We start from the raw sequence: 57,310 nt of genomic DNA, 5'->3' as shown, positions 1-57,310 counted from the left end.
GCGGCCAGGGGCAGCGCGGCGGCGGTGGCGAAGTCGATGCCGGCGGGCTTGACCACGACCGAGGCGGCCGGCAGCAGCGCGTACTCGGCGAGGGTGCCGGCCTGGATCGGCGGGGCCAGGGGGACGTTGCCGAAGACCTCCTGGCCCGGCTCGACGTGGTCGACGCCCTCTCCGACCGCCTCCACCACGCCGGCGGCGTCACGGCCGAGGACGAGGGGGTACACGTGAGGGAGCCGCTCGGCGAACGCTCCCGCCGCGAGGACGTTGTCGAGCGGGTTGAGGCCGGCCGCCCTGACCTTGATGAGGACGTGTCCGGGTGTCACCTCCGGGGTGGGCAGTTCGCCGAGTACGGGCTGTCCGCCGGCTTCGGGTACGTGCAGTGCGCGCATGACGTTTCTCCTTGAGGGTGCGGGTTTCAGATGCCGACGACGGCGGCCGCGGTGACCCGCAGGTCCTGGGCGGCCCGCCCGAGGTCGGCATGGACCAGTCGGCCGCCGGTCTTCACGACCTGTCCGGCCACCAGGACGGTGTCCACGTTGTGGGGGTGCGCGGCCGTGACGACGGCGGCGATGGGGTCGCGCTCGGCGGTGAGGCAGTTGATGTCGTCCAGGCGGAGCAGGATGACGTCGGCCTGCTTGCCGGGGCGCAGGGAGCCGATGCGGTCGGCCAGGCCCAGGGCGGCGGCGCCGTCCAGGGTGGCCATCTTCAGGACGTCCCCGCAGGTCATCCGCGGGTCGTCGGCGATCTGGCTGGCCAGCAGCGCTGCCCTCATCAGGGAGAACATGTCACCCGGAGCGCAGGTGACGGCGTCGACGCCGAGGCCGGTGGTGACGCCCGCACGGCGCAGCCTGCCCGCCACGGGCGAACTGTCGCCCAGCATCGCCTCCGCGCCGGGCGTGGCCGAGGCGGTGCCGCCCGAGTCGGCGATCAGCTTCAGCTCGTCGTCGCCGAGAGTGTTGCCGTGGACGTAGAGGATCTTCTCCCGCAGCAGTCCGGCGTCGCGCAGGGCGAAGATCGGCTGGGCCGCGAGGGGGGTCGAGGAGACGTGGAACGTCAGCGGCAGGTCCAGTTCGTCCGCCACCCTCCACTCCTCGGCGATCACCTCGATCGGGGTGAAGGACGGGCCGAGCGGCGCGTACGCCATGGTGACGAGCGCTCCGTCGTCGGCCAGCCGCTCGGTACGGATGCGGCGCACGTCGTCGAGGCTGCCGCCGCCGTGGACCGGGGTGCCGTAGCCGTAGATCGCCCGCAGCCCCGCCGCGTTCAGGGCGTCGATGGCGGCGTCCGCATGCTCGGGCGAGTTGGAGATGTGCGAGTAGTCCAGCTGGGTCGTGATGCCGGAGTCGAGACACTCGAGCGCGCCGGCCAGCGTCGCGGTGTACACGTCCGACGGCCGGAAGTTCGGACCGTGCTTCGCGAGGATGCCGAGGTAGGTGTGGAGGTCGATGTCCACGGCCGCGCCACGGAGCGCCGACTGCCACACATGCCGGTGGGTGTCGACGAACCCGGGGAGCACGATCCGGTCGGTGGCGTCGATGACCGTGGCCCCGTCCGAGGGCAGGTCGCTGCCCACGGCGACGATCCGTCCGTCCTCGATGAGGAGGTCGGTGTTCGGACGGGCGAACGGCTGGGGCTCGGTGTCGATGACGTGGCCGTTGCGGATCAGGATGCGGGTGTCGGGCATGACGCTGCCCACCTCTCTAGTTCGAAAGCTTTTTTAAAAGCTATCTAGAAAGCTATACCGACAGTGACCTACGATGCAAGGCGTGACGACAACACCGGATCCCGTGGACGCATGGATGGACTCGTGGCGCACCGAGCTGCCCGAGGTCGAGTTCGCCTCCTCGGAACTCACCAAACGGATCATGTTCATGTCCAGCGCACTGGACGGCGTGATGCGGCGTGAACTGACGGAACTCGGGCTGACCCCGGCCGAGTTCGACGTCCTGCTGGCACTTCGCCGCGCGGGTGCGCCGTACAGGATGAAGCCGAACCAGCTCGCCCGCTCCCTGATGCTCTCCACCGGCGGCACCACCAATGTCACCCACCGCCTCGTGGCCCGCGGCCTCGTCGAGCGGGAGAACGACCCGGACGACGCCCGCAGCACCTGGCTGCGCCTCACACCGGACGGCGTGGCACTGGCCGAGCGTTCGGTCCTGGTGAGCTCGGCGGCCCACGACGCGCTCTTCGAGGGCGTTCCGACGGAGATCGTCCAGGCGGCGACCGCCGCGCTGCGGGAGCTGTTCGCCGCCACCCCCAGCCTGCTCGGCGGCACGGTGACGCGGTCCACCCGGTCTCAGGGCTGACGGCACAGACACGGAGAGCGGCCCCCGGCCGGGAGCCGCTCTCGCGTCGTACGGAGACATGACTACCCGTCAGCCTGCCTGCGCGGGCGCGATGTTCTTGTTGAACCGCAGCAGGTTCTGCGGATCCCAGTCGGCCTTCGCCCGCTCCAGCCGGGCGTACTTCTCGGGCCTGCCCCACACCCCACGGCGCCACTCGGGCCCGTTGTCGGTCGACAGGTTGACGTAACAGTTGGCCCGCACATGCGGCTTCAGCTCCGCGTGCACGCCGTCGACCCAGGCACGGAACCCCTCGTCGTGCTCGGGGAGGTCCCACACGGTGACGGCCTCCCAGAACCAGTTGGCGCCCTCCCGGGAGAAGGCCGCGCAGTCCTCGTCGAAGTCCTCGCTGATGGCGCCGCCCATCGCCCAGATGTTCTGCACGGTGCTCGCGATCGGGATCGGAGACGGCAGATGCGCCGCGCCGTGGCGCGTCACGATGTCGATGACGTCATCGGTGAACTCGGACAGGTACGCCCCCTTGGTGTAGGCGCGGTAGTCCGGCGGGGCGATCGCGTCGAGCATGCTGTTCGCCGCGGACCAGGGGACGGGCTGCACCGCCTTGACGATGGCCGGGCCCAGGGCCGCGAGCCCGTCCACCAGCGCTTCGGCCTTGTCCACCGCACCGGTGTACACCACGAGCAGCAGCAGGACGTCCGCCCCGTGGTATTCGGCCGGTACCACGGGCATCGGCGGGCACTGGGTCAGAGCGGCGATGACACACATCTCCCTCGGCACACTCGCCATGTGGTCACGCCAGGCGGCCAGCACCTCGGAGGCGTGCTCCGCCGGGAACGGGATGAACCCGGCGACGACTTCGCGCGACAGCGGCCGGGCCTGGAACTCGAAACCGGTCACCACACCGAAGTTGCCGCCACCGCCCCGCAGCGCCCAGAACAGGTCGGGGTTCTCCTCCGCACTCGCCCGGACCTGACGGCCGTCGACCGTCACCACGTCCATGGACAGCAGGTTGTCCACGGTGGCGCCGTAGCGGCGCATGTTGCACCCCACTCCCCCGCCCAGAGTGAGCCCCGCGACACCCGTGTTGCTCACCGTGCCGGCCGGCACGACCAGCTCGTGCTTCTCCAGCGCGGTGTCCATCTCGCCCAGCAGCACCCCGGCGCCCAGACGCACGACTCCGGTGTCCTTGTCGAGGTCGATGCTCTTCAGGGCGCTGACGTCGACCACCAGGGCGCCGTCCGGCATGGACGCTCCGTCGACACTGTGGCCTCCGGCCCGCACGGCCAGCGGAGTCCCGGTCTCACCGGCGAAGCGCGCGACGGTGAGCACGTCACGGGCGTCGGCGGCCCGCGCGATCAGGGCCGGTGTCGCATGGTCGGTGTGCGTGTAGAAGACTTCCGCGCGGCCGCGTAGCCCGGGTCCTGAGGGCGGAAGAGCTGTCCTCGGAAATCGGTGGGGAAGTTCTTGAGGACATCGTGGGCGGCTCTGACATGACTGTCTTGGTGGGCAGTTCGACCGTGGTGTACGGGCCGGTCACCGAGGCGGGGAACTTGGTGAAGACGAACGGCGCTTCGGGGAGGTCGAGCCCCGACTCGCGGGCGTGTGCACGGTAGTTGAGGCCGACCGCGAAGATCTGGCGCGGGCGGGGAACGGGTGCGCCGAGCTGTGCCTCGTCGACCGGTTCCGCGTCCGTGAAGTCCGCTTCCCGCGCCAGTTCGCGCAGTTCGTCCCAGCGGGCGTACACCGCCATCGGATCGGAGGTGAACCAGCCGTCGCTCGCGATCTCGACGTCGAGCCAGCGGCCCGCCTGTTCGAGACCGGCTCGGCCGCCGTGGTTGATGACGCGCATGCGTGCTCCTCGGCGCTCAGGCGCCGGTCAGGACGGGCAGGGGGTTGGGCAGGTCAGGACTGGTTTTCAGGGCCCAGGCGCGGGTGCTCAGCTCCTCGCGCTTCGCGCCGGCACGGAGCGCCCGGACCATCAGCTCGGGTTCGAACGGACACTCCGACCGGGTCCTCGGCGTACTCGGCTCCGTGCATGTAGGCCGTGGCCTCGTCCGGCGTGGCGAAGTTGTCGACCTGCAGCTCGGCGAAGTTGCCGTCGGGGTCCTGGTAGTACAGCGAGGTCGTGATGCCGTGCTGGATCGGGACCCTCGGCTCGACCCTTCTCCTTGAGGGCGGCGCAGCGCTCCAGCAGGTCGTCGAGGCTGTCGAAGGTGTACGCGGTGTGGTGCACGGCGGCCGTGGTCGGGGACTTCCGCTCCAGCGGCACGGGCGAGCCGAGCAGGGCGATGCGGTGGTGTTCGTCGTCGAACGTCATGAAGCACAGCCCGTGTCCTTCGAACACCACGTGGGCGTCGAGCACGGTGCAGTACCAGTCCCGCATCTCCGCCAGCTGACTGGTCTGGCCCATGGCCGCCGCCCGCACCGCCCGGCGAACATTGCGTCAATAGTTTGACACTGGCATCAACTCGGCCGTCGTGGGCGTGGCGACCCTCGACCGCTCATGCGGCCGAGGGGACCGGCGGCGACCATGCGGCGGAGCAGGGCGGGCGGAGTGCAGCAGGGCACCCAGCTATCCCGGCGGACCGCGTGAGACCGTCGACTCCCGCGACCATTCCTTCGGGCGGCACGCGAGGTGGGCGGACGTGACCGACCTGGAGAAGATCGTCACCTGGACGGGGCCGGACCCCGGTCGGAAGCTTCAGCGGGGTGTTCAAGTACGGTCTGGCACCAACCCGGCACATCGTGTACTGGTTCGCACACGACACGTCCTCCACGGCGAAAGTTCCGCGCGTTGATGTATGCGCGGCCGCCGGGGTCGCCTGCGCGAAGATCGCGCCAAGGGTCGCGGCGACCACATGAACCCCGCTCATCACCCACTCCTGGAGGAGTGCGACGACCCACCAGACGACAGCTCACCTCCTCGGCGCCGCGACCACTCGGCGCCCTTCGACCCCGAATTCGCGCCCGTCGCGGAAGCGCCGGCGGTCGCCATGCCACCCTGGTCCGCCGAGACCCTCGTGTCGAACCGGCAGGCCCTGACCCAGGGGATGCCCGACGAGGAGCCGGTGGCCTGACGGCGGGCGGGCTTTCCCCGAGCTGAGCCACCACCGCCTCGAGATGCACAGCAGCCGCATGACGGACCGAGGGGGCTGGGACCGCAAGGACAACACGTACGACTGGACCGCCCTGCTGGGCGAGCGCCGCGGCGGCCCCGACGTGTCGCCGTACGCCGCGCCGGCCCGGGCCGAGGACCTCAGCGGCCTACCCCGCACCTACACCCACCTCGGACGGCCGGCGTAGAGGAGGATCTCGTCGCGGTGTCGCGGTGTCGCGAGCCTCGGCCGCGACCCGCGCGGAGTCCATTCGGCGGGCTCTGGAGGACTGAGCGGCCGAGCCGACTCCTCGACGGCGTGCCCGCGGCGCCGCGCCGCAGCGGACGCCGTGCGCGAGCTTGAGTCCTGAGGCCCTTGCACCGCCGAGAAGACCACCCGAACCCTCACCGGCACCGACACGTCCGACTGCGCGAGCGACCCGCACGCCGGTGACACGATCGCGAAGACACGGGTGCACGTGCCGCGGTACGTCCCCTCCGCGAGGGTGGCGAACGCTTCGGCCGACCACCTGGCCGGCTCCGACCTCGACCTGTACGCCTTCGACGCGGACGGCAACCTGGTCGACTCCGACGTCACGGCCACTGCGGACGAGCACGTCGACCTGCCGCCCGGCGACTACGACGTGTACGTCGTCCCATACTCGCTCCCCGCCGGGCCGCCACAAGCGCGTCCGGGCTGTGGCACCGCGATGGCGGTCCGCGACCGGATGGGGCACCTGACCGCCGAGGACGAGCCCGCGTCACCCCCGACGGCGAGGTCTCCCTGAGGCTCCTCGCGCCGCCGGCGTAGGTGGCGAACGCACCGCACGGCCGGTATGTACTCGCCTGCCGGGTGGCGTTCGCGCGCAGGGATCCCGGCGTCCCGACGAGTGTTGCCGGAAGGGGATTCGTTCCGGGTGAGGGCCGCTCCGCCTGGACTGTGGGGACCTGATGCCGACAGGCTGACCACGAAATACGCTGAAATGGAACGAGTGGGACATATCAAAGCCATGGAGCCTCACACGTTGGGCGACACAAGCCCAAGTGTGAGGGGCGTGGTGAGCCGGAGAGCCCGGTGAGAGCGAGATGAGCGGCAATGGAGCGGCGTATCGTCGACGACCAGGGAGTGGGCCCCGACCCGGACACCGTCGAGGAGACCTTCACCGCACGTGCCACCGTCGACGAACACGGCACCGTGACCGGCTGGAGCCCTGGTGCCGAGCAGTTGCTCGGCTACGCTCCGGCGCAGATCCTGGGTCGGCCGGCCGCCTCGCTGCTCGCCGAGGAGCCGTCGGCGAGCGACCTCCCGCCCTTCCCGGACCTCACGAGGTGGCACGGCACGCTCGCACTCCGGCATCGGGACGGGCATCCTGTGGAGGCCAGGGTCCTGGCGCATCACAGGACGTCGTCCACCGGGCTCCGTGACTGGTTCCTGGTCTCCGCCATCACCGGGTCGCAGCCCCATCCCGACGACGACGCGCTCGCGCTGCGGAGTCTCCTCGACTGCCCGTACTACTCGACCTCGGTACACGACACGAACCTGCGCTTCCGCAGGGTCAGCCGGTTGGGCATCGGCGCCATGGGCCTGAGCGAGGACGACCTGCGCGGGCTGCGGCCGGCGGAAGCGGTGGACCATCCTGAGGCCCTGGAGATCGAGCGGCTCATGCTGCGAGCGCTGGAGACCGGCGAGACCCAGTACTTGGAGAGCCACAGCAAGAGCCCCAGCGAGACACGTGACCATCCTGTTGGGTCGCTGCATTTCTACCGCCTGGAGGACGAGGACGGAGGCGTCCTGGGCGTGGCCATCACCGGGCACGACATGACGGAGCAGTACTGGGCCCGCAAGCGCCTGCAGCTGATCGCCGAGGCCAGCACCCGTATCGGCACTACGCTCGACGTGACGCGGACGGCGCAGGAGCTGGCGGACGTGGCGGTCCCGGACCTCGCCGACTTCCTCAGCGTCGACCTGCTGACGTCCCTCGACGAGCTGCTCGAGCAGCCCCCGGGAGCACGGGGAGCGGGCGGCTCCCTCGCGTTGCGGCGCATCGCTCACCTGTCCGTGCACCCGGGAACCCCGGAGGCGGTCGTCGCGCTGGGCGGGGTGGACGAGTACCCGGAGGACTCCCCGCCGGCGGAGAGCCTGCGCTCGGGACGCGCCGTGCTGCACCAGGCGACGGAGCCGGTGATCGCCGACTGGATCGCCCGGGACCCGATCCGGACCGCCCGATTCCGGGACTTCGGTTTCCACTCGGCGATGACCGTGCCCCTGTCGGCGCGCGGCACCACACTGGGCGTCGTCGTGTTCGCCCGCCACCGGCACCCCGACCCCTTCCGGCAGGACGACCTGGTGCTCGCCGAGGAACTGGCGGCCCGCGCGGCCGTCTGCATCGACAACGCCCTGCGCTACACCCGCGAACGCGGCACCGCCGTCACCCTCCAGCGCAGCCTGCTGCCGCAGAGCATGCCCGAGCAGGCCGCGGTGGAGGTCGCCTCCCGCTACCTCCCGGCCGGCGCCCGCGCGGGTGTGGGCGGCGACTGGTTCGACGTGATCCCGCTGTCCGGAGCGAGGGTGGCGCTGGTCGTGGGGGACGTCGTGGGGCACGGCATCCACGCCTCCGCGACCATGGGACGGCTGCGCACCGCCGTACGCACCCTCGCCGACATCGACCTGCCCCCCGACGAACTGCTCACCCACCTCGACGACCTCGTGGCCCGGCTGGCCACCGAGGTGGAAGGGGCGGAACGGGCCGCGGGGAGCGAGCCCGCAGGAGACGTCGGGGCGACGTGTCTGTACGCGGTGTACGACCCCGTCTCCCGCCGGTGCACACTCGCCCGGGCCGGGCACCCGCTCCCGGCCGTGGTGAGCCCGGACGGCACCGTCGACCTGCTCGACCTTCCTGCGGGACCCCCGCTGGGCCTGGGCGGACTGCCCTTCGAGGCACTGGAGACCGAACTGCCGGAAGGGAGTCTGCTCGCCCTCTACACCGACGGCCTGGTCGAATCCCGGGATCACGACATCGAAGACGGCATCGCCCGGTTGTGCCGGGCCCTCGCCACCCCGGCCGCCTCCCTGGAAGCGCTGTGCGACAAGGTCCTGGAAACCGTGCTGCCCGAACGGCCCACCGACGACGTCGCCCTGCTCATCGCCCGCCCTCGCGCACTCGACGTCGGCAAGGTCGCCACCTGGGAGGTGGTCCCCGACCCGGCGGCCGTCGCCGAGGCCCGCCGGAACGCCCTCCGCCAACTGCAGAGCTGGGGTCTCGACGACGCGGCCTTCGTCACCGAACTGGTCGTCAGCGAACTGGTCACCAACGCCATCCGGCACGCCGAGCCCCCATCCAGCTGCGCCTCATCCACGACCGGACTCTCATCTGCGAGGTGTCGGACTCCAGCAGCACCACACCCCACATGCGCCGCGCCCGCACCTACGACGAAGGCGGCCGCGGACTCCTCCTGGTCGCCCAACTGACCCAACAATGGGGTACCCGCCCCACCCACGTGGGCAAGACGATCTGGGCGGAACAGAGCGTCGATGCCTACCGTCACCTCTGACCACCTGAACCCGGTGCGGCGTCCCGGCCCGGGAGGCCAGGCGCCTGGCGCCTGGGACCTCATCACGCTGATGGGGCCGCTACTGGTCCCGCGCTGCGGCTGGAGCCGGCCGACGACGTCGCCGAGGTCACCGCCGCCCGGCGACCATGACATCCTGATCGTCTGCGACGCCGGCTACGACGCTCCGCGCAGGGCCTATCTGTTGGAAGGACTGCCGGTGGAGGTCCTCGGTCGGATACGCACGGACCGCGTGATGCGCAAGCCCGTCCCGGTCCCCTGGACCTCGCCGCCGCACGGCGGGCGCCCGCCGAAGCACGGCAAGGAGTTCCGCTTCGCCGGGCCCGACACCTGGGGCGAACCTGATGCCGCAACTGCGGCTGTCACCGACCGCTACGGCACCGCTCGCGCGATGGCCTGGGACTGCATCCATCCTCGTCTGACCACCCTTTCCGCGGGGATCGATCACACCGGCGAACTCCTCGGCAACGAGGGTACGTTGATCCGCCTGGAGGTCGACCTGCGCCGGCAGGCGTTCCTGCGCAGATCCGTCCCGGAACCCGTCCGTATGATCAAACAGACCCTCTGCTGGACCCGCCCGAAGCTCTGTACACCCGAGGCGGCGGACCGATGGACCTGGCTGATCATCGCGGCCCACACCCAACTCCGCCTCGCCCGGCCACAGCGGCCCGGCCCCGGCAGACCACTCGGCTCGGAGAACCGGCACCCCGTCATCCGCTACGACGTGGGCGAAACAGTCAGGCGGCCCGAGACCATCGCCGAACGTGACCAGGCCAGACCATAAAGAACAAGCTCGGTGGGATCTTTGCCATGGTTCGGTGACTGCTCTGCAGCAGGCCCCCCGGACGGGGAGCCCGGGAGGCCGTGCGTGGCTGCCGCACGGTCAGCGCAGCGCGCTGGAGTCCGGCGGGTTACCCCGCGTCCACCAGGCGCCGGTTGAGGGAGGCCAGGCGGTCGGGGGTGTCGTCGAGGAGGAGCAGCAGGCGCGGGGCGGCGCTGTCCGTGCCGGCGGTCTCGCTCAGGATCATCACGAGGATCGCCAGTACGGTCACCGGCTCCTCTGCCAGGAGTTCCCCGGCCTCTCGGACGATGACCACGGCCGGCGGGTGAGCCTCCTGGCCGACCTGCACGATGCCGACGCCGGGCAGGATGTCGTCGAGGCAGTCCTGGAAGGCGTCCCAGTTGTGGCCGAAGTGGTCCGGGAAGCCGAGCCCGGCGGCCCATTCGGTGAACAGGTCCTGGCTGGTGCGGCAGCGGGAGCCGCGCACCTCCCCGCGTGTCGTCGGGATGTCGGCCGCCATCTCGGTCAAGGGACGGATCCAGGCTGTGGTAGCGGTCAAGGTGCCCTCTCCTTCGGGTACGGGGGTGGGGTGGACGGATCGGATCCCTGTCCACCCCACCCGCGGTCTGATCAGTTCCGATGCCTAGAAGCGGCCGACGTAGTAGAACGAGCGGTAGTGGTCGTTCGTGTAGTAGACGTTGCCGGAATTGGGGTTGCGCACAAACCGCCGAGCGCCGCGGTCCGGAGTGCCCCAGGGGTGGTCCCAGTAGTCGACGTCGTACTCGACGTAAGGAGCTGTCCTGCGGCGGTCGGTCGAAAAGGCACGGGACGCCGGGACCCCGCGGGCCTGCTCGATGGTGCTGATGAGCCCGCTCCGGTCGTTGAAGGTGCCGCCGTAGTAGAGGAACTGGTTGCGGCGTGTGCGGTTGTCCCAGTATGCGTACCACTGGCGGCCGAAGCCGGCGTGGGGCCAGCCGTGGCCGGCCCAGGTGTCGAGGCGGTAGTAGTTGTGGAAGCGGAGCCCCGAGCGGTAGCCGACCACCGCGTTGAAGTCGATGTAGTGGTTGGCCCAGAAGCTGGCCGCTTGGAGTACGCCGTTCCATTCCGCTCGGCTCACGCCGCCCGGCGGGTTGTTACAGGTCTGGGTGCAGGTGCCCGGCGGCGTCGAGGCGAGCGCGGTGCCGGATTCGGCGACCGCCCCGCCTACGAGGGCGAGCAGCACGCTCGCGACGGTCAGGATTCGGCGGCGGCCCCGCAGCCGGGGCGTCTTACGGCGTTCCGCGTCCGGCGCGGATGCCTCGACAAGAGTGGAAGACAACGTAGTGCTCCTTGACTCGTTCCGGTGTTCCCCCGCGTCGTCCGCCTCGGAACCGACGAAAGATCAGCTCTGCCGGGCAGTTGGCGCTCTGTCCCCGGCGGGAGATTTCCGCTGCGGCGGGGGTCAACATCGAGGCTGACCGACGGGAAATTGGTGCACAGCCCCGGCCATCGGCTGAAACAACCCTGGGGACGGTGGTGTGGACGCCCGCATTGATGCACACCGAACGTCGCCACTGTCATCAACGCCACATCACCCAGAGGCACCTTTTGCCCCGGCATGGCCTCTGACCAGGAGAGTGCTCCGTAATGTCGTCGTTCCTCGCCGAAGCAGCAGGAGGTGGTCCCGTGGGACGTCCGGAAAGAGCTCTGGATCCGGAGGCCGGACCGGTCGAGCGGTTCGCCCACGAGCTGCGCGAACTACGCCGGGCCGCGGGCAGCCCGCCGTACCGGACCATGGCGGCGGCCTCCGGGATCTCGACGACGTCGCTGTCGCGGGCCGCGGCCGGGGAACGGCTGCCGTCGCTCGACACGGTCCGCGGCTATGTGCGGGCGTGCGGCGGCGACCCCGTGGAGTGGGAGCCGCGGTGGAAGGAGGCGGAGGCGGCCGCCGCTCGGGCCCTGCGGGCGCAGCCGGAGGATGTCTGCCCGCCCTACCGGGGCCTGGCCCGCTTCGAACCCGATGACCGGCACCTGTTCTTCGGCCGTGATCAGGCGGTGGAGCGGTTGGAGCGGCTGGTGTGCGACCACCGGCTCGCGGTGCTGTTCGGGGCATCCGGCAGCGGCAAGTCCTCGCTGCTGCGCGCCGGGCTGATTCACCGGCTGCGGGAGCGGATCGCCGGCGGGGCGAGCCCGGCGGTGCTGCGGATCCTGACCCCCGGGCCCCGGCCCTCCACCACCTGGGGCCACTTGTTCGCCCCGGCGGTGGACGGACCGGAGAGCTGGGTGGTGGTGGACCAGTTCGAGGAGCTGTTCACTCTGTGCCGGGACCGCGAGGAGCGGGCCCGTTTCATCGACCTCCTGCTGGCCGCGCGGGACAAGGGCTCCCGTCTGCGGGTCCTGATCTCCGTACGGGCGGACTTCTATCCGCGGTGTCTGGAGCACCGGGGCCTGGCGGATGCGCTGCTCGGCGCCGCGCTGGCTCTGGGACCCATGACGGCCGCCGAACTGCGCGAGGCGGTGATCAGGCCGGCCGCCGCGACCGGGTTCCTGGTCGAGCGCGAGCTGACCGCCCGGCTGGTCGACGAGGTGCTGGCCGAGCCCGGCGGGCTGCCGATGCTCTCCCACGCCCTGCTCGAGACCTGGCAGCGGCGCCGAAGCCGCACCCTGACCGTGGCGGCGTACGAGGCGGCCGGCGGGGTGCGCGGCGCGATCGCCGCGACCGCCGAGAAGGTCTACGGCCAACTGGACGCCGAGGCGCGGACCGCCGCCCGTCGGCTGCTGCTGCGCATGGTCGAACCGGGCCGGGACGCACCCGACACACGGCGCCCGCTCACCCGCGCCGAACTCGATGAATGGGTCGACCCGGCGGTGGCCACGGTGGTCGACCAACTGGCCCGCGCCAGGCTGCTGACCACCGACGAGGACGGCGTCCAGCTCGCCCACGAGGCCCTGCTGACCTGCTGGCCCCGCCTGGCCGGCTGGCTCGAGGAGGACCGCGAACGGCTGCGCCACCACCGGCGCCTGACCGAGGCCGCGCACGCCTGGACGGAGGCCGACCGCGACCTGGGCGCCCTGTACCGGGGCACCCGTCTCGACCGGGCGGAGGAGCTGTTCGCCCAGGACAGCGCACTCACCGCGGCCGAGCGCGAGTTTCTCACGGCGGCCCTTCAGGCCCGCGACGCGGAACGCCGTACGGCCACCAGAGCCGTCCGCCGCTCCCGGATCCTGCTGGGCTCGCTGTCGGCACTCCTCGTCGTGGCCCTGGTGTCCGGCCTGGTCGCCTGGACGCAGGCCCGCGCAGGCGACCGGCAGCGCACCGACACCGCCGCCCGCCGCGTGGCCGACGTCGCCGACTCGCTGCGTACGACCGACCCGCGCACCGCGATGCTGCTGGGCGCCGCGGCCTGGCGCATCTCGCCACTGCCCGAGTCCCGCCGCGCCCTGCTCGGCGCCCTCGCCCAGCCCGAGCTGGACGCCTTCGCCGGTCCCCCACCGGTCGACGGAGCGTCCGACTTCCTGGCCGATGCCGGCCATACCCTGCTCGCGGCCGACGGCCGGACCTGGCGGACCTGGGACGTGGCCACCCACCGCCGCACCGGATCGGGACGGCTGCCGGCCGGCGCCCAGGTGGAAGCCGCCGGTCCCGACGGCCGCGTCCTCGCGCTCTCCACCTACGCCGGCGTGCGGCTCTGGGACACGGCGCACGGCCGCTGGACCGGGGATCCCCGCGCCCTGCCCGCTGACACCACGACCGTCGCCTTCGGCGTCGGCGGCCGCAGCTACCTGGTCAGCGCAGTGGACGACGATCGCGTGCAGCTGCGTTCCGTCGCCGACGGCAGAGTGCTGTTCGAGACCCGGGCACCGGACGAGACCGAAGTCGCCCCCAGTCCCGACGACCGGCAGGTCGCCGTCTGCCCCGCCGGGAAGTCACCACAGGTCTGGGAAACGGCGGATCTTCGGCCCCTCCCCGGCGCCTGGCAGAAGGTCAGCGGCCTGTGCGACGACGAGAACTCCCGGATCGTGTTCGGCGCGGGAAACTCGGACGCCGGCCACCGCTTCGCCGCCGTCTTCGCGGCCGGTGTACGTGTCTGGGACACCCGTACCGGACGCGAGGTGGCGAAGCTCGACGCACCGGACGTGAAGACGGCCGTCCTCAGTGCCGACGGAGCCTTCCTGGCAGCAACCAACGGCAAGGAGATCACGGTGTGGCGGCTGTCGGCTCCCCAAGTCCCCGTCTTCCGCCACACCGTCGAGGACCAGCACCTCTACGGCACCCTCGCCTGGGACCCCGGTCACTCCACCCTCCGCTACCTGGAAGGCGGTGTCGTCCACTCGCTCGACACGACCACGGCCACGACACCCGCGTGGGACGCGCGGGCCATGGACCGTGTCCTGCTCGCGCCGGACGGCCGGACCCTCGCCACCGTCCGACGCGAGGGAACCCGCTTCCGCTTCGAACTGCGCGACACCCACGACGGACGGGTGACGCGAATCCTGCCGTCAGTACCGTTGCCCGTGTCGCGGGACCCCGCAAGTCCCGTTGTCGCGCGGTACGTCCAGCCCCTGATGACCTTCAGCCCGGACAGCGCGACGTTCGCGTACGGCCTGTCGGCCGTCCAGCAGGAGACCTCTACGCAGCGGACCACCGTCTGGGACCTGCGCCGCGACCGTGCCCTGAGCACACTGGACCTGGCGCCGACGGCCGGCGCCCCGGGGCCGTTCTCCCTCCGCCTGGGGCCCGCCGGCCGCGTCCTGTACGTCGCTCGTCAGACCAGCCACCTGAACCATGGAGTGGCGTCGACCGACGAGACATGGGACACCGGGCGCGGCACCAGAACCGGTGAGGTGGCGGGACTGAACAGCGACGACTTCGCCGTCCGCCCTGACGGCCGCCTTCTCGTCGGCGACAACCGGGCCTCCTTCCTCCCCTCCCGCCGCAGCAGGGCGCTGCGGCTGGTCCAGGGCGACGGCGTCAGAGCCCTGGCCTTCTCCGCCGACGGCTCCCTGCTGGCGGCGGGCGACCTCACCGGCCGTGTCGGCCTCTGGGACGGCGAACTGCGCCACCGCGCCGGGATCCTGCGCAACGTCTTCCCCGACTCACACACCGACATCCCCGAAGCCGTCAGCGCCCTCGCTCTCAGCCCCGACGGCCGCACCCTCGCCGTCGGCGGCGACGCGGGAACGCTCCAGCTGTGGGACATCACGACCCGGCAGCCCCTCGGCGGAGGCCTGCCGACCCCCGGCGAGGCGATCAGCTCCCTCGCCTTCGGCGCGGACAGCCGTACGCTGTTCACGAGCAGCGCTCACGTTCCGCTGCGCCGCTACGACATCGACCCCGCCCAGGCGATCCGGCGCGTGTGCGCCCGAGCGGGAACATCGCTGACCCAAGCCCAGTGGCAGACGTACGCGCCGGACACGGCGTACCGGAAAGTGTGCGGGCACCATCCGTGACCGATCAGGGCTCACTCACCGGCAGGCAGTTTCGAGGTGATGGATCGGGCCACTTGGAGCACCTTGTCTTCCGACACGGTGGCCGGGGTCGTCGAGGTGTTCGCGGCGGTCGCGAAGGTCAGAACCCAGGTGCGAGCTCCCGCGTTCCACACGACGAGGGTGATGTGCCGACGCGCCTTCACCTGGTGGGCGGTTTTCCGGAAGGCATGTAGGCCCAGGCCGCTCACCGGGTCGATCCGCACGTCGCGCATTCCGTCCGAGGCCGGGTTCGCCATCTGGTGGTGGGCGGCGGACAGTTCGGCGTCGTAGGCGCGGGAGGCAGGGCCGAGGGAGAGCATCGACTTTCCGTCCGCGGAGGCGTAACGGCAGATGTCCGAGGTGTCGCCCTTGCCGGGACTCACCCGGGCGGTAGGCCGGGCCTCGGCGACGAGCTGCTTGGCGGTGCCGACGGTCAGGACGCTGCACAGGCGCGACGGCGACGCCGTCTTCACCGAATCGGCGACGGCAGGGGCGGCGGCACCTGCAGGCGAGGGCGTGGGCACGGCGTCAGTGGTAGTGCCGCAGGCGGTCAGCAGCCCGAACGCGACCGCCGCGATCGATCCGGCGGCGGCACGGGAGAAACGACGCACCGTCATGGGATGAGGTCCTCCTGCTCGGGTGGATCGGGGGGTCTTGGGGCTGCAGGGGCATCCCGCCGGTCGGCGGGATGCCCCTGCGCCCTGGACACGACCGGACGCGGTCACGACCGGGTGGGGTCACTTCCAGAGGTGGTACGTCCCGTAGTCGCTGACGCGTACGTTGGTCGTCCACTTGCCCCAGCGTTCGTTGGACCAGGTGTACTGCCAGGCCTTGTGGTTGGGGTTGCTCGGGGACGGCGTGCAGCGCTTCCCGGTGGAGTGGTAGATGCCCTGGTAGACGCCCTGCGTCCAGCGGCGCTCCACCACCTGGATCGGCTCGGCGAACTGCCCCGGCGACACGCTGGTCGTGAAGGTGAACGCGGTGGTGGTGGAGCCGTTGCGCCCGTACGAGGGGGTGAGTGTGGCGAGCGAGTTCAGGAACTTGCTCAGGCCGCTCGGCACCTTGATGTCGAGGCCGGCCGACCACTGCCAGCCCGTGGTGTGCGATTTCTGCCACTGGTAGGTGCAGGGGGCGGGAGAGTTCCAGGGGCACTGGGTCTTGAAGCCGTGTCGCGAACCCCGCCACACCCAGTCCTGCCAGGTGTTGCGCGCCTGCTGCGTGGTCACCGACAGCGTCTTGTTGGGGGTCGACGAGTTGCCGACGATGTCGGCCTGGGAACCATCCGAATTCTGCAGGCAGACCGTGCTGGCCGCCGAGGCGGAGCCGGGGGCCGTCAGCACCACCAGCGGGGCAAGCCCGAACGCCAGCAGCCCCATCCACTTTCTTCCACTTGAACGCTTGTTCCGCAAGGCCACGGAACCCTCACCACGGCGCGTGCCGCTGTTGAACTCCACCCAGGTCTCCTCTGGTTTTCGGCACCATTCGGCCGAATCGAGTGAACTGATAGCGAACCGATTCGGAGAACGGGGAACGTCAGCAGAGCGAGGGCGGGCGCCAAGCCGAGCCGCACGCCTGAGGTTGTGCCTGAGCAGCCTCACGGACGTTCCCCTGATCGTGCACCGGTAGCGAGCAACCGGCGTCTGACCACGAGATTCGCCGCGGAGAAGTTGTTTCAACACCCGGCGCCCTAGGGTGAATCAACTGCGTGACGCGCATCGCCAGGGGCGTTCACTCGAATTGGCCATCCGCGCCTCGGGAAAGGAGAACTTGTCGTGACCGCGGCTGTTTCCGGGACGGCCGAAGACGGCCTCGTTGGCCGCGCTGTCGGCCACGTCCCAGCAGGTGGTGTCCACCGCCATCAGGCGCGGCCCGGGGTGGGCTCGGTGCCCATCGGCTTGGCGGTCGTCGTGAACAGCACCCGCAGCGGCTCCGGACAGCCGCTGCCGGGCCCGAAACAGTGACGACTTCACCGGGACGTGCCACTCTCCCAGCAGTCCCAGGCCCCCACACGCCCTCGACCAGATGCCGCATCACCTTCGTCGGGCGCGAGGTCGAGCGCCGCCAGGGCGGCCACCGTGGTGCGCAGGCGGCCCATGGTGGCGGCCGCGCCCAAGCCGTGTCCGACCACGTCTCCGACCACCAGCCCCACACGTGCGCCGGAGAGCGGGATGACGTCGTACCAGTCCCCTCCGACGCCCACGGTGCCCGCGGCGGGCCGATAGCGGTGGGCGATCTCGACACCGGCCGGACGGGGCAGGGCCCGGGGCAGGAGGTCACGCTGCAGCAGCAGTGCGGTCATGTGTTCCCGTGTGTACCGGCGGGCGTTGTCCACGCACACCGCCGTACGGGAGACCAGTTCCTCGGCGAGCTCGATCTCCTCGTCGTCGAAGAAGACGCGCGACTCGGACCGTACGAACGTGACCACGCCCAGAAGGGCGCCCCGGACCTCCAGTGGAACGACGAGTGCGCCGGTCGCCGGATCGGTCAGCGGTCCGGCGTCGGTCAGGCAGCGCAGGCGTGTGGCCTCCGAGGTGCCGGCTTCCGTGCCGCCCGCCGCCACGCCCAGTGCCTGCCGCTCCGCGACCCGGCACAGTCCGGGCGGTGTACCGGCGCCGGGGTCCCGTCGCGGGGGGTCCTCACCCCTCAATACCGGTTCCAGGAGGTCCACGGTGGCCGCGTCCGCGAACTCGGGGACCACGAGCTCCACAAGGTCGCCCGCTGTGCGCCGGATGTCGAGGGTCTTGCCGATGCTGCCGCTCACCCGGCCGAGCAGGGCCAGTCGCCGCCGTGCCACATAGCGGTCGGTGATGTCGAGGCCGGCCTCGCAGACCCCGATCGTCCGTCCGCTCTCGTCCTGCAACCGGAAGTACGAACAGGTCCAGACGTGCTCGCGATGGGGATCGAGACGAGTCGGGCTGTGGTAGCGGACGTCGACCATCGGCTCACCCGTCCGCAGAACGTGCTCGATGATCCTTTCGACGTCCGTGGACTGCCTGCCGTCCTCGCTCAGTACGAAGCCCTGGGGAAGGATGTCCCTCACAAACCTGCCGACGACCTCCGCCAGGGTCACGCCGAACTGCTTCTCGATGGCCGTGTTGATCCACCGGACGCGGGCATCGGTGTCGTAGACGACCAATTGGACGGGCGAGTCGCACCGCAGTCCCGCCGGCACGGCCCGGTCGACGGACTGGCGGCGCAGCAGTTCCGCGTCGCTCGCCACGACCAGCCATGCCGGCCCGGTGACGCCGTGTGACAGCGGGCTGAGGGTCAGGGCGGCGGACACGACGCGTCCGTCACGACGGCGCACCGATCGGGTCCCGATCTCCTGTGCTCGCGCGTCACCGGTCGGCGACAGCCCGACACCCGTCTCGGCGTCCGCGAGGATCTCGCCGACGGATCGGCCAAGTACCTCCAAAGGACGGTGACCGAACAACTCCTCGGCCTCCTGGCTCCATCCGACGAACCGCATGTCGTCGTCCAGCACCGCGGTCGCGCTGTGCGGCGTGGGCGGCGAGGCGGAGGCGGGCGAGCGCGGTCCCACGTCGGGGGAGCCTGTGAGACCTGCCATGACCGGTCCTGTCGCTGTCGTGTCCGGCTTTCCCGTCCACCAAATGGAGCGCCGAATGCCTACGGCGGCGTCTGCCGCCGGTATGCCGCGAGGAGGCCGCGCAGCGCCTCGACACCCTGCTCGGTGCGGCCCGGATCGCCGGAGGTGACCTGGTGGAAGACCAGTCCCTCCAGGGCCGCGAAGACGATCTCCACCGCCTCTTCGGACACGCCGAAGCAGGCCAGCGCGTCGCGGACGGCGTCACGGTAGGCGTCGTAGAGCGCCTCGACGTAGGGCTGCAGTTCGGGCCGGCGTCTCGCCTCCAGCTTCAGCTCGTACTGGAACGCCTGCAGATCCGGATCGGCGGCGATGAACGCGGCCAGCGTCGCGGCGAAGTCCTCCAGGCGGCCACTGGCGGGCACCAGCGACGACGTCTCGATGCTGCGCCGCACAGCCCAGCCCAGAGCCTCTTCGAGCAGCGCGTCACGTGATCCGAAGTGGTGGACGACCAGGCCGTGGGTCACTCCGGCCTCGGCGGCCACGGACCGGTACGTCAGCTTCCGCAGGCCCCCTCGGGCGACGACCTTGATGGCCGCGGCCATCAGCGCTTCCCGTCCCTGGCCGTATCCGGGCCGGGTGTCCTGGCCGCCGGCCCCCTCCTCGACCACCGTCTCGGCCGTCATCCACCCCCCTTTCCTCATCCCTGCGCACCCTAGCAAGAGAAACTATCCTATTGACAAGTTATCCGAGTGGATAGATTCTCGGAAGCGCCTCACTACTTCCGCCTCACTGGAGTTCCCATGGCCCTGCCCGAAGGACTGCGCAGCACCCCGTTCTCCCCGCGGTACGACGACCGCGTCGAGGAGTGGATGGACGTCTACGGCCATGCCGTGCCCCTGTTCATCACGGACCCGGTCGAGGAGTACGAGGCGTTCCGCACCGCGGCCGGCGCGCTGGACTACTCGATGCTCTACAAGTGGCACGTCGAGGGTGAGGACGCGCTCGCCACCGTCGACGCCGTCTTCTCGCGGAGCGTCCGCGGGCTCGGGGAGGGCCGTATCGCCTACGGGGTGGTCGTCGACACGGACGGCTTCATGATCGACGACGTGACCGTGGCCGTCCTCGCGCCCGGCCATGTGGTCGTCACCGGCGGCAACCCCGCCACCCAGGAATCGCTGACCGCGCACGCCCCCGAGGGCACCTCGGTCACCGAGCGTCGCGACGAGTTCGCCGTGCTGACCCTGCAGGGGCCGCGCAGCCGCGAGGTTCTTCAGCGGCTCACGCACGTCGACGTCTCCAACGCCGCCTTCCCCTACTACACGTTCGTCCGGGACGTCCTGGTCGCCGGTACCGGGGCGCAGGTCAGCCGGATCGGGTTCACCGCCGAACTCGGCTACGAGATCCAGGTGCCGCGCGAGCGTGCACTGGACCTCTGGGACGCGGTTCTGGACGCGGGCGCCGACCTCGGGGTGAAAGCCGCCGGCGCGATCGCCCTGCTGACCTGCCGCACCGAGGCCGGAATGATCATGGGAGAGCTGGAGTACGACCACACCGTCACCCCGTTCGAATGCCGGATGGGCTGGGCGGTCGACTTCGACAAGGGCCCCTTCCAGGGCCGCGACGCGCTGCTCGCCAAGAAGAGCACCGCGCCGGGGCGCGTGGTCAGCGTCGTCCTGGACACCACGCCCGAGGCCGCCGAGGGCGCCCGGCTGGAGCTGGACGGACGGGACGTCGGCTACGTGACGATGGCCGTGCCCTCCCCCGCCCTCGACGGCGCCACCCTGGGGCTCGCACGCGTGCACCGTGACGCGGTCAAGTCGGGGACCGCGCTGACCGCGGTGGCCGCCGACGGTTCCAAGGCCGACGCCTCGGTGAAGCCCACGCCCGTGTACGACCCCGAGCGCACCCGCGTACGGGCCTGAGCCGGGAGACACCGCAGCCATGCAGCGCTACATCCTCACCGTCAGCTGCCCGGACCAGCCGGGCATCGTGCACGCGCTCTCCGGTGGCATCACCGAGGCCAAGGGCAACATCCTGGAGAGCGCCCAGTTCTCCGATCCCGGCACCGGCACGTTCACCATCCGGGTGCTCCTGGAGACCCCACAGGTCGACGTCGAGATTCTGCGGGACGAGCTCTTTCTGCGGTTGGCCCGCTTCGACCCCGTCCTGTCCCTGCGGCCGGAGAGTCATCGGCGGCGCGCGCTCCTGATGGTGTCGAAGTTCGACCACTGTCTCGTCGACCTGCTCTACCGGTGGCACCTGGGCGAACTGCCCGTCGACATCCCGTTGATCGTCTCCAACCATCCCGACCTGGCAGCCGTCGCACAGCGGTACGGCATCCCGTTCGTCCACCTCCCCGTCACCCGCGACACCAAGCCCGAGGCGGAGGCCGAACTGCTGCGGCTGGTCGCCGAGCATCAGGTCGACTTCGTGGTCCTCGCCCGCTACATGCAGGTCCTCTCCGACGACCTGTGCCGCAGGCTGTCGGGGCGGGTCATCAACATCCACCACTCGTTCCTGCCGGGCTTCAAGGGCGCCAAGCCTTACCACCAGGCCCACGACCGGGGCGTGAAACTCATCGGCGCCACCGCCCACTTCGTCACCGCGGACCTGGACGAGGGCCCGATCATCGAGCAGGACGTCGTACGGGTCGGGCACCGGCACACCGCGCCGGAGCTGGTCGCGATCGGCAGGGACGTCGAGCGGGTCGTCCTGGCGCGGGCGGTGCGGCTGCACGCCGAGGACCGGGTCGTGCTGACCGGCTCGCGCACCGTCGTGTTCTCCTGACCCGAGAGGTTCGTACGACCATGACCACCGCGACGCTGCTCGACGGCAAGGCCGCGGCAGCCGAGATCAAGGCCGAACTCGCCGCACGGGTCCAGGAGCTGAAGGCCCAGGGCGTCACCCCGGGCCTGGGGACCATCCTGGTCGGCGACGACCCGGCCAGCCACTCCTACGTCCGCGGCAAGCACCGCGACTGCACCCAGGTCGGCATCGCGTCGATCCGGGTGGAACTGGCCGCCACCGCCTCCCAGGCCGACGTCGAGGCCGCCGTGCTCCGGCTCAACGCGGACCCGGCGTGCACCGGCTTCATCGTCCAACTGCCGCTGCCCGCCCACATCGACACCCACGCCGTACTGGAGCGCATCGACCCCGCCAAGGACGCCGACGGGCTCCATCCGACGAGCCTGGGACGCCTCGTGCTCGGCATCCCGGCGCCGCTCCCCTGCACGCCCCGCGGCATCATCGACCTGCTGCGCCGCAACCAAGTACCCATCACCGGACGGCAGTTCTGCGTCATCGGCTGCGGGATCACCGTGGGCCGCCCGCTCGGCCTGATGCTCACCCGCAGCACCGAGCACGCGACCGTGACCCTCTGCCACGAGGCCACCCCGGACACCGCGGCCCACGCCCGGGTCGCCGACGTGGTCGTGGCCGCGGCCGGCGTGGCCCACCTGGTCCGGCCCGACTGGATCAAGCCGGGCGCCACGGTCCTGTCCGTGGGCATCACACGGACCGTGGAGGGCATCCTCGGGGACGTCCACCCGGACGTCGGGCAGGTCGCCGGGTCCCTCGCCCCGCCGGTGGGCGGGGTGGGACCGATGACCCGGGCCATGCTGCTGACCAACATCGTCGAAGCCGCGGAGCGCCGTCGGCCATGACAAGGCGGCCGAGGGGCCGAGCCCGAACCGGCTCGGCCCCTTCGCCGTATCCACGCCTACAGGCGACTGGCATAGAAGGTGTAGCGCTCCAGAGGATCCCCCTCGTGGCCCCATGGCCAGGGCGTCACCCGGCCGTCGATCGCGGTGAGGACAGGGCGGGCGTCGGACATGCGGCCCGCGCGGGCCAGGCAGTAGGCGAGCAGCCCGAGGTCGGCGAGCGCGCCGGCCTGGCGCAGACGACCGGGGCTCAGCCATAAGGCGAGCGCCTGATCCACCAACCGTGCGACGTGCGGCTGCGCCCAGTAATGGCTCGCTCCCAGCGCCTGGACTCCCCCGCCGTCGAGTTCGCGGTGGTATTGCCGCACGGCGGCGGTCAACGGCAGGCACGCCGCCGGGGCGTCCGGCGGCATGGCGACGGAGAGGTCGTCGAGGAAATCCCGCAGCGCGCTCTGGCTGCCCTGCTCCTCGGGGGACAGATGGCCCAGGATCTGCAGATGCGCCTCGCGGTGCCAGGGATCACGGGCGCGGATCTCCGCCCAGACCGGTGCGAGTTCGGCGCTGGGCCGCCCCAGCGACCGCAGCGCCGACAGCGCACCCACCCAGGGCGTCGGGTCGCGGGGATGTGCCTGGGCGGCGACGCGGCATATCGCCACGGCGTCCCAGGGGTCCGCGGCCAGTTCGGCCCATCCGGCCAGGGTGAGCGCGTCCGGGTCGCCCGGCCGTCGCATCCGCCACCGGCGGGCCAACGCCGGAGCGGCCTGCGCGAGCACTTTGATCCGGTGGCCGCGGCGGTCCCAGTCGGGCCCGGTGTCTCGCAGGAACTGCTCGATCCGGACGATGGCGAGGTCCTGCGGGCCGGGTCCCCGGGAGGACCCCAAGCCCTTGAGCACCCGGCCCAGTTCGACGTCGTCGAGTTCCGGGGCCAGCCGGGGTCTTGCCCTCCGGTTGTTGTCGAAGAGTGCCATGTCGGTGTCAGCGTCCGTCGTGGGCGGCTCGTACGAGGGCGTCGAAGAGGCCCTGCTGAGCGGGGTCCTCGTGAGCGGTGTCCTCCGGGTGCCACTGGACAGCGGTGAACCACTCATGGACGCCGGGGAGTTCGAGTCCTTCCACGGTGCCGTCGGCCGCGCGCGCCGTGACCGCGAGTCCCACGCCGACATGGTGGACACGCTGGTGGTGGTAGCAGGATGCCTCGATCTTCTGTGCGCCGGTCGCTTGCTCCAGCAGTGTGCCGGGCTGGATCGCCACGGGGTGCACGACGTGCCGGTGCTCGCCGTCTGGGCCGCCCATGTCCTGCTCCAGGGTGCCGCCGAGGGCGACGTTGACGACTTGGAGACCGCGGCAGATCGCCAGCAGCGGCAGACCCGAGTCGATGGCCTGACGGACGACTTCGATGTCGAAGGCGTCCTGGGTCTCGTCGACGTCGTAGACACTGGCATGCACACCCTGTGCTCCGTATCGGTGCGGGGCGAGGTCCCCGCCGCCGGGCAGCAGGACGCCGTCGAAGCGGGCGAGACGCCCGGCCGTGTCCCCGGGGGCGGGGTGGATGCTCACCGGCTCTCCGCCGGCCCGCCACACCGCCTCGATCAGGGCGCGGGCGTTGACCTCGGCGGCGTAGCGCAGTGCGGAGGTGGTTGCGGAGAAGCGGGCGGGGATCGCTATCAGGGGGCGGGTCACAGCTGGATCCAGGTGGTCTTGAGCTCGGTGTACTTGTCGATGGCGTGGGCGGACTTGTCGCGGCCGTTGCCGGACTGCTTCATGCCGCCGAAGGGGACGGTCAGGTCGCCCTCCTCGTAGCAGTTGACCCAGACGGTTCCGGCCCTGAGCGCTCGGGCGACCTGGTGGGCGGTGGACAGGTCGGACGTCCACAGGCCCGCGGCGAGGCCGTACTCGGTGTCGTTGGCCAGCCGGACCGCCTCGTCGAGGTCGTCGAAGGCGAGGACGGACAGGACCGGGCCGAAGATCTCCTCGCGGGCCAGCCGCATGCCGGGGTGCACGTGGTCGAAGACGGTAGGGCGCAGGAAACTGCCGCCGGTCTCTGCCAGGGTGCGGCCGCCGCCGACGCGCAGGCGGGCGCCGTCGTCGAGTCCGGTCTCGATGTGGGCGAGGACCCGTTCCAGGTGGCTCTCGCCGACCATGGCGCCCATCTCGGTCGCCGGGTCGAGCGGATCGCCGACCCGCAGTTCGCGGGCGCGCGCCACGACCGCGTCGGTGACCTGGTCGGCGACCGAGGAGTGCACCAGCAGCCGGGAGGGGGCGGTGCACATCTCGCCCTGGTTGAAGAAGATGCCCCAGGCGGCGGTGGCGGCGGCCTTCTCCAGATCAGGGGCGTCGGGGAGGATGATGTTGGGGGACTTGCCGCCGAGTTCGAGCCAGACCCGCTTGAGGTTGGAGTCGGCCGCGTAGTGGAGGAAGTGACGGCCCACGGCGGTCGAGCCGGTGAAGGCCAGGACGTCGACGCCGGGGTGGAGACCGAGGGCGCGCCCGGCGACGGGGCCGTTGCCGTTGACCACGTTGAGCACACCCGGCGGCAGGCCGGCCTCGGTGGCGAGCCGGCCGAGCAGCAGGGCGGAGAGCGGGGAGTTCTCCGACGGCTTCAGTACGACGGTGCAGCCCGCCGCGAGTGCCGGAGCCACCTTCCAGCCGGCCAGCGTCAGGGGGAAGTTCCACGGCACCACCGCGCCCACGACACCCGCCGGCTCGCGGGTGACCAACGCCAGGGCGTCGGGGGCGGTGTGGGGCGACTCGTCGGTGAGTTTGTCGGCGAGCTGCCCGTACCAGCGGAACGTGTTGATGACGGCGCGCAGTTCGATCTCGTACGCGTCCGTGATCGGCTTGCCCATCTCCAGGCTGACGGTCAACGCCAGTTCCTCGCGGCGCTCTTCGAGCAGGTCGGCGACGCGCAGCAGGATCCTGCCGCGGTCGGCCGGTGCGAGGCGCGGCCAGGGGCCGGAGTCGAAGGCACGGCGGGCGGCGGCCACGGCGGCGTCCACCTCCTCCGTGCCCCCGTCGGCGACCTGGGTCAGCACCTGGCCGTCGCGGGGAGAGACGGCGGCGAAGGTCGCCCCTCCCCCGCCCTCGTCCACACCGTCGATGTGGTGGGCGCCGGCCAGGTCGACCGCCTTGGCGCGGCGCAGCCATTCCTCGTGGGTGATGTCCAGCATGCGGAACCTCCGGGGACTTTATTTGATTCCAAACGATATGGTGTGGGCACAGCCGTAACAAGGTTTTGCGGATCGATCCGGCGGGTCCGTGGACCCCGGAAGGAGCCCACCGTGCGCGCACTCGTCATCCAGCACGACCACGTGACCGACATCGGCCCGGTCGGGGCCCGGCTCGTCGAGCGCGGATACCGGCTGAGCGTCGTGACCGTCGTACCGGAACACCGCCACCACGCGCCGGACGTGGCCTTCGACTTCCCGGCGGTCGACGGCTGGGACCTGATCGTGTCGCTCGGCGCCCCGTGGTCGGTCTACGACGAGCCGGCCGTCGGCTCCTGGATCGGCGGTGAACTGGCCCTGTTGCGCAAGGCACACCGCCTCGGTGTCCCGGTGTTCGGTGTCTGCTTCGGCGCGCAGGCGCTGACCACCGCGCTCGGGGGCTCGGTCGAGGCGTCGCCGCACCCGGAGATCGGCTGGGTCGAGATAGACACCGACGACCCGGCACTCATCGGACCCGGCCCGTGGTTCCAGTGGCACTACGACCGCTGCCACCTGCCGCCCGGCGCCGCGGGCGTGGCCCGCACCTCCGTGTGTACCCAGGCGTTCCGGCTCGGACGCAGCCTCGGGGTGCAGTTCCATCCGGAGATGACGACCACGACCGTGCGCCGGTATCTGGAACTCGGCGGTACCGAGGAGTGCGTGCGACTCGGCGTGGACCCCGAAGCGTTGCTCGCCCGGACCCGGGAGCTGGGATCGATGGCCCGTGCGAACGCCCGCCACCTGGTCGACGCGTTCCTCGACCGGGTGGCGGGCGCGGCGGGCTGACCGTTTCATGCGGGCAGCACCAGCGCGGCGACCTCGTCGACCAGCGCCTTCTGGTGCGGCGCGAGATCGTGTCCCGTCATCCCGCCGACCACCGGGAACAGGGCGTCGTCCAGCACCTTGACGCCGGCCAGGGTCTCGATGACGGCGTGCCCGCAGAACGGCACGTAGAAGGGGCTGTAGCCGCCCTCCTGCACCATCGCCACCCTGCCGTCGCAGACCTCGGCGGCGACCTGGAGGACCTGCTCGGTCATGCCCCGGAAACCGCGGCTGGTCACCAGCTGGCGGGCGAGCGGGTCCATCGCGTTGGGGTCGAAACCCGAGGCGACAAGGATGAGTTCGGGGGCGAAGGCGCGAAGGGCGGGTACAACGACCTCTTCGAAGGCGTAGAGATAGCCGAAATCGCCGGTGCCCGGCGGCATCGGGATGTTGATCGCGCTGCCGGGCGCCGCGGGGCCGCCGCGTTCCGTGAGATGACCGGAGTCCGGCGGGAAGCAGCCGTCCTGGTGGATGGAGAGGGTCAGGACGTCGGGCTCGTCCCAGAAGACGGACTGGGTGCCGTTGCCGTGGTGGACGTCCCAGTCGACCACCGCCACCCGTTCCACCCCCAACGTGGCGCGGGCGTGGGCGACCGCGATCGCCGCGTTGTTGAGCATGCAGAACCCCATGCCGGTGTGCGCCGGGGCGTGGTGACCGCACGGGTGGACGAGCGCGTAGCCGTTGTCCACCCGCCCGGCGACGACGGCCTCGACCAGCTCGATCGCACCGCCGGCGGCGAGCGCGGCGATCTCGTAACCCCCCTTGCCGAACGGGGAGATGCCGTCGCCGGCGTCACCGCCCTTGGGCAGTGTGCTCTCGTGGCGCAGCCGGGCGACATGGTCGGGGGTGTGGACCCGCAGTACCTCTTCCTCGGTGGCGTGTCGTGCCTCGACACGTTCCAGATGGTCGATCAGGCCGGACACTGCGACGAGTTCGTGGAGCCGTCGCTTGGTGTCGGCGTGTGCCACATGGTGGCCGATCGGCTGGAGCCCCGCGGCAGGATCGGCGGGGAAGAGCCCGCCGCTGCCGGTGTCGCCCCAGCCGAAGAGTTCGTGCCAGACGTATCCGGTGGTCATGTCCGTCCTTGTTGTCCGGTGCGCCAACAACCAGCGCCCTCACAGGGAGTCGTCGGCGCGGTACACGGCCGACTTACCGTGGCGCAGGGAGCCGATGGGTAGCCGGCTTCAGGCGGGCGGGGCGGCAGGTGTGGCCCGCGCGGAGCGCCGGGCCACACCTGCCGGCGGACCTCAGCCGGTGACGGCCGACCGCCCGCTGCTCAGCCGTGCGACCACGACACCGAGGACCAGGACCGCGGGAACGGTCAGCTCCAGCCAGGTCGCCGTGGTCGAGTCGCCGCCGATGAGGGTCGTGAAGTTGGCGAGGATCAGCCAGATCGCACCGGCGATGCCGAGCGCGCCCAGGATGGGGGCGATCAAAGTGTTCCAGGGGCGGGTGTCCAGCCGCTCGCGCCGGAAGAACACCACCACCGACACGGACGTGAGCATGTACAGGAGCATGATCCCCAGCACGGACACCCCGCTGAACCACGAGAAGAGGGTCAACACCGGGTCCTTGCCCAGCATCGCGAAGGGCATGACGAGCAGCAGGGAGATCACGGTCTGCGCGGTGCCCGCCACCCACGGGGAGTGGCGCCGGTTGATCGCGGTCAGCCCGTGGGGCAGCAGGCCGTCGCGGCCGAGGGAGAAGAGGTAGCGGTTGGCGGAGTTGTGGAAGGCGAGGATGCCGGCGAAGAGGGAGGTCGCCAGGAGGATCGGCAGGACGTCGCCCACCCAGGCGCCGAACTGCGCGGTGATCGGTGCGAAGACCCATGCCGTGGCGTCGCCGCTTTCCAGCGCCTTGCCCGCCTCGGCGGTGGCGCGGGAGGCACCGTGGGCGGAGACCAGCATCCACGAGGTGAAGGCGAAGAAGCCGGTGATCACGGCGACGGAGAGGTACGTGGCCCGGGGCACCGTCTTGCGCGGTTCACGCGCCTCTTCGCCGTAGATGGCGGTGGCCTCGAAGCCGAACATCGACGCGACGGCGAACATCAGGGCCACGCCGGGAGCGCCCTGGAGCGCGGCGTGCGGCGAGAAGCTGTCGGTGAAGCCGAGCCCCTCGGGTCCGCCGCCCTTGAAGAGGGTGACCAGGGCGAAGACGATCAAAATGCTGAACTCGGCCAGAACGAACACAGCCAGCACCTTGGCACCCATCTCGATGCCGGATGCGCCGAGGGCCTGGACGATCGCCATGGTGACCAAGGTCCAGACCCACCACGGGGCGTTCAAGCCGGTGTACTGGTCCACCAGCCCGGTGACGATCGATCCGTACAGCCCGTACATGGCCGCCTGGACCGCGCAGTAGGCGAAGAGCGCGACACCGGCGCTGCCGGAGCCCACGGGACGGCCGAGCCCCTTGCCGATGTAGGTGTAGAAGGCGCCGGCGTCCACGACATGGCGTCCCATGGCGACGAAGCCCACGGAGAACAGCAGGATGACGACGCCGGCCCCGGCGTAGGCGGCGGGCGCACCCGCGCCGTTGCCGATGGCGACGGCGATGGGCACGGCCCCCGCGATGCCGGTCAGGGGGGCCTGCGCGGAGAGGACGAAGAAGAGGATGCCCAGTACACCGAGAGAGTTGGGCTTGAGTCGGCCAGCGGTGGGTTCGTCCTGCACGGTCTGATTTCTCTGGACCGTTTGACTGTCCACGCGGATCACCTGCCTGAGGAGGGGAGGAGAGGGAGGGTTGTTTTGAGCCAAACGAGTTGCCTCATACTGAGGGGGAACTATCCACATGGCAAGGGGTTGGGTGATGATTTTTCGCCGCCGCTCCCACTACTGACGAGGGCCGCCACGGAAACCCCCGGCGGCCCGGCGGCCATCGGCGATACGCCGATGGCCGGCTACTCGTGGACGGCGATGGCCTGCAGCGGGCAGACGTCCGCGGCTTCTTGCACCTCGTCGGCGTTCGCCGCGTCCACCTCTGCCGTGTACAGCTCGGTGGCCTGGTTCCGCAGGGACAGGCGTCCCTGCTCGTCGAGGGCGAAGAGGTCCGGGGCGGCGTAGACGCACTGGCCGTGGTCCTGGCACTTCCTGAGGTCGACTTCGACGCGCATGGTGGCTCCTGGGTGTGGCGCTGTGCTGTGTGCTGGACGGGGGGGACGGGCAGGCGTGCGGTCAGCGCAGCCGGATCGGCAGGTGGGCGATGCTGCGCAGGAACTCGGTGTGGGTGAAGGTGGGCTCACCGGCGAGCTCGATCGTGCTGAAGCGGTTCACCAGCGTGGTGAAGACGACGTCGGCCTGTGCGCGGGCGAGTACCTGTCCCGCGCAGCCGTGCTGCCCGGAGCCGAAGGCCAGGTGCTGGCTCGCGGCGGCCGGCCGGTCGTGGTCGAAGCGGTCGGGGTCGGGGAAGGCTTCCGGGTCGCGGTTGGCGGAGCCGATGAGCAGGATGAGGACCTCGCCGGCGGGCACGGTCGTGTCGCCGATGACCGTTTCCTGGGTGGTGAGGCGGGAGACCATCTGCTCGGGGGTCTCGATGCGCAGCACCTCGTTGATGAAGCCGGGCCGCGCCTCGGGCTGGTCACGGTAGATGCCGATGTACTCGGGGTGTTCGGCCATGTGCCGGATGCCCTGCACGATGAGGTGCTTGATGTCCAGGTGACCGACGGCGAAGAAGAGCAGGATCGAGAAGACGACCTCGTTCTCGGTCATGTTCCCCGCGTCCTGCTCGGCGAGGAAGTGGTCGATGAGTCCGTTGCCGGGGTGGGCGCGCTTGTGGTCGACGAGGGCACGGTTGTGCCGCTCGTACCACTCGAAGGCTTCGCCGGTGACCCGCCAGTCCTCCTCGTCCGAGCCGGGTCCGAGGCTCAGGCCGATGTCGTAGGTGGCCTTCTGGATCTCCAGCATCTTCGCGGGCTCGACACCGAAGATGTGACAGATGGTGTCGAAGGTCGAGCGCAGCGCGAGGTCGTCCACCGCGTCGAGCGTGCCGCCTCCCTCGACCGCCTTGTCGAGCACGGCGTCCACGGACGCCTGCATCGCCTTGGACCACTCCTCCACCGCCTTGGGCGTGAACCAGCGGTTGGTGATGCGGCGCAGCCGGGTGTGGTCGGGGGCGTCCTGGCCGAGCACCGTGTCGTGCAGCGGATCGGCCACGCCGAAGTCGAGTTTGCGGACGCTGAGGGTGGGGTTGCGGATCAGCTTCGCGATGTCCTCGTAGCGGGACACCACGTACACGCCGATCGGGTGCCGGTAGACGGGCGCCTCGGCGCGGAGCCGGGCGTAGTACGGGGCGGGGTTCGCCCGGTAGTCGGGGTCGCGGAACGGAAGCAGCTCGGCTGCGGGAGCCTCGATGGTCATGGGGATCTCCTGGGGATGCATGGCGGCCACGGACGGGTCCCTGCCATGAAGGGGAGACTTATCCATCTGGAAAGCTGCGTCAATGCTTCCGGCGGGCGTAACCAACTCTTTACTCGTACGAGATCAAACGAAATCACGGCGCCGAACGGCGAAAGGCTCCGGACAGGGAACGTCCGGAGCCTTGGAACATGCAGGTCAGAGGGATTTTCAGCCGTCCTCGGCGGTACGGTCGGCAGTGTCACCATCGGCGTCACCATCGGCGTCGAGGAACCTCAGCAGGGAGCGCAGCTCTTCGAGTGCGGCATCCGTGACCTCGGGCTCGCCCAGGACGAGCTGGTGCAGTACGAGGCCGTCGAGGGCGGCGAAGACCAGTCGGGTCAGTGCCTTGTCCGCGCCGGTGGGCAGCATCCGGGTCAGTTCGCGCCGGGTGGCGTCGAAGTACTCGTCGTAGAGCGCGCGGATCTGGGGCAGCAGCTCGGGACGGCGGCGCGCTTCGAGCAGCAGCTCGTACTGGAACGCCTGGATGTCGGGATCCGTGGTGACCATGTCCGACAGGCCGACCGAGAAGTCCGCGACCTTGCCGGTGCCCGGTTCGAGCGCGCTGGTGTTCAGCGAGGTGCGGATGGTGTGGGCGAGGGTCTCCTCGATCAGCGCGTCGCGCGAGCCGAAGTGGTGCACCACGAGGCCGTGCGTGACCCCGGCCTCCTCGGCGACCGCCCGGTAGGTGAGCTTGCGCAGGCCGCCCCGCGCGACCACCCGCACGGCGGCGTTCAGCAGGGCCTCGCGTCCCTCGCCGTAGTGCAGGCGCTTGCGTGACGGTCGGCTCTTGGGGGCGTCGGTGGACTCGCTCATGTGGGCGACCCTACCTGCGCAGGCGGCCGCACCGGACGCCCTGCTCGGCAGGTCCGGTGCGGCGCCGTCTCATGGGCTTCCGTCAGCGCCGGGGCGGGCGGATGCCGCGGAACTCCCAGTCGCCGCCGAGCGCGGTGGAGAGGACCTCCTCGGACTCGGTGGGCTGGGCGCCGACGTCGCCACGGATGGGGGTCGGACCGGTGACGATGTGGTTGGTCAGCCTGCCGAGGCCCTCGACCTCGACCTCCACGACGTCGCCGGGCCGCACGGGCCGGGAGTTGGCCGGGGTGCCCGACAGCAGCACGTCGCCCGGGTACAGGGTGATCGTGCGGGCGATGTCGGCGACGAGGTAGTGCATGTCCCACTGCATCTCGTCGGTCGAACCGTCCTGTACGACCTCGCCGTTGACGTACGTCTTCAGGCTCTTGCCGTGGAAGTCCCAGTCGGTGACCAGGCCCGGGCCGAGCGGGCAGAGGGTGTCGGAGCCCTTCACCCGGAGCATGGACCCGGCGTCGGTGTCGCGGAAGTCGTGCAGGCCGTAGTCGTTGGCGATCGTGTAGCCGGCGATGTACTCCCCCGCCTCGTCCGGGGAGATGTTCCGCGCGGTCCTGCCGATGACGATGGCGACCTCGCCCTCGTAGTTGAGCCACTTGCAGCCCTCGGGGCGGACGATCGCGCCCTGGTGGGAGTTGAGGGCGGACGTCGGCTTGTGGAAGTAGGTGGGCGTGTCGGGCAGTTGGATCCCGAACTCGTCCACCCGGCTGCGGTGGTTGAGATGGACGGCGATCACCTTGGACGGGATCACGGGAGGCAGGTGCTGCGCCTCCTCGGTCTTCACGCGGCGGCCGTCCCCGGCGACGAGTTCGTCACCGTCGACGGTGACCTGGACGGCGGCACCGTCGAGGAGGATGCGGCGGTACTCGGGCATGGCTGGGACTCCTGGATTCGACTAGGTACGGCTGTGAGGGGTGCGCGGAGCGGGCAGTCCGGTGCCGGTCCAGCCCTCGGCGGGACGGTCGAACCACAGGTGGACCTGGCCGGTGCCGACGGAGTTCTCGTACTCCCCGTACTGCCGGGCCTGCGCCACGCAGGCCTGCTCGCCGAGGGCGCCGGCCATCATCAGGTAGTGGAAGAACTTCGCCTCGGGCTTGAACTTCCAGAACTCGTCCATGGTGTCGAGGACCTTGTCGTGACGGCCCTCCTTGAACCACGCGATGCGCTCGCCATCGGCCGCACGGGCCTCGGGCGTGAAGATGTGGACCGGGTCGCTCGCCTCGTGGTCGCGCAGCTCGCGCAGCGGCCAGAAGGTGTGGGAGAGCGCGCCGGAGGCGATGAGCAGCACCCGGCGCCCGGGGGTGGCGGCGATGCCGTCGGCGAGCGCCCGGCCGAGCCTCAGATGGTCCTCCATGTCGCCGGTCTGGCAGACACCGATGGTCACCCACCGCTTGTCGGGCAGCCCCTCCCCCAGGAACTTCCAGAGGTTGATGGTGGCGTAGTAGATCGGCAGGTACTCGTCCTCGATCGCGGTGATCCAGGTCCCGTGCTTGTCCGCGAACTTCTCGATGTTGTACGCCAGTTCGGGATCCCCCGGGAAGTCGTACGGCATCCTGCACATGCCCCGCGGCAGCTCCTCGGAGGTGAACAGGCCCGCCCTGCGCTGCTGGGCGGTGACGACGAACTCGACCGTGGTGGCCCAGTGGGAGTCGAGGACGACGACGGTGTCGTAGTCGTCGCGTTCGAAGACGTCCCGGCGGAGTTCGTGAAGTCCGGTGACAAGGGTGATCTCCTTGCCCTCGTTCAGCTCCAGCCGGTCGGCCTCGGGCAGCACGATGGTGGGGACGTGGGCGAGCAGCCCCGCCCCGACGATCTCACCCATGGTCCTTCCACCCCTTCGGTGCGGTGACGGTGTTCTTCAGATCGCAGTAGAAGTCGAAGCTCCAGGTCCCGCCCTCGCGGCCGACGCCGGAGTGCCGGGAGCCGCCGAAGGGGGCCTGCAGATCGCGGACGAAGAAGCAGTTGACCCACACCGTGCCCGCGACGAGCTGTGCGGTGACGCGTTCAGCGCGCTCGGGGTCCCCGGTGGCCACGGTGGCGGCCAGACCGAAGCGGGTGCCGTTCGCCAGCCGGATCGCCTCGTCCTCGTCACGGAAGGTCTGGAGGGTCAGGACGGGCCCGAAGACCTCCTCCTGCACGATCTCACTGTCCTGGGCGACGTCGGTGAGCAGCGTCGGCGCGTAGTACTGGCCGTTCTTGTGATGGCCGCCGATCACCGCCCGCGCCCCGGCCACCAGAGCCCGCTGCACGAAGCCGTCGATCTTCTCCAGCTGGCGAAGGTGGATGTTCGGGCCGATGTCGGTGGCCTCGTCGCGCGGGTCACCCTGCTTGAGCTGAGCCGCCCTGTCGGCGAAACGCCGCGTGAACTCATCGGCGATCGACTCCTCGACGAGGATGCGGGTGGCGGCCAGGCACACCTGCCCCGCATTGTCGTACTGCTCCACCGCGAGGTCCACGGCCAGGTCCAGGTCAGCGTCGGCGAACACCAACAGCGGTGACTTCCCGCCCAGTTCGAGGCTCAGAGGCGTCAGGTTGGCGGCGGCCGACGCGGCGATCCGCTTCGCCGTCGGCACGGACCCGGTGAAACTGATCCGCCGCACGTCGGGGTGCGAGGTGAGAGCGTCGCCGATCTCGGAACCGTACCCCTGGACGACGTTGAGCACTCCGGCGGGCAGCCCGGCCTCGGCGGCGATGTCGGCCAACAGGGAGGCAGTGAGCGGGGACCACTCGGCGGGCTTGAGGACGACGGTGTTGCCCGCCGCGAGCGCGGGGGCGACCTTCCAAGTGGCCAGCATGAGCGGGGCGTTCCACGGCGTGATCAGCACGGACGGCCCGGCGGGATCCCAGCTCACATGATTGCTGTGCCCCCGGGTCTCGAAGTCCTCGTGCTCCAGCTTGAGCAACCAGTCGGCGAAGAAACGGAAGTTGTGCGCCACCCGGGGCATGACCCCACGCCGGTGCGACCGCAACAGCGCGCCGTTGTCGGTGGTTTCGACGATGGACAGCTCTTCGATGCGCTTCTCGACCCCGTCGGCGATGGCGTGCAGGATGCGGGCGCGTTCGGCGCGGGAGGTTCCGGCCCAGGCGGGGAAGGCTGCCTTCGCCGCGGCCACGGCGGCCGCTGCCTCCATCGCGGTGCCCCGGGAGATCGCGCCCAGGACGCTTCCGTCGATCGGTGAGAGGTCGGTGAAGGTGTCGGTGGAGGCGACGCGTTCGCCGCCGATCCAGTGGCGGGTGTCGACGGCGACCCCGGCCACGGTGAGAGTGTGTTCGGTCATACCCGGTCTCCAGGTCGTCTCAGTAGCAGGGATGTCACTCGGCGCCGGACGTGCCGGACTCCAGCAGCCGGCCGCCGTCCCACACCACGCCGACCTGCCGGTAGTACGCGGCGATCGGTTCACGGATCTCCAGCCGGGCCAGCTCCTCCGTGGGCGCCTCGAACAGCTCCAGCTCGGCGTCGCCGACCCAGGGTTGCCCGCCCTCGAAGGAGGCCGCGCCCGACTCGATCAGCTCGTCCAGGGCCAGGCCCTTGCCCTTCTCGATGGAGGGCAGCCAACGGTGGTGGGCCATCGGGTGTCCGTTGACGAAGCCGTTGGTCTCCGACGGCTCCCGCAGGGTGACCACGGCCTGGGCCAGGCGCCGGTCGGCGGCGGCGAGGGTGGCGCCGAAGCGGGCGCCGGCCTCGATGCGCGGGGCGGGACCGTAGGGGTGCGGGCGGGTCTGGTGGATCGAGCCGAGCTTCTTCGGATAGCCCTGGTGCAGCCCGCGGGCGATCGCGAAGTCCTTGTCGACCCAGATGTAGACGCATCGGGTGTAGGTCTGCCCCCGGTACTTGCAGCGGACGACCGCGAACGCCTCCTTGTACTGGGCCAGCACCGGGTCCAGCAGCTCCTGGCCCGATTCCGAGCAGGACTGCCAGTCGGCCCAGATGAGCGCCACGGCGCCCGGGTCCTCGTCGGCCAACTCCAGCGGCTCGGGCAGCAGTTCCCGCACCCGGGAGGGATCCGTGCGGTACTCGACGGTCAGCAGGTCACCGGAGTAGCGCCACGGCGGGGACGGGATCAGCGAGGAGGCGCCGCTCGCCGTCTTGGGGTGGAAGTAGCCACGGACAGTGGACATGAAGGGGTTCCTTACGCGGTGAGGGCGGGCTGCTGGAGCAACTGGGCGCGATAGCGGGCGGCGCCCATCGCGGCGGCCTGGCCGCCGAGCGCGACGACGCCGACGAGCCGGTCCCCGGCGTGGTAGCCGACGAGGACGTCACCGTCGGGGTCACCGTCCAGGACCCGCACGTCGTCCTTGCCCAGCGCGGGGGCGCCGAAGGACTGCAGGCGGAACTCGTGCTGGTCGCTCCAGAAGGTGGGCAGCGGGGCGAAAGGCGCCAATTCCACCTCCATGCCGCTGAGATGGGCGACGAGGGCCTTCGCGGCGTGCTTGGCCGTGTCGGTGGGGATGGACCAGTGCTCGACGCGGCGCGGTACGCCGTCGTAGCGGGCGTTGGGGAAACGGGCGACGTCACCGACCGCGACGACCTCCGGCCGTCCCCCGACCCGCAGTCGCCCGCAGGTCAGGACGCCGTCACCTAGGTCGAGGCCGTTGCCCTCCAGCCACTCGACGTTGGCGACGGAGCCGACCGACTCCACGACCACGTCGGCGGGCAGCACGGTGCCGTCGCTCAGCACGACCCCCGTGACGCGGTCCTCGCCCTCGAAGCCGGACACTCCCGTGCCGAGGGCGAAGCGCACCCCGCGCTCCTCGTGCCGCTTGAGCAACGCGCGGCCGAGCAGTTCACCGAGGGGGCCGACCATGGGCAGCGGCAGCGGATCGACGACGGTCACCTCGCGGACACCGAGCCCTACGGCGGTGGCGGCCACCTCACAGCCGATGAAGCCGGCGCCGACCACGACCACGCGGACGCCGGGCCGGGTCAGCTCGTCCCGCAGACCCTGGGCGTCGGCGAGGGTGCGGACGGTGTGGCGGCCTGTGAGCGGGCCGGGGCAGCGCAGGCGCCGCGGCCGCATCCCGGTGGCCACGACCAGCCCGTCGTACGTGATCTTCGAACCGTCGTCGAGGTCGACGACGCGCCGGTCGAGATCGGCTGTGACGACCTTGGTGCCGAGCCGCCACTCCACGTCGGCGGCGGCTGCCTTCGGCGTGAAGGCGAGTGACGCGAAGGGGGCCTTGCCGGCCAGCACCTCCTTGGACAGCGGGGGCCGGTTGTAGGGCATGTGGGGCTCGTCGCCGATGACGGTGATCGCCCCGGTCCAGCCCGCGGCGCGCAGTTGTTCGGCGGCGCGCAGGCCGCCCATCGAGCCGCCGGCGACGACGACCCGCCCGGTCGTGGATGCTGTCATGGCGGTCAGCCCTCGATCCGGATGGCCTGCAGCGGACACACGTCGGCGGCCTCCTCGACCTCGTCGCGCAGCACTTCGTCCGGGTCGGAGACGTAGACCAGGTGACCGTCGTCGTCCATCGAGAAGACGTCGGGGGCGGCGAAGACGCACTGGCCGTGGTCCTGGCACTTGTTCATGTCGACGACGACCTTCATGGCGGTCCTCCTGAGGGTGAGGGCGTCGGAGCAAAGGAGAGGGAGGAAGAGAGAGGCCCGGCCCGGGTGTGGCCGGGCCCCTCGGCCAACGGGGGCGGCATCCGCCGGACGCCGCGCCCGTCACTCATTTGGCTTCAAACAAGATAGGAAGCCGCCTGGCCCTGGTCAATACCTGTCCAGATGGATAAATTTTTTCCACCACCTCTTGCGAGGACACAACCCCTCTCCATATCGTTCGGGATCAAATGAGCTTCCGGGGCGCGCTCCTTCCCCGCCCCGGCTCCCCTCCTCCGCCCCCTCCCCCAGTGCCCCTGGCACAGGGAGACCCTTCCTTCCGCCAAGGAGACACCGGTGAGCGCATCCGACACCTCAGACATCGGCCGGCACATGGAACGGCTCGCCGCGGAGGGCGTCGACGTGGTCCGGGTGGTCTACCCCGACCTGATCGGCACCGACCGCGCCCGCGAGGTGCTGCTGGACCATCTGCCGTCGGCCTGCGAGCACGGCCTCGCCTTCTGCCGCGCCGTCTACCACACCACCCCGCAGGGCGATGTCGCCGCCGTCACCGGAGGCCTGGACGCCGGCCTGCCGGACGTGACCGTACGCCCCGACCTGTCCACCCTGGCCGTCCTGCCCTGGGAACCGGGTGTGGCCGCCTGTCTCGGCGAGGTCACCGACCCGGCCACGGGAGCCCCGGCACCCGAGTCCCCCCGCGACCTGCTGCGCACCGTCCTGGCCCGCTGCGCCGAGCAGGGTCTGCGCCCCGTCGTCGGCCCCGAACTGGAGTACTTCCTCCTGGAACCCGCCCCCGGCTCGCCCACCGGCTGGCGCCGCTCCCCCGAGACCACCGGCGCCGTCTACACCGCCGGCCTGCGCGCAGACCCGGACAACCACCTGCTGCGCACCCTGCGGTCACTGCGGGACCTGGGGCTCGGTGTCGTCACCGGCAACCACGAGTTCGACGGCGGCCAGTACGAGATCAACCTCACCCACTCCGCCGCCCTCGACGCCGCCGACCGCGCCTTCCGCTTCAAGGCGGCCGTCAAGGAACTCGCCCGCAAGGAAGGCAACCTCGCCACCTTCATGGCCAAACCCTTCGGCGACGCCGGTGGCTCCGGCTTCCACCTCCACCTGTCCTGCAACGACATCGAAGGCCGCAACGCCTTCGACGACCCGGCGGGCGCGTACGGTCTGTCCGCCACCGCCCGGCACGCCCTCGCGGGTATCCTCGCCCACGCCCCCGCGCTCGCGGCCCTGGCCAACCCGACCGTGAACTCGTACAAACGCTTCGGCCCGGACACCCTCGCGCCGTGGCTGATCGACTGGGGTCTCGACAACCGCAGCGCCATGGTCCGCATCCCCCCGGAGCGCGGCTCCGGCGCCCGCCTCGAACTCCGCCTCGGCGACGCCAGCGCCAACCCCTACCTGCTGATCGCCGGCGCGATCGCCGCCGCCCTGCTCGGCGTCCAGGCCGGCGAGGAACCGCCCGCCCCGCTGGAGGGCTACGGCTACGACACCTCCCGGGCCGCCCTGCTGCCCCAGACCCTGCCGGCCGCGCTCGACGCGCTGGAGGCGGACACCGCCCTGACCGACCTGCTCGGCAAGGACTTCACCACGTCCTTCCTCGCCTACAAGCGGGACGAGCTCGAACGCTTCGGCCGGCACGTCACCGACTGGGAGTTCACCGAGTACGCCTACCACCTGTAAGCCCGCCCCGAAGCCCCCGCCCAGGAGATCCACCACCATGACCAGTCCCACCGTTCCCGCCGTCCCCACCACCCGGGCCGAACTGCGCGCAGCCCTCGACGAGCCCCTGCCGCTCGACCGGGTGGACCTCGCCGACCTCGACAACTTCGCCGACGGCGTCACCCCGTGGCGCATGTTCCACACCCTGCGCCACCAGGACCCGGTGCACTGGCAACCCGAAGAGACGCCCAACTCCGGCTTCTGGGCGGTCACCCGGCACGCCGACATCGCCACCGTCGACCGCGACCCGGAGACCTTCACCTCCACACGGTTCGTCAACCTCGAAGAGCTCGACGACGACCAGATCAAGAAGCGCGCCTCCATCCTGGAGATTGACGGCGTCCGCCACCGTGCCCTGCGCAGCGTGATCCAGCGCCAGTTCGGCGCGAGCGTCATCAACAGCTACGGCGACTTCCTGCGCGGACTGACCGCGAAGACCCTCGACGCAGCCCTTGCCAAGGGCACCTTCGACTTCGTCGCCGACGTCTCCGCCGACTTCCCCATCAACGTCCTCGCCCGGCTCCTGGACGTTCCGCCGGAGGACAACCAGCAGCTCATCGACTGGGGCAACCGGATCATCGGCAACACCGACCCCGACTACGCGGACGTGCTGCTGCACAGCGAGGAGAGCGAGAAGTACCGCGACCTGCCGTTCCGCTCCCCGGCCTCGATCGAGGTCTTCGAGTACGGGCGTGAGCTGGCCCGGCAGCGGCGCGGCGGCGACGGCACGGACCTGGTCTCCAAACTGGTCAACACCACTCCCCGGGACGGAGTCCCGCTCTCCGCCCAGGACTTCGACAACTACTTCCTGCTCCTGGTCGTCGCCGGCAACGAGACCACCCGGCACACCATCTCCCACTCCATGCTGGCGTTGTTGCAGCACCCCGACCAGCTGGCGAGGCTGAAGGACGACCCGTCCCTGATCCCGACGGCCGTCGAGGAGTTCCTGCGCTGGGCCTCCCCCGTCTACCACTTCCGCCGCACCGCGACCCGCGACGTCGAACTCGGCGGCAAGAACATCAAGGAGGGCGACAAGGTCGTCATGTGGTACGCCTCCGGCAACCGCGACGAGGAGGTCTTCGGCAACCCCTACGACTTCGACGTCGCCCGGCAGCACAACGACCACGTCACCTTCGGCAAGGGCAGCCCGCACCTGTGCCTGGGCAACCTCCTCGCCCGCACTGAGATCCGCATCATGTTCGAGGAGCTGATCCCCCGCCTCGCCGACATCCGCCTGGTCGGCGAAGTCCCGCGCGTGCGCTCGAACTTCGTCAACGGCATCAAGAAGCTGCCGGTGGAGGTCACCCTCGCCTGACGCATCATCCGCCCCCTTCACCGTCACCGCTGACTGTGGCAGAATTCCCACAGTCAGTGGTGACTGTGAATGAGGGCGGAGGCCATGTCCACCAGGGAGGAACAGCGACGGGCAACCCGTGCCCGGATCGTCGAGGCGGCTGTCGAGTCGCTGATCGAGAGCGGGGTCGCCGTGACCACGACGCTCGAGGTGCAACGCCGCGCCGGTGTGAGTCGGGGTGCGCTGCTGCATCATTTCCCCACGCACGATGAGCTGCTGGGGGCGGCGATCGCTCGGCTGGTGGAGCGCAACGAGGAGGCCGTCCGCAAGGAGATGGCCACCGCGACGCAGGACCAGGATGGGGCCGGAGACCCATTGGAGCGTTCCCTGCGCATTCTCGGGGCAGCTCTGCGCAGCCCGTCGTACGCGGCCGAGTTGGAGCTGTGGGCGGTGGCGCGCACCAAGCCTCGGCTGCGGGAGATCCTGCGGCGCGCGGAAGGAGCGGCCCGGCGCGATCTGTACCGGGTGCTCGGTGAAGTGTTCGGCGGCGAGGCGACGGCCGCGCCAGGGTATCCGCTGGCGGTCGGGCTGACCGTGCTGTTGCTGCGCGGTATGGCGATCTCCGAGGTTCTCCACCGCGAGGGCGGTGAAGGTACCGACCGGGACGTGCTGCTGGCGCAATGGGGCCAGGTCGTGGGTCCGCTGCTCGCCGTCGCCCCGCCCGTGCCCGCGCGAGAAGAAGGAGAACGCCGATGACTGCCGACGACCGCGAGCCCGTCGTGCTGTACGAGGTGAAGGACCGCAAGGCGTACCTGACGTTGAACCGACCCGACCGGCTCAACGCGATCGACGCCCGCATGCCCGGCGAGCTGGCCGCGGCCGTGCGCAGGGCGGGCACTGACCCGGAAGTGCATGTGATCGTCCTGCAGGGCGCCGGACGGTCGTTCTGCTCGGGCTACGACCTGAAGGTCTACGCCGAAGCCGGGCAGGGCACTCAGACCCCGGGGCAGTCGGACGGAGCGTGGGACCCGATCCAGGACTTCGCACAGATGAAGCAGTTCACCGACGACTACTTCTCGCTGTGGCGCTCGCTGAAGCCGACCATCGCCAAGGTGCAGGGCCATGCGGTCGCCGGCGGCAGCGACATCGCCCTGTCCTGCGACATCGTGATCATGGCGGAGGACGCACGGATCGGCTATATGCCCTCACGGGTGTGGGGTTGTCCGACCACCGCGATGTGGGTGTACCGGCTGGGCGCCGAGCGCGCCAAGCGCATGCTGCTGACGGGCGACACCATCGACGGACGTACGGCCGCCGAGTGGGGGCTGGTGCTGGAGGCGGTGCCGGCCGACGACCTGGACGCGCAGGTGGAGGCGTTGGCGGACCGGATGGCGGGGGTACCGGTGAACCAGCTCGCCATGCAGAAACTGATGATCAACCAGGCGTACGACAACATGGGGCTGCACGGTACCCAGATCCTGGCGACGCTGTTCGACGGCATCACCCGGCACTCGCCGGAAGGGCGCTGGTTCCAGGAGTTCGCCGCCACCCATGGTTTCCACGAGGCGGTCAAGTGGCGGGACACCGGCCGCTGGATCCCCGACGGTGGCGGCCCGATCCCCACCGCGGACGACCTCGCGAAGGACTGACCGCCGTGACGTCGTCGCCGGAATCCTCAACTGGTCCGCCGACGCCTCCCGGCCGGTTCGGTTCCGGAGCCGACCGCGATTGACGCCCTGCACCAGCCATCCGGGCCGCCCCGAAGCATGTGACACTGCCGAGCCGCCCCGGTCTTTCGCCCGCCCAACCGGCCGCGCCCTGGCCATGGGGCTGGACATCCCGGCTTCCACCACAGTGTGCTGACCGCCTTCAGCGAGCTCATCGCCAGAACGACCGCGCCGACCGTCTCCCAGAGACGAAATCCCATTCGGGCGGCCCGACGGAGGCTCGCTCGAAGTCGAGCGGTTCTGGTCCCTCGGGCGTGCGTGCGATGGTGCCGACCCACCCGTCGCCGCGCACGACACACTCGGGGAGGCCGGGTTCAGGCCACTCCTCCGACGAGCCGCGTGTCCGTCGCTTTCCGCCGTTGAGGCGTGGGGCCACCGGCGTACGAGCGACGCCGCACGAGAGACGCGGCGGACACAGGCGGCAGTGAAGTCCCGTGTCCGCCGCGCTCCGGGCGGGATCACAGGGGGCAGGTGCCCTCGAAGACGACCGTGCCGGGGTCGTTGGGGATCGGGCAGAGGAACTGGTCGTAGCGGGTGTCGTTGTCGACGAAGCGCTTGAGCCAGGCGATGCCGTACTTGGCGACCGTGGTGTTGGCGGCGGCGAAGGTGAAGTGGTCGGCGTTCCTGAGCTCGACGAACGCCTTGTCGCGGACGCCGGTCAGCGCGTCGTAGGCGGGCCGGGCGAACTGGGAGACCGGAGCGACCGTGTCGCCGTCGGCGCCGAAGATCATGGTGGGCACCCTGATCTGGTCGGAGACGTTCATGACGTCCCAGGGCGCCAGTGGGATCGCCGCCTTGAGTGACGGGGTGTTCGCCGCGGTCTCCAGCGTGCCGCCACCGTCAAGGACGTCGAGAAGCACCGGCGAAGCGGGTACGGCCTTTGGAAGGCGTCCGACGGGGCCCGGTGCGGCCCTACACGTCCAGGAGATTTGACGCGTCTCGGACGACTCGATGAGTTTGAACGCGTCGTCGCTTCACCGACTCCATGCCGGGCTTCGGAGCGAGCGGGCGGTGCCTATGATCTCGAGCCGATCAGCTGGGACCGATCGCGCCGGCGGGAGACGAACGACGCGATCGGCACCGGCCGCCCGCTGGCCCCGACTCGATCGGTGCGACCGGCCCCTGGACCTGGTCTCACACGCAGTCCTGGTTGCCCGTCACCGCCAACTCGTCAAGCACCGCCGCGAGTTCACGCATGATCGCGAACGCCGCCTGATTCAGCACCTCCGCCCGCACGGTGCCCATGACGAACGAGCGATCGAGGGGGACGCCCAGCAGCCGGTGCGCCCTCGGACGCCTGTCTGGCCACCCAGCGACGAGGGCGTCCCTTCGAGTCGACGGGACGCCACCCGGATATCGCCGTGCGGTAGCAGCTGCCGGAATCAGCGTGCCGGGCAGCGTTGGCCGGCGCCACGTCTGACCGGGCGCACGAGCGGTTGCCGCAGGGCCCCGACCGCTGCCTGCACCATGCGGCCGCCCCGAACAAGACAAGTTCCCGACACAAGTGCCGGACCATTCCCGGGCCAACGCCTCCGACGAGCTATCCTCGTCCGCCATTTGCGCTGGTCAGCGATGCGTGACCCCTGTACCAGCAGCAGACGAAAAATCTACTGGTGAGCTACTCACCGAAGAAACTGGGCTTCTTCCAGGGGGACACAAAAGGGCGCCTGACCTGGCACTTTGCCAGTCAGGCGCCCTACGCTCGCAGTCACGCAGGGGCCCGCGCGCCGAGCGCATTCCGCCGGGTCCACACCGGAGTGCAACCAGAACGAAATACCGGCGTGGCGGAGATCGTACGGCCGCCTGGCAAGCCCGGAAGCGAGTTCCGTGCGGGTCGGCACATACTTCCGCGCCCGACCCCAGGTCAGGCCATTCGCGGCGGCGTCCGCGCCGGACTGGTTCCGGAACAGCCGACCGTCCGGCACTACGCCGAAGCGTTCAATGTGTACACGGAGAATGCGCACGAACTGTGACGGAACGGGCACAGGCCGGGTCGCCGTGACTGGGCGGCGCTTGAGCCGCCTTCCCATCCAGCTTGCGGCACAGCGCGTCCAGCGCCCGCCACAGCACGTCGTACAAAGCACGACGCAACACTCGCGGCTCCGGATAGCTTGCGCCGGAGTACACCAGGGCAGGGGTGACGGTGGCGAATTGCGTCGGCCAGAGTGCGGCGCGTGATTCCCGGCGTGCGATCCCACCGTTGGTCTACGTTTTCGTGAACCAGGTCGTACCACGTCGTCCGCTGCTTGACAGCTCTCAGCTCGAGGCTGTTCGCGCACCATTCGAGAACTTTTGCATCACATGCGGCTTACGGGATATGGGATTTTTCTACCCCCAACCGTTCTCCCATCGAAATGCACGGCCAGAAACGCAGGCGAAGCCGAACCCCGGGGCGGAGACGGTCGGCTATCCGGATCCGGTCGACAAACGGGCACTGAGCGGGCACACTCCGGCTACCGAACGGGCATCGTTCCCGGCGCCATCGAGGCCTCCAGGGCGTCATTCTGGGCATCCTTCCCTCGAGGAACGGGCACATTCGGTCATGAACTGCTCCACGACGAACCTGGCTAGTACCGGTATTTCCTTGTAGAAATTTGGCCACCGAAGTCCGAACGGGCCGGGCTCCGGTAAGAGCCGGCGCGATCAAAGCGCGCGTAGAGCCGTGAAACGGAGGTGTCGCCGTGGACGCCGATGAACGAAGACGGGCAATTCTGGAAGCGGCACGCCGTTCCGGATCCGTGGACGTCGTACAGCTGGCAGCGGACCTCGGGGTCTCCAAGGAGACAGTGAGGCGCGACCTGAATCTGCTGGAGCGGCACGGGCTGGTCCGCCGTACCCACGGCGGTGCCCATCCCGTGGAGAGCGCGGGCTTCGAGACCACGCTCGCGGTCCGCACCGTCACGCACGTCCCCGAGAAGACCCGGATCGCCGCCGCCGCGGCCGACCTCCTCGGGGACGCCGAGACCGTTTACATCGACGAGGGCTACACCCCGCAGCTCATCGCCGCCGCCCTCCCGCGCAATCGGCCTCTGACCGTGGTCACCTCCTCACTGGCCACCGCCTGCGACCTGGCCTCTTCCGAGAACATCACCGTGCTGCTGCTCGGCGGGCGGGTGCGCGGCGGGACTCTGGCAACGGTCGATCACTGGGCGACCCACATGCTGTCCGGCTTCGTCATCGACCTGGCGTACGTCGGCGCGAACGGAATCTCCCGCGAGTTCGGGCTCACCACCCCCGATCCCGCGGTCAGCGAGGTCAAGGCGCAGGTCCTCAAGGCCGCCAGGCGCCGGGTCTACTCCGGGGTCCACACGAAGTTCGGTGCCGTGAGCTTCTGCCGCTTCGCGGACGTCACGGACTTCGAGGCGATCATCACCGACACCGGGCTGCCCGCCTCCGAGGCGCACCGCTACTCACTGCTGGGCCCCGAAGTCATCCGGGCCTGAGCCGCACTCACCAACCGCATCCCACCACCCCCGCAAACCCGTGGGCTTGGTTCCCCACGCCCTCGAAACACTCCCTGGAGTCACTCATGCGCACACGGAGAACGATCCATGTCCTCGCCGCGGCCGCGGCCGCGGGCTCGCTGCTGGTCGCCTGCAGCGGGGCGGGCGGCTCGTCGAGTTCCGGTGGCGGCGGCAAGTCCATCAACGTACTGATGGTCGGCAACCCGCAGATGGAGGACATCGAGAAGCTCACGAAGGACACGTTCACGAAGGACACCGGGATCAAGGTGAACTTCTCGATCCTTCCCGAGAACGAGCTGCGCGACAAGGTCACCCAGGACGTCGCGACCCAGGCCGGCCAGTACGACGTCGCCACCGTCGGCGCCTACGAGATACCCATCTGGCAGAAGAACGGCTGGCTGCACGAACTCAGTTCCTACGCCGCCAAGGACACGAGCTTCGACGAGTCCGACCTGCTCAAGCCAGTGGTCACCTCGCTGTCCGGCTCCGACGGCAAGCTGTACGCCCTGCCGTTCTACAGCGAGTCGTCCTTCCTCATGTACAACAAGGACGTCATGGAGGCGCAGGGCATCACGGTGCCCGAGCACCCGACCTGGCAGCAGGTCGCCGACATCGCGGCCAAGGTCGACGGCGCCGAGCCCGGCATGAAGGGCATCTGCCTGCGCGGGCTCGCGGGTTGGGGTGAGCTCGGGGCGTCGCTGACGACCGTGGTCAACACCTTCGGCGGCACCTGGTTCACCGAGGACTGGCAGGCCGAGGTCAACAGCCCGGAGTTCAACAAGGCGACGAACTTCTACGTCGACCTGGTCAGGAAGCACGGCGAGGCGGGCGCGTCCCAGTCCGGGTTCACCGAGTGTCTGAACGCCATGAGCCAGAAGAAGGTCGCGATGTGGTACGACGCGACCAGCGCGGCCGGTTCCCTGGAGGACCCCGCCTCCAGCAAGATCGCCGGTCATGTCGGTTACGCCTACGCGCCGACCGTCGAGACCAAGAGCAGTGGCTGGCTGTGGAGTTGGGCCTGGGCCATGCCCAAGACCACCAAGAACGCCGACGCGGCCTCGAAGTTCATGCTGTGGGCCTCCAGCAAGAAGTACGAGCGGCTGGTCGGTGAGAAGCTCGGCTGGTCGCGCGTCCCGGCCGGCAAGCGGGCCAGCACCTACGAGATCCCCCAGTACCAGAAGGCGGCCTCGTCCTTCGCCGACATCACGCTGAAGTCCATCGAGGGGGCCGACCCGTCGAACCCGGGTGTCCAGCCGCGGCCGACGGTGGGCGTCCAGTACGTGGCCATCCCCGAGTTCCAGGACCTGGGCACCAAGGTGACCCAGGAGATCTCCGCCGCCATCGCCGGCAAGACCAGCGTGGACAAGGCGCTCGACGACGGCCAGAAGCTCGCCGAGGACGTCGCCAAGAACTACCGGTGACCCCTGCGAGCCACCCGGCCGGACCTCCCCCCGGCCGGGCACCCGCTTCCACCTACCCGGCCGTCACTGGCGGAGGAAAGTCCATGACCACGCTCACCGTTCCCCCCAGAACAGCATCACCACCCCGGCGCCCGCGCCCGTCCTCCGGCGGCGGCGGCAAGTGGAAGCGCCGCTTCCCGCTGCTGCCGGCGCTCGTCTTCACCATCGTCGTCACCCAGCTGCCCTTCGTGACCACGATCGTGATCTCCACGTTCCAGTGGAACATCCTCAAGCCGGGCGAGCGGCACTTCGTCGGCCTGTCCAACTTCACGTTCGTCTTCACCGACGACCGGTTGCGTACGGCGGTGCTCAACACCGTCGTGCTCACCGCGTCCGTGGTCCTCATCAGCGTGATCCTGGGCCTCGGCCTGGCGATGCTGCTTGACCGCCGGTTCATCGGCCGCGGCCTGGCCCGCACGCTGCTCATCGCTCCGTTCCTGGTCATGCCGGTCGCGGCGGCGCTGCTGTGGAAGCACGCCCTCTACAACCCCGACTACGGTCTGCTCAACGGCACTCTCAACGCCGTGTACCGCCTCTTCGGCGCCGACAGCGGCCCCACGGTCGACTGGGTGTCGTCGTATCCGATGCCCGCGGTGGTGCTGTCGCTGGTGTGGCAGTGGACACCGTTCATGATGCTCATCCTGCTGGCCGGTCTGCAGGCGCAGCCCGGTGACATCCTGGAGGCGGCGAAGGTCGACGGGGCGTCGGCCATGGCCACCTTCCGGCACATCACGCTGCCGCATCTGCGCCAGTACATCGAGCTGGGCGTCCTGCTCGGCACGATCTACGTCGTGCAGACCTTCGACGCGGTCTACACCATCACCCAGGGCGGCCCGGGCTCGCAGACCACCAACCTGCCCTACGAGATCTACCTGACCATGTTCCGCAAGTTCGAGTACGGTCAGGCGGCCGCCGCCGGTGTGGTCGTCGTACTCGGCTCGATCGTGATCGCGACCTTCGCGCTGCGCACCATCGCGTCGCTGTTCCGTGATGAGGTGTCCCGATGAGCGCGCACACGACGGTCGCGCCCGGCGCCCGGCTGAAGACGCTGGTCCGCCGCCGCGACGACCACGGCAACACAGCGAAGCTGTCCCCGCTGTGGACCTTCGTCGCCTGGCTCGCCACGCTGGCGTTCTTCGCCCCGGTGGCCTGGATGGTGCTCACCTCCTTCCACCAGGAGGCGAACGCGGCGACCAACCCGCCGACCCCGTTCGCGTCCCTCACCTTCGACCAGTACAAGCTGCTGTTCAGCCGCAACATCGCCCCGTATCTGCTCAACTCGGCCATGGCCGGCGTCATTTCGACAGTCCTGGTGCTCGCACTTGCGGTGCCGGCGGCCTACGCACTGTCCATCAAGCCGGTCGAGAAGTGGACGGATGTGATGTTCTTCTTCCTGTCCACCAAGTTCCTCCCGGCCATCGCGGCCCTGCTGCCCGTGTACCTGATCGTCAAGGACGCCGGGATGCTGGACAACGTATGGACACTGATCATCCTCTACACCGCCATGAACCTGCCGATCGCGGTGTGGATGATGCGCTCCTTCCTCGCCGAGGTCCCCAAGGAGATCCTGGAAGCCGCCGAGGTCGACGGCGCGAACCTGCTCACCGTGCTGTGGCGAATCGTCGCCCCCGTCGCCATGCCCGGACTCGCCGCCACCTCGCTGATCTGCTTCATCTTCAGCTGGAACGAGTTCATGTTCGCGGTCAACCTCACCGCCACCAACGCCTCGACCGCACCGGTCTTCCTGGTCGGCTTCATCACCAGCGAGGGCCTCTTCCTCGCCCGGCTGTGCGCCGCCGCCACGCTCGTGTCCCTGCCGGTGCTCATCGCCGGTTTCGCCGCCCAGGACAAACTGGTCCGCGGCCTGTCCCTAGGAGCAGTCAAGTGAGGGCCGCCGTCATCACCGCACCGGGCAAGGTGGAGCTCCAGAACGTCGCCGACCCCGCCCCCGGCCCCCGGGAGGTCGTCATCAAGGTGGCGGCCGTCGGGCTGTGCGGCACCGACCTGCACATCCTCCAGGGCGAGCACGCCCCGAGTCTGCCGATCGTCCCCGGCCACGAGTTCGCCGGCGAGGTCGTCGCGGTCGGCAGCGAGGTGAGCGAGCTGACGGTGGGCACCCGGGTCGCCGCCGACCCGAACATGTACTGCAACGAGTGCCGCTACTGCCGGCTCGGCCGCAACAACCTGTGCGAGCGCTACGCCGCCATCGGCGTCACCCACCCGGGTGCCGCCGCAGAGTTCGTGGCCGCGCCGGTCGCCAACTGCGTACGGCTGCCCGACCATGTGGACACCCAGGACGCGGCCCTGATCGAACCGCTGTCCTGCGCCGTGCGCGGCTATGACGTGCTCAGCAGCAGGCTCGGCTCCCGTGTCCTGATCTACGGCAGCGGGACGATGGGCCTGATGATGCTGGAGCTCGCCAAGCGCACCGGCGCCGCCTCGGTGGACGTTGTCGACGTCAACCCGGAACGCCTCGCCACGGCCGAGAAGCTGGGTTGCTCCCAAGTGGCCCTGTCTGCCGGCGAGTTGGATCGATCCGGCGGCTGGGACGTGGTTGTCGACGCGACCGGCAACGCCGCCGCCATCCAGGACGGCCTGGAGCGGGTCGCCAAGGCCGGCACGTTCCTTCAGTTCGGGGTCTCCGACTACGCGACGACGGCCACCATCTCGCCGTACCGCATCTACAACCAGGAGATCACCATCACCGGCTCCATGGCGGTGCTGCACAGCTACGAGCGGGCGGCGGAGCTGTTCGCCACCGGGGTGCTCGACCCGCAGGTGTTCATCAGCCATCGGATGCCGCTCGCCGAGTACCCGCAGGCACTGGAGAAGTTCGCGACCGGCCAGGGACGCAAGATCGTCGTGGTGCCGTGAACCCGCGTCGGATCACCGCGTTGGGCGAGTGCGTCGCGGACGCCTTCACCGAGCCGGCGCAGGCGACATCGCGCTGCTGAACACCGGCCGGGGGCCGGACATGTCCATCCGGTCCCCTTGGTCCGGCAGATGAACCAGCAACCCCACGGCGGTCTCATCGCCCGCACCGACTCACTCGCGGGGTCCCACTCGGCAACCAAGGCAGCGGCACGGAGGGAAACAACCAACCGCCACGTCCCCGGACCGTCATGAAGCGGGGGTCACCTCGGAGTGCTGGGGCACGGTCCACGGCTGGGCGGGTGTGGAGCGGGTCACATACTGCGGGACGGGGGCGGCGTCGGTGCCGGTGTCGCGGGTCAGGCCGTAGCGGACGATGCCCTTGGCAGGGTTGGGGGGCGTGTTGATGTCCGTGTCGACCTGCTCCCAGGTGTACGGGGTGAGGGAGAGGTTGTAGTCGGCATATCCCTGGTTGAGCGTCAGGGTGACCGTGCCGTCGAGGTAGAAGTACTCGTTGTTCCACATCTGTTGGGCGCCCGAGGGCAGCGTGATGTAGCCCGCTTCCCTGTTGCCCATCCAGGTGTGGTCGGCGGGCTCGCCGGGGTGGGTGTCGTCCATCCGGCGGCCGCCTCCGGAGGCGACGTGGAAGAGCTTGCCCTTCAGACCGGTCCAGCTCGGCATGATCATCTCGCCGGTGCGGTTGAACCAGCCGATCTCGTAGCGGATGGAGAGGTAGCCCTTGCCGGTGACGGTGACGTACTGCTGCGGCCAGAACAGCAGGTACCGGCCGCCCAGCGAGCCCTTGAAGGGCTCGGAGTACTTCCCCGTGACGGTCATCGAGCCGGCTTCGGGCCTCTTCGGGAGGATCGCGGGCTTGGTGCCGGGGTCAGGGGAGGTGTCGACGGTGTCCACGGTCTGGCCGTAAACCGGCGCCGACTCGGTGTTCGAGGCGGCGGGACTGGGGCTCTTCGGCGTCGCCCTGGCCTTGGTCCGGCTGGGCGACGGCGAGACCGAGGGACTCGCCGAGACCGACAGGACGCTCGGCATGCGGGTCGCGGAGGCGGTCCCAGTGGCCACCACCGCCCCGTCCGCGGCCTGGGCCGTGTCCGGCGACGACGAACCTCGATGACCGGCCACGGCGATCGCACCGGCCACACACACGGTAGCGAGCGCCACCGCGGCGGTGACCGGTTTACCGGCCGCCCAACGCGCCGTGTCGGTGCGCGGCTTGCGCCGCGACGGCCTCAAGGAGACGTCGGAGGGCGTCTCCGCAGCTGCCTGACCCTGCTGCGGGTCGGACAGCCACGCGTGGCCCGCGACGTAGAAACCGGTGAGCGGCAGCGGCACGAGCGCGATGCCGGCGAGCAGGCTCTCGGCCGGTATCAACGTGCCCTGGCGCCCGGAACATGCGTGGCACTCGCGCACATGCCGGGCCAGGCGCTTGCGCCACAGGGTGGACGGGCGTCCGTCCCACTCCCGGATCGCATCGTGAAGGCCCGGGCATCGCGGCATGGCCCACACCGCGCGGACCACCGTTCGGGCGGTCGCCAGCTGCGCCTTCATCCGCTGCACCCGCACAGCGGCATAGGCCGGGCTCAGCTCCAGCGCTTCCGCCAGTTCGCTGCGGGTGATCTGCCCAGCGGCCTCCAGCCACCACAGGGCGAGCAGGTCGCGGTCCGCCTCGTCCAGCCAACGCGTCGCCTCGGCGGTCTCACGGCGCTGGTCGGCCAGGCCCAGCCGCAGGATCGTCAGATCGACGAAGTCCGCCCCCGGATCCGCGATGCCTTCCACCTCCTCCAGGCCGCCGCCGGTCTGTCGCCCAGGCCGGCTCCTGCTGTCACGTACCTCACGTACGGTGATCGCCACCAGCCATGAGCGGAACGCCGCCGGGTCACGCAGCCCGGCGAGGCCGTTGACCACCTTCAGCATCGTCTCCTGGACCACGTCGTCCACGTCCGCGTGGCCCCGCAGGGCACGGCCGACAATGTTGTAGACCAGAGGCAGATACGACTCGATCAGTTCGTCCATCGCCCGCTGATCGCCCTGCCGAGCCGCGCGTATCACCCGCAGCCCGTCGTCCTCCGCCATGAAGCCTCCGCCCTCGCAGGAATGAATGAGCATCCGTACACCTGGGAGACCCGGCGCCGGGGCCACGGATATCACTTCCCGGGGCGGACCTTTCGTTTCTCTTGCCATGTTCTTCGGCGATTCGGCTCGGCGACACGGGTCGCCGCCCCGCCTGCTTCTCACCGCCCGACCAGGACGCGTCGGCGAGCCCGACGACCTGGCGGAAGGGTACGTCCTGAGCCGGAACCGGGCATCCTCGGCCGCGGTACAGCTCACGGGCCCGCTCCGGCGGGGTGGGCCATGAGCGGGTTCTGCACACACCGGTCCGCACCGGTTGACCGAGGCCGATCCCGCTGGGTGCCCGAATCCACCGGCACGCGTGGGCCGAGGCGTCGGCGGCGATCCGAGTAGGGCCGGGTTCCGTCCGAGGCAGGGGCAGGGATGACACGCGCGACTCCCTTTCCTGGGCCGACGAAGAATCTTCTGGTCTCGTACGCGCCAAAGAAGCTGGGCTTCTTCCAAGGCCACGCGAAGAGGGCGCCTGGCCTGGGAAACCTCCTGTCGGGCGCCTTGCGGCGGCGGGCCCGGCGTCAGCTCCTGTGCCTGGCGAGGAGCAGCGCCACATCGTCGTCCGGCTCGCGGTTCAGGGCGCCGAGCACCATGTCGCACATCTCTTCCAGGGGGAGGCGGGTGCCGTCCAGCAGGTGGAGCAGGCGCTGCAGTCCCACATCAATGGGCGTTTCGTGGCTTTCCACCAGGCCGTCCGTGAACAACGCGAGCAGCGCCCCTTCGGCGAGTTCCCGCTCCTCGACGGTGAACGGCACGCCGCCCACTCCGAGTGGCACTCCGCCGGCGATCTCGAGGAGTTCGGCTTTCCCGTCCGGGTCCACCAGGACCGGCGGCAGATGGCCCGCGCGGGAGAGTTCGCACCGGCCGTGCCTCGGGTCGCAGACGACGTAGAGGCAGGTGGCCAGCGTGTCGGAGTCGCCGAGCGAGGCCGTGAGGTCGTCGAGGTGGTACAGCAGCTCGGCCGGAGGCAGGTCGAGCCGGGCGAGGGCGCGGGTGGCCGTGCGGAGCTGGCCCATGATCGCCGCGGCGTGCACGCCCTTGCCCATCACGTCGCCGACCACGAGGCCGACCTTGCCGTTCCTGAGCGGGAGAACGTCGAACCAGTCCCCGCCCACCTCGCTGATGGCGGGCACATAGCGGGAGGCGACCTCGATGTCGCCGTGGTGCGGTGGCTTCTGGGACAGCAGGCTGCGCTGGAGGGTGAGTGCGGTGTCGCGTTCGCGTCCGTACAGCCGCGCGTTGTCGATACTGATGGCGGCGCGCGCGGCCAGCTCGGTGGCGAGTGTGAGGTCCTGGTCGTCGAACGGCCGGGGGTTGGCCGTGCGGCACAGGCTGAGCGCGCCCAGTACCTCGCCGCGGGCCATCAGCGGAACCACGAGATAGGAGTGGACCCCGGCGCGCCGCAGCGTCTCGGCGGTGGAGTCGTCCCTGGCGATACGCCGTATCACCGTGTCGTCCACGTGCTCCAGCAGAATCGGCCGTGCCTGTCGTACGCACTGGGTGACCAGGAGGAACGAGCTGTGCAGGGCAGGCTCCCCGACCCGTACCGCGGCCTTGACCTCATCGGTGGGAGGGCTCGCTTTGAGGGCGAGCGTCCGGAAGTCGAGGGAACCGTCCGCTCGCGGCGCGGCCCCGCCCGCGGGGTTGGCCACCGAGTCGAGTACGTCGACGGCCGCGAGGTCGGCAAGCTCGGGAGCGGCCACGTCCGCCAGTTCCTCTGCCGTGCGTCGCAGGTCGAGCGTGGTGCCGATACGGACGCCGGCGTCGGCCATCACCGCCAGGCGCTCGCGTGCTTTCGCGACCTCTGCCGCCGCCCGCTGGCGCTCGGAGATGTCGAGGATCGCCATCGCCAGGCCCAGCACGCGCCCGTTGGCATCCTCGATCCGGTGGTACGACTCGGAGTACGCGTGGTCCTCGCTGTCGGCGGCCGTCCGGCCGATCGTCTGCTGATCCAGCAGCGGCTCGCCGGTCCGCAGGACCTGCCGCATCCGTGACTCGATGGCCTCCACGTCGAGGGCCGGGAGAACCTCGCCGACGCGGCGGCCCAGCACCGCCTCCTCGGGGACGCCGTTCATGCGTTCCAGCGACGGATTGACACGCACCCACCGCAGGTCGGTGTCGAAGACCGCGATGCCCACCGGCGACTGGCTGACCAGGATGTGGGACAGGGCCAGGTCCCGCTCCACGTTCTGTACCGTCTCGGCGTCGGTGCCCAGGCCGAGGGCGTGGATGTCGCCGCGGGCGTCGCGCAGCTGCATGGTGCGGAACTCCACCCGGCGCGTGGAGCCGTCCTTGTGCCGCACCGGAAAGACCCCCGCCCAGCGCGCGCCCGTCCGCACGCGATCGAACAGCTCGTGCGCCCGCGTGCGGTTCTCCGGTGCCACGAGCAGGGCGTTCGCGTCCTGGCCCAGTGCTTCCGCGGCGGAGAAACCGAGCAGTGACTCGGCTTCGGGGCTCCACAGCACGATCCGGCCGTCGCTGCTCAGGACGAGGGCCGCCACCCGCAGTACGTCCAGCAGCCCGCCTGGCGCGGCGGTGATACGGTCCTGCCCGCCGTTCCCGGTCCGGGTCTCTCGCTCAGGCATACCGGGGCTCCTTCCGGCGGCAGCACAGGGGTGCGCTCTGGGCCCCTTCCGCCGGGCTCCCTGTCAGTCATACCTCTGTCGGCGGGGCCCCGCACGCCCTGACAGCCCGTGCCGCGGGTCGACCCGGTTCACGGGAGGCTCGTCATGCGCGGGTCGGTGAGTTGGGCAGGCCGACGAGCGCCTGCCGGTCGTACTCCTCCCGGAAGGGAATCCGGTCGTCAGAAGTCACCGGAAGAGCGAGTTGACGTAGTCGGCCCCGATGCCGATCTCGTCGTAGTGTCTGCAGTCGGCCACGACCACGGCGCCCGTCATCATCGACGCCTCGGGCGAGGCCAGGAACGCCACCAGACCGGCGATCTCCTCGGGCTCGGCCGGCCGGCGCAGCGGATGCGGGCGTCGCTCGACGATCTCGACCCGATCCGGTTCTCCGCACTGAACCGCGAGTTCCACTTCACCCTCCACGAACGCTGCCCGAACGAGCGCGTCCGGGGGCTGCTGGAGACCCAGTGGGCCCGCCTGGACACCATCCGGCGCTCGGTGTCCCCCCACGTCCCCGGCCGTTCCAGGTCCTCGGTCGCCGAGCACGCGGAACTGCTCGACCTCATCGCCGCGGGCGCACCGGCGGAACGCGTCGAACAGGCGGCCCGGGCGCACAAGTTGCGCACGGCCGCGGCGGTGTCCGCGGGCAGCGGCGGCACACCGTAGGCCACGCCGGGTTCGCACGGAGGTCCGTGGGTGGGTGGCGCGGTGCGCCGTCACGGGACCCGATGCGGCCGACGCCCGTGCAGGACCGCCGTGTACACGTCCGCCGTGGCCGCCGCGGCCGCGGCCCTGCCGAAGGAGCGGGCGTGGCGGACCGCGGCCTCATCCAGCCGGGCGGTGCGGGCCGGGTCGTCGGCGAAGGCGGACAGCGCCCGCGCGTAGTGCGCCGGATCGTGCCCCGGTACGAGAACGCCGCTCACCCCGTCCCGTACGGCCACCGGCAGACCACCGACCTCGGCGGCGATCACCGGGGGCCGCAGGCCTGCGCCTCGACGGCGACCAGGCCGAAGGACTCGTGTGGGACGGCACGACCAGGACGGACGCCGCCCGGTACCAGTCGGCGAGGGCGAAGGCGTCGCCGGGCGTGCGCATGGTGATGACCCGTCCCATGGCCTCACTCCCGGTTCTGTCGGTGGACTTCGTTCCGGCCACGGCTGGGGACGTCCCTCGGTTCGGGCCGCGTCCTCAGCATTCGATGACGTTGACGGCGAGGCCGCCGCGGGCGGTCTCCTTGTACTTGACCTTCATGTCGGCGCCGGTCTCCTTCATGGTCTTGATGACCTTGTCGAGGGAGACGTGGTGCCGTCCGTCGCCGCGCAGGGCCATCCGGGCGGCGGTGACGGCCTTGACCGCGGCCATGCCGTTGCGTTCGATGCAGGGGATCTGGACCAGACCGCCGACCGGGTCGCAGGTGAGGCCGAGGTTGTGCTCCATGCCGATCTCGGCGGCGTTCTCGACCTGTTCCGGGCTGCCGCCCAGTACCTCGGCGAGGCCTCCGGCGGCCATCGAGCAGGCGGAGCCGACCTCGCCCTGGCAACCGACCTCGGCACCGGAGATGGAGGCGTTCTCCTTGAACAGCATGCCGATCGCGCCCGCCGCGAGCAGGAAGCGGACGATGCCCTCCTCGTCGGCGCCGGGCACGAACTCGAGGAAGTAGTGCAGGACGGCGGGGATGATGCCCGCGGCGCCGTTCGTGGGGGCGGTGACGACCCGGCCGCCCGCGGCGTTCTCCTCGTTCACCGCCATCGCGTAGAGCGTCACCCATTCCATCGCGCGGACCGCCGGGTCGCCCTCGCTGCGCAGTGCCCGGGCCGCCGCCGCGGCCCGGCGACGGACCTTCAGACCGCCGGGGAGGATGCCCTCGCGACCCAGGCCCCGGGAGACACAGGCCCGCATGACGTGCCAGATCTCCAGCAGACCGGCGCGGATCTCCTCCTCGGTGCGCCATGCCTTCTCGTTCTCCAGCATCAGCGCGGAGATCGACAGACCGGTCTCCTTCGTCAGGCGCAGCAGTTCGTCGCCCGTGCGGAACGGGTGCGCCAACGCCGTGTCGTCGGGTTTGATGCGGTCCGCGCCGACGGCGTCCTCGTCGACGACGAAGCCGCCGCCCACCGAGTAGTACGTCCGCTCCGACAGCGGCGCCCCGTCGGCGTCGTACGCGAAGAGGATCATGCCGTTGGCGTGGTACGGCAGCGAGCGCCGGCGGTGCAGGACCAGCTGGGTCGCCATGTCGAAGTCGATCTCGTGGGCGGGGCCGATCTCCGCGCCGAGGAGGCGGATGCGCCCGGTGCTGCGGATCCGCTCGACGTCCAGGTCGGCCCGGGCGACGTCGACCGTGTGCGGCTCGTTGCCCTCCAGGCCGAGGAGCACGGCCTTGGGGGTGCCGTGGCCGTGGCCGGTGGCGCCGAGCGAGCCGAACATCTCCGCCCGTACGGAGGCGGTCTGGGCCAGCAGGCCGTCCTGCTTCAGCCGGGTGACGAACATCCCGGCGGCGCGCATCGGGCCGACGGTGTGCGAGCTGGACGGCCCGATGCCTATGGAGAACAGGTCGAAGACGCTGACTGCCACGCCATGCTCCGTGAGGGTTGTCGTTACAGACCGGGGTAGAGCGGGTGCTTGTCGGCGAGGGCCTGGACCCTGGCCTTCAGGGCTTCGGCGTCTGCCTCCCCGAAGGGGGAAGGCGCCTTGAGGGCTTCGGCGATGACGTCGGCGACCTCGGCGAAGTCCTCGGCGGTGAAGCCGCGGGTGGCCAGGG

General features: G+C 70.3%; 48 protein-coding genes and 5 pseudogenes (1 of these 53 cut by a window edge). 21 read left to right on the top strand and 32 right to left on the bottom strand.

What is annotated here, in order from left to right; translation table 11 throughout:
- Positions 1–389, bottom strand: partial view of an NADP-dependent oxidoreductase gene (locus ACLZN2_RS18705; protein WP_416979615.1) — the beginning only. Its footprint begins 559 nt before the window's first position; 389 of the gene's 948 nt are visible here — the first part of the coding sequence; its start codon is at positions 387–389; its stop codon lies beyond the left edge, outside the window.
- Between the two features lie 26 nt (positions 390–415).
- The gene (locus tag ACLZN2_RS18700; RefSeq protein ID WP_416979614.1) at positions 416–1,684 is read right to left on the bottom strand and encodes an amidohydrolase family protein; all 1,269 of its coding nucleotides are present in this window, start codon (positions 1,682–1,684) and stop codon (positions 416–418) included.
- An 82-nt stretch (positions 1,685–1,766) separates the two neighbouring features.
- Between ACLZN2_RS18700 and ACLZN2_RS18695 the strand changes: the two genes are divergently transcribed.
- On the top strand, positions 1,767–2,306 hold the full coding sequence (locus ACLZN2_RS18695; protein ID WP_416979613.1) for a MarR family winged helix-turn-helix transcriptional regulator: 540 nt from the start codon (positions 1,767–1,769) through the stop codon (positions 2,304–2,306).
- A 69-nt stretch (positions 2,307–2,375) separates the two neighbouring features.
- On the opposite strand, the gene ACLZN2_RS18690 is transcribed toward ACLZN2_RS18695, so the two are convergent.
- The 3 genes from ACLZN2_RS18690 to ACLZN2_RS18680 form a co-directional block, all read right to left on the bottom strand.
- Positions 2,376–3,632, bottom strand: coding sequence for an FAD-binding oxidoreductase (locus tag ACLZN2_RS18690; protein WP_416979612.1), 1,257 nt, complete (start codon positions 3,630–3,632; stop codon positions 2,376–2,378).
- Position 3,633: 1 nt separating this feature from the next.
- Positions 3,634–4,152 (bottom strand): fumarylacetoacetate hydrolase family protein, encoded by a 519-nt coding sequence (locus ACLZN2_RS18685; RefSeq protein WP_416979611.1) that lies wholly within the window; start codon positions 4,150–4,152, stop codon positions 3,634–3,636.
- Positions 4,153–4,281: 129 nt separating this feature from the next.
- Positions 4,282–4,713: a VOC family protein gene (locus ACLZN2_RS18680; RefSeq protein WP_416979610.1), complete on the bottom strand. Its 432-nt coding sequence runs from the start codon at positions 4,711–4,713 to the stop codon at positions 4,282–4,284.
- Between the two features lie 448 nt (positions 4,714–5,161).
- Between ACLZN2_RS18680 and ACLZN2_RS18675 the strand changes: the two genes are divergently transcribed.
- The 5 genes and pseudogenes from ACLZN2_RS18675 to ACLZN2_RS18655 form a co-directional block, all read left to right on the top strand.
- The gene (locus tag ACLZN2_RS18675; RefSeq protein ID WP_416979609.1) at positions 5,162–5,380 is read left to right on the top strand and encodes a hypothetical protein; all 219 of its coding nucleotides are present in this window, start codon (positions 5,162–5,164) and stop codon (positions 5,378–5,380) included.
- A 55-nt stretch (positions 5,381–5,435) separates the two neighbouring features.
- Positions 5,436–5,691, top strand: a pseudogene (locus tag ACLZN2_RS18670) (alpha/beta hydrolase); the annotation flags it as partial.
- A gap of 212 nt (positions 5,692–5,903) precedes the next feature.
- Positions 5,904–6,185, top strand: a complete 282-nt coding sequence (locus tag ACLZN2_RS18665) for a hypothetical protein (protein ID WP_416979608.1) — start codon at positions 5,904–5,906, stop codon at positions 6,183–6,185.
- Between the two features lie 308 nt (positions 6,186–6,493).
- A pseudogene (locus tag ACLZN2_RS18660) lies at positions 6,494–8,949 on the top strand (SpoIIE family protein phosphatase).
- A 90-nt stretch (positions 8,950–9,039) separates the two neighbouring features.
- Positions 9,040–9,751, top strand: a pseudogene (locus tag ACLZN2_RS18655) (transposase); the annotation flags it as partial.
- Between the two features lie 127 nt (positions 9,752–9,878).
- Here ACLZN2_RS18655 and ACLZN2_RS18650 read toward each other — a convergent pair.
- Positions 9,879–10,307 carry a barstar family protein gene (locus ACLZN2_RS18650; protein WP_416979607.1) on the bottom strand — a complete coding sequence of 143 codons (429 nt, stop codon included), beginning with the start codon at positions 10,305–10,307 and terminating at the stop codon, positions 9,879–9,881.
- An 84-nt stretch (positions 10,308–10,391) separates the two neighbouring features.
- Entirely contained in the window at positions 10,392–11,066 is a 675-nt protein-coding gene (locus ACLZN2_RS18645; RefSeq protein ID WP_416979606.1) for a ribonuclease domain-containing protein, read from the bottom strand.
- Positions 11,067–11,413: 347 nt separating this feature from the next.
- On the opposite strand from ACLZN2_RS18645, the gene ACLZN2_RS18640 reads away from it, so the two are divergent.
- Entirely contained in the window at positions 11,414–15,178 is a 3,765-nt protein-coding gene (locus tag ACLZN2_RS18640; RefSeq protein WP_416979605.1) for a hypothetical protein, read from the top strand.
- Positions 15,179–15,189: 11 nt separating this feature from the next.
- Here ACLZN2_RS18640 and ACLZN2_RS18635 read toward each other — a convergent pair whose 3' ends face one another.
- From ACLZN2_RS18635 to ACLZN2_RS18620, 4 genes are all read right to left on the bottom strand, one after another.
- Positions 15,190–15,813: a hypothetical protein gene (locus ACLZN2_RS18635; RefSeq protein WP_416979604.1), complete on the bottom strand. Its 624-nt coding sequence runs from the start codon at positions 15,811–15,813 to the stop codon at positions 15,190–15,192.
- Between the two features lie 120 nt (positions 15,814–15,933).
- Positions 15,934–16,572 carry a hypothetical protein gene (locus ACLZN2_RS18630; RefSeq protein ID WP_416979603.1) on the bottom strand — a complete coding sequence of 213 codons (639 nt, stop codon included), beginning with the start codon at positions 16,570–16,572 and terminating at the stop codon, positions 15,934–15,936.
- Positions 16,573–17,162: 590 nt separating this feature from the next.
- Positions 17,163–18,764 carry a PAS domain-containing protein gene (locus tag ACLZN2_RS18625; RefSeq protein WP_416979602.1) on the bottom strand — a complete coding sequence of 534 codons (1,602 nt, stop codon included), beginning with the start codon at positions 18,762–18,764 and terminating at the stop codon, positions 17,163–17,165.
- Positions 18,765–18,823: 59 nt separating this feature from the next.
- Positions 18,824–19,426 carry a TetR/AcrR family transcriptional regulator gene (locus ACLZN2_RS18620; protein ID WP_416979601.1) on the bottom strand — a complete coding sequence of 201 codons (603 nt, stop codon included), beginning with the start codon at positions 19,424–19,426 and terminating at the stop codon, positions 18,824–18,826.
- A gap of 117 nt (positions 19,427–19,543) precedes the next feature.
- Here ACLZN2_RS18620 and ACLZN2_RS18615 point away from each other — a divergent pair, with 117 nt between their 5' ends.
- The 3 genes from ACLZN2_RS18615 to ACLZN2_RS18605 are packed head-to-tail and all read left to right on the top strand — an operon-like array spanning position 19,544 to position 22,405.
- Positions 19,544–20,665 (top strand): aminomethyltransferase family protein, encoded by a 1,122-nt coding sequence (locus tag ACLZN2_RS18615; protein WP_416979600.1) that lies wholly within the window; start codon positions 19,544–19,546, stop codon positions 20,663–20,665.
- 19 nt (positions 20,666–20,684) lie between these two features.
- On the top strand, positions 20,685–21,530 hold the full coding sequence (purU, locus tag ACLZN2_RS18610; protein ID WP_416979599.1) for a formyltetrahydrofolate deformylase: 846 nt from the start codon (positions 20,685–20,687) through the stop codon (positions 21,528–21,530).
- 20 nt (positions 21,531–21,550) lie between these two features.
- Positions 21,551–22,405: a bifunctional methylenetetrahydrofolate dehydrogenase/methenyltetrahydrofolate cyclohydrolase gene (locus tag ACLZN2_RS18605; RefSeq protein ID WP_416979598.1), complete on the top strand. Its 855-nt coding sequence runs from the start codon at positions 21,551–21,553 to the stop codon at positions 22,403–22,405.
- A 56-nt stretch (positions 22,406–22,461) separates the two neighbouring features.
- Here ACLZN2_RS18605 and ACLZN2_RS18600 read toward each other — a convergent pair whose 3' ends face one another.
- Genes ACLZN2_RS18600 through ACLZN2_RS18590 form a run of 3 tightly spaced genes read right to left on the bottom strand, consistent with a single transcriptional unit; the run spans position 22,462 to position 25,566 of the window.
- On the bottom strand, positions 22,462–23,370 hold the full coding sequence (locus ACLZN2_RS18600) for a hypothetical protein (RefSeq protein WP_416979597.1): 909 nt from the start codon (positions 23,368–23,370) through the stop codon (positions 22,462–22,464).
- Positions 23,371–23,377: 7 nt separating this feature from the next.
- Positions 23,378–24,079, bottom strand: a complete 702-nt coding sequence (locus tag ACLZN2_RS18595; RefSeq protein WP_416979596.1) for a gamma-glutamyl-gamma-aminobutyrate hydrolase family protein — start codon at positions 24,077–24,079, stop codon at positions 23,378–23,380.
- Positions 24,076–25,566: an aldehyde dehydrogenase gene (locus ACLZN2_RS18590; RefSeq protein WP_416979595.1), complete on the bottom strand. Its 1,491-nt coding sequence runs from the start codon at positions 25,564–25,566 to the stop codon at positions 24,076–24,078. The genes ACLZN2_RS18595 and ACLZN2_RS18590 overlap by 4 nt, the downstream gene beginning before the upstream one ends.
- A 111-nt stretch (positions 25,567–25,677) precedes the next feature.
- On the opposite strand from ACLZN2_RS18590, the gene ACLZN2_RS18585 reads away from it, so the two are divergent.
- Positions 25,678–26,388: a type 1 glutamine amidotransferase gene (locus ACLZN2_RS18585; protein WP_416979594.1), complete on the top strand. Its 711-nt coding sequence runs from the start codon at positions 25,678–25,680 to the stop codon at positions 26,386–26,388.
- 5 nt (positions 26,389–26,393) lie between these two features.
- Here the strand turns inward: ACLZN2_RS18585 and ACLZN2_RS18580 are convergent, their stop codons facing one another.
- The 11 genes from ACLZN2_RS18580 to ACLZN2_RS18530 all read right to left on the bottom strand — a co-directional run bounded on the left by ACLZN2_RS18580 (position 26,394) and on the right by ACLZN2_RS18530 (position 37,230).
- The gene (locus ACLZN2_RS18580) at positions 26,394–27,500 is read right to left on the bottom strand and encodes a class II histone deacetylase (protein ID WP_416979593.1); all 1,107 of its coding nucleotides are present in this window, start codon (positions 27,498–27,500) and stop codon (positions 26,394–26,396) included.
- 171 nt (positions 27,501–27,671) lie between these two features.
- Positions 27,672–29,129, bottom strand: coding sequence for an APC family permease (locus tag ACLZN2_RS18575; protein WP_416979592.1), 1,458 nt, complete (start codon positions 29,127–29,129; stop codon positions 27,672–27,674).
- Positions 29,130–29,323: 194 nt separating this feature from the next.
- A complete protein-coding gene (locus tag ACLZN2_RS18570) occupies positions 29,324–29,536 on the bottom strand; it encodes a ferredoxin (protein WP_416979591.1) in 213 nt (70 codons plus the stop codon).
- A 61-nt stretch (positions 29,537–29,597) separates the two neighbouring features.
- Entirely contained in the window at positions 29,598–30,779 is a 1,182-nt protein-coding gene (locus ACLZN2_RS18565; protein ID WP_416979590.1) for a cytochrome P450, read from the bottom strand.
- A gap of 207 nt (positions 30,780–30,986) precedes the next feature.
- Positions 30,987–31,631 carry a TetR/AcrR family transcriptional regulator gene (locus ACLZN2_RS18560; protein ID WP_416979589.1) on the bottom strand — a complete coding sequence of 215 codons (645 nt, stop codon included), beginning with the start codon at positions 31,629–31,631 and terminating at the stop codon, positions 30,987–30,989.
- Between the two features lie 82 nt (positions 31,632–31,713).
- Entirely contained in the window at positions 31,714–32,559 is an 846-nt protein-coding gene (locus tag ACLZN2_RS18555) for a fumarylacetoacetate hydrolase family protein (RefSeq protein ID WP_416979588.1), read from the bottom strand.
- 21 nt (positions 32,560–32,580) lie between these two features.
- Complete coding sequence (locus ACLZN2_RS18550; protein ID WP_416979587.1) at positions 32,581–33,507, bottom strand: 3,4-dihydroxyphenylacetate 2,3-dioxygenase; 927 nt, start codon at positions 33,505–33,507, stop codon at positions 32,581–32,583.
- The gene (locus ACLZN2_RS18545) at positions 33,500–34,963 is read right to left on the bottom strand and encodes an aldehyde dehydrogenase (RefSeq protein ID WP_416979586.1); all 1,464 of its coding nucleotides are present in this window, start codon (positions 34,961–34,963) and stop codon (positions 33,500–33,502) included. Before ACLZN2_RS18545 ends, ACLZN2_RS18550 begins: the two co-directional genes overlap by 8 nt.
- A gap of 34 nt (positions 34,964–34,997) precedes the next feature.
- Entirely contained in the window at positions 34,998–35,804 is an 807-nt protein-coding gene (locus ACLZN2_RS18540) for an acetoacetate decarboxylase family protein (protein WP_416979585.1), read from the bottom strand.
- A gap of 11 nt (positions 35,805–35,815) precedes the next feature.
- Positions 35,816–37,036 carry an NAD(P)/FAD-dependent oxidoreductase gene (locus ACLZN2_RS18535; protein ID WP_416979584.1) on the bottom strand — a complete coding sequence of 407 codons (1,221 nt, stop codon included), beginning with the start codon at positions 37,034–37,036 and terminating at the stop codon, positions 35,816–35,818.
- 5 nt (positions 37,037–37,041) lie between these two features.
- Positions 37,042–37,230: a ferredoxin gene (locus ACLZN2_RS18530; protein WP_416979583.1), complete on the bottom strand. Its 189-nt coding sequence runs from the start codon at positions 37,228–37,230 to the stop codon at positions 37,042–37,044.
- Between the two features lie 351 nt (positions 37,231–37,581).
- On the opposite strand from ACLZN2_RS18530, the gene ACLZN2_RS18525 reads away from it, so the two are divergent.
- The 4 genes from ACLZN2_RS18525 to ACLZN2_RS18510 all read left to right on the top strand — a co-directional run bounded on the left by ACLZN2_RS18525 (position 37,582) and on the right by ACLZN2_RS18510 (position 41,919).
- Positions 37,582–38,937, top strand: coding sequence for a glutamine synthetase family protein (locus tag ACLZN2_RS18525; protein WP_416979582.1), 1,356 nt, complete (start codon positions 37,582–37,584; stop codon positions 38,935–38,937).
- Positions 38,938–38,974: 37 nt separating this feature from the next.
- Positions 38,975–40,291 (top strand): cytochrome P450, encoded by a 1,317-nt coding sequence (locus tag ACLZN2_RS18520; protein ID WP_416979581.1) that lies wholly within the window; start codon positions 38,975–38,977, stop codon positions 40,289–40,291.
- 84 nt (positions 40,292–40,375) lie between these two features.
- The gene (locus ACLZN2_RS18515; RefSeq protein WP_416979580.1) at positions 40,376–41,026 is read left to right on the top strand and encodes a TetR/AcrR family transcriptional regulator; all 651 of its coding nucleotides are present in this window, start codon (positions 40,376–40,378) and stop codon (positions 41,024–41,026) included.
- Positions 41,023–41,919 (top strand): crotonase/enoyl-CoA hydratase family protein, encoded by an 897-nt coding sequence (locus ACLZN2_RS18510; protein WP_416979579.1) that lies wholly within the window; start codon positions 41,023–41,025, stop codon positions 41,917–41,919. Before ACLZN2_RS18515 ends, ACLZN2_RS18510 begins: the two co-directional genes overlap by 4 nt.
- A gap of 536 nt (positions 41,920–42,455) precedes the next feature.
- Here ACLZN2_RS18510 and ACLZN2_RS18505 read toward each other — a convergent pair.
- A complete protein-coding gene (locus ACLZN2_RS18505; protein WP_416979578.1) occupies positions 42,456–42,857 on the bottom strand; it encodes a hypothetical protein in 402 nt (133 codons plus the stop codon).
- A gap of 1,821 nt (positions 42,858–44,678) precedes the next feature.
- Between ACLZN2_RS18505 and ACLZN2_RS18500 the strand changes: the two genes are divergently transcribed.
- The 5 genes from ACLZN2_RS18500 to ACLZN2_RS18480 all read left to right on the top strand — a co-directional run bounded on the left by ACLZN2_RS18500 (position 44,679) and on the right by ACLZN2_RS18480 (position 49,795).
- Positions 44,679–45,440, top strand: a complete 762-nt coding sequence (locus ACLZN2_RS18500; protein ID WP_416979577.1) for a DeoR/GlpR family DNA-binding transcription regulator — start codon at positions 44,679–44,681, stop codon at positions 45,438–45,440.
- Positions 45,441–45,526: 86 nt separating this feature from the next.
- Entirely contained in the window at positions 45,527–46,882 is a 1,356-nt protein-coding gene (locus tag ACLZN2_RS18495; RefSeq protein ID WP_416979576.1) for an ABC transporter substrate-binding protein, read from the top strand.
- Between the two features lie 83 nt (positions 46,883–46,965).
- Entirely contained in the window at positions 46,966–47,928 is a 963-nt protein-coding gene (locus ACLZN2_RS18490) for a carbohydrate ABC transporter permease (protein ID WP_416979575.1), read from the top strand.
- Entirely contained in the window at positions 47,925–48,809 is an 885-nt protein-coding gene (locus ACLZN2_RS18485; protein ID WP_416979574.1) for a carbohydrate ABC transporter permease, read from the top strand. The genes ACLZN2_RS18490 and ACLZN2_RS18485 overlap by 4 nt, the downstream gene beginning before the upstream one ends.
- A complete protein-coding gene (locus tag ACLZN2_RS18480) occupies positions 48,806–49,795 on the top strand; it encodes a zinc-dependent alcohol dehydrogenase family protein (RefSeq protein WP_416979573.1) in 990 nt (329 codons plus the stop codon). Before ACLZN2_RS18485 ends, ACLZN2_RS18480 begins: the two co-directional genes overlap by 4 nt.
- Positions 49,796–50,041: 246 nt before the next feature.
- Here the strand turns inward: ACLZN2_RS18480 and ACLZN2_RS18475 are convergent, their stop codons facing one another.
- The 3 genes from ACLZN2_RS18475 to ACLZN2_RS18465 all read right to left on the bottom strand — a co-directional run bounded on the left by ACLZN2_RS18475 (position 50,042) and on the right by ACLZN2_RS18465 (position 54,963).
- Positions 50,042–51,913: a sigma-70 family RNA polymerase sigma factor gene (locus ACLZN2_RS18475; RefSeq protein ID WP_416979572.1), complete on the bottom strand. Its 1,872-nt coding sequence runs from the start codon at positions 51,911–51,913 to the stop codon at positions 50,042–50,044.
- Between the two features lie 536 nt (positions 51,914–52,449).
- Complete coding sequence (locus ACLZN2_RS18470) at positions 52,450–54,513, bottom strand: SpoIIE family protein phosphatase (RefSeq protein ID WP_416979571.1); 2,064 nt, start codon at positions 54,511–54,513, stop codon at positions 52,450–52,452.
- 225 nt (positions 54,514–54,738) lie between these two features.
- The gene (locus ACLZN2_RS18465; RefSeq protein ID WP_416979570.1) at positions 54,739–54,963 is read right to left on the bottom strand and encodes an SDR family oxidoreductase; all 225 of its coding nucleotides are present in this window, start codon (positions 54,961–54,963) and stop codon (positions 54,739–54,741) included.
- Between ACLZN2_RS18465 and ACLZN2_RS18460 the strand changes: the two genes are divergently transcribed.
- Positions 54,901–55,218: an FCD domain-containing protein gene (locus ACLZN2_RS18460; protein WP_416979569.1), complete on the top strand. Its 318-nt coding sequence runs from the start codon at positions 54,901–54,903 to the stop codon at positions 55,216–55,218. The genes ACLZN2_RS18465 and ACLZN2_RS18460 overlap by 63 nt on opposite strands.
- Before the next feature lie 50 nt (positions 55,219–55,268).
- Here ACLZN2_RS18460 and ACLZN2_RS18455 read toward each other — a convergent pair.
- From ACLZN2_RS18455 to ACLZN2_RS18445, 3 genes and pseudogenes are all read right to left on the bottom strand, one after another.
- Positions 55,269–55,656 (bottom strand): annotated as a pseudogene (locus tag ACLZN2_RS18455) (glycosyltransferase); the annotation flags it as partial.
- Positions 55,657–55,740: 84 nt separating this feature from the next.
- Positions 55,741–57,123 (bottom strand): L-serine ammonia-lyase, encoded by a 1,383-nt coding sequence (locus tag ACLZN2_RS18450; RefSeq protein WP_416979568.1) that lies wholly within the window; start codon positions 57,121–57,123, stop codon positions 55,741–55,743.
- Between the two features lie 23 nt (positions 57,124–57,146).
- Positions 57,147–57,310: pseudogene (locus ACLZN2_RS18445) on the bottom strand (serine hydroxymethyltransferase); the annotation flags it as partial.

The organism is Streptomyces sp. T028 (assembly GCF_048159505.1).
GTDB lineage: Bacteria > Actinomycetota > Actinomycetes > Streptomycetales > Streptomycetaceae > Streptomyces.
The sequence above is the reverse complement of the archived record's forward strand: the minus strand, read 5'-3'. Positions and strand labels throughout refer to the sequence as shown.

Bases quoted from the DNA above. Each gene is read 5' to 3' on its own strand.
- ACLZN2_RS18580 (WP_416979593.1), bottom strand. From the start codon at position 27,500: ATGACCACCGGATACGTCTGGCACGAACTCTTCGGCTGGGGCGACACC.
- purU (WP_416979599.1), top strand. From the start codon at position 20,685: ATGCAGCGCTACATCCTCACCGTCAGCTGCCCGGACCAGCCGGGCATC.
- ACLZN2_RS18555 (WP_416979588.1), bottom strand. From the start codon at position 32,559: ATGCCCGAGTACCGCCGCATCCTCCTCGACGGTGCCGCCGTCCAGGTC.
- ACLZN2_RS18635 (WP_416979604.1), bottom strand. From the start codon at position 15,813: ATGACGGTGCGTCGTTTCTCCCGTGCCGCCGCCGGATCGATCGCGGCG.
- ACLZN2_RS18550 (WP_416979587.1), bottom strand. From the start codon at position 33,507: ATGGGTGAGATCGTCGGGGCGGGGCTGCTCGCCCACGTCCCCACCATC.
- ACLZN2_RS18470 (WP_416979571.1), bottom strand. From the start codon at position 54,513: ATGCCTGAGCGAGAGACCCGGACCGGGAACGGCGGGCAGGACCGTATC.
- ACLZN2_RS18540 (WP_416979585.1), bottom strand. From the start codon at position 35,804: ATGTCCACTGTCCGTGGCTACTTCCACCCCAAGACGGCGAGCGGCGCC.
- ACLZN2_RS18460 (WP_416979569.1), top strand. From the start codon at position 54,901: ATGCGGGCGTCGCTCGACGATCTCGACCCGATCCGGTTCTCCGCACTG.
- ACLZN2_RS18560 (WP_416979589.1), bottom strand. From the start codon at position 31,631: ATGAGCGAGTCCACCGACGCCCCCAAGAGCCGACCGTCACGCAAGCGC.
- ACLZN2_RS18510 (WP_416979579.1), top strand. From the start codon at position 41,023: ATGACTGCCGACGACCGCGAGCCCGTCGTGCTGTACGAGGTGAAGGAC.
- ACLZN2_RS18700 (WP_416979614.1), bottom strand. From the start codon at position 1,684: ATGCCCGACACCCGCATCCTGATCCGCAACGGCCACGTCATCGACACC.
- ACLZN2_RS18625 (WP_416979602.1), bottom strand. From the start codon at position 18,764: ATGGCAGGTCTCACAGGCTCCCCCGACGTGGGACCGCGCTCGCCCGCC.
- ACLZN2_RS18620 (WP_416979601.1), bottom strand. From the start codon at position 19,426: ATGACGGCCGAGACGGTGGTCGAGGAGGGGGCCGGCGGCCAGGACACC.
- ACLZN2_RS18495 (WP_416979576.1), top strand. From the start codon at position 45,527: ATGCGCACACGGAGAACGATCCATGTCCTCGCCGCGGCCGCGGCCGCG.
- ACLZN2_RS18680 (WP_416979610.1), bottom strand. From the start codon at position 4,713: ATGGGCCAGACCAGTCAGCTGGCGGAGATGCGGGACTGGTACTGCACC.
- ACLZN2_RS18675 (WP_416979609.1), top strand. From the start codon at position 5,162: ATGAACCCCGCTCATCACCCACTCCTGGAGGAGTGCGACGACCCACCA.
- ACLZN2_RS18630 (WP_416979603.1), bottom strand. From the start codon at position 16,572: ATGGGGCTGCTGGCGTTCGGGCTTGCCCCGCTGGTGGTGCTGACGGCC.
- ACLZN2_RS18545 (WP_416979586.1), bottom strand. From the start codon at position 34,963: ATGACCGAACACACTCTCACCGTGGCCGGGGTCGCCGTCGACACCCGC.
- ACLZN2_RS18600 (WP_416979597.1), bottom strand. From the start codon at position 23,370: ATGGCACTCTTCGACAACAACCGGAGGGCAAGACCCCGGCTGGCCCCG.
- ACLZN2_RS18685 (WP_416979611.1), bottom strand. From the start codon at position 4,152: ATGCGCGTCATCAACCACGGCGGCCGAGCCGGTCTCGAACAGGCGGGC.
- ACLZN2_RS18520 (WP_416979581.1), top strand. From the start codon at position 38,975: ATGACCAGTCCCACCGTTCCCGCCGTCCCCACCACCCGGGCCGAACTG.
- ACLZN2_RS18475 (WP_416979572.1), bottom strand. From the start codon at position 51,913: ATGCTCATTCATTCCTGCGAGGGCGGAGGCTTCATGGCGGAGGACGAC.
- ACLZN2_RS18535 (WP_416979584.1), bottom strand. From the start codon at position 37,036: ATGACAGCATCCACGACCGGGCGGGTCGTCGTCGCCGGCGGCTCGATG.
- ACLZN2_RS18485 (WP_416979574.1), top strand. From the start codon at position 47,925: ATGAGCGCGCACACGACGGTCGCGCCCGGCGCCCGGCTGAAGACGCTG.
- ACLZN2_RS18605 (WP_416979598.1), top strand. From the start codon at position 21,551: ATGACCACCGCGACGCTGCTCGACGGCAAGGCCGCGGCAGCCGAGATC.
- ACLZN2_RS18590 (WP_416979595.1), bottom strand. From the start codon at position 25,566: ATGCTGGACATCACCCACGAGGAATGGCTGCGCCGCGCCAAGGCGGTC.
- ACLZN2_RS18565 (WP_416979590.1), bottom strand. From the start codon at position 30,779: ATGACCATCGAGGCTCCCGCAGCCGAGCTGCTTCCGTTCCGCGACCCC.
- ACLZN2_RS18490 (WP_416979575.1), top strand. From the start codon at position 46,966: ATGACCACGCTCACCGTTCCCCCCAGAACAGCATCACCACCCCGGCGC.
- ACLZN2_RS18615 (WP_416979600.1), top strand. From the start codon at position 19,544: ATGGCCCTGCCCGAAGGACTGCGCAGCACCCCGTTCTCCCCGCGGTAC.
- ACLZN2_RS18515 (WP_416979580.1), top strand. From the start codon at position 40,376: ATGTCCACCAGGGAGGAACAGCGACGGGCAACCCGTGCCCGGATCGTC.
- ACLZN2_RS18570 (WP_416979591.1), bottom strand. From the start codon at position 29,536: ATGCGCGTCGAAGTCGACCTCAGGAAGTGCCAGGACCACGGCCAGTGC.
- ACLZN2_RS18530 (WP_416979583.1), bottom strand. From the start codon at position 37,230: ATGAAGGTCGTCGTCGACATGAACAAGTGCCAGGACCACGGCCAGTGC.